This window comes from Zoogloea sp. (assembly GCF_028693495.1).
Lineage (GTDB): Bacteria > Pseudomonadota > Gammaproteobacteria > Burkholderiales > Rhodocyclaceae > Zoogloea.
Genome location: NZ_JAQUVG010000004.1, coordinates 1 through 53,622, shown reverse-complemented (window position 1 = coordinate 53,622; position 53,622 = coordinate 1). Strand labels below are relative to the sequence as shown.

The 53,622-nt window shown below is 65.6% G+C and carries 56 protein-coding genes (1 of these 56 only partly in view); 28 read left to right on the top strand and 28 right to left on the bottom strand.

Translation table 11 applies throughout. The features are described 5' to 3' along the window. Positions 1-711, bottom strand: the 5' portion of a protein-coding gene (locus PHD22_RS01510; RefSeq protein ID WP_299861258.1) for a sulfite exporter TauE/SafE family protein. It extends 69 nt beyond the left edge of the window; the window shows 711 of its 780 coding nt (coding positions 1-711); its start codon is at positions 709-711; its stop codon lies beyond the left edge, outside the window. 105 nt (positions 712-816) lie between these two features. Here PHD22_RS01510 and cysB point away from each other — a divergent pair, with 105 nt between their 5' ends. Further along, complete coding sequence (gene cysB, locus PHD22_RS01505) at positions 817-1,758, top strand: HTH-type transcriptional regulator CysB (protein WP_299861255.1); 942 nt, start codon at positions 817-819, stop codon at positions 1,756-1,758. Positions 1,759-1,766: 8 nt separating this feature from the next. Here the strand turns inward: cysB and PHD22_RS01500 are convergent, their stop codons facing one another. Both PHD22_RS01500 and PHD22_RS01495 read right to left on the bottom strand, forming a co-directional pair. Next, positions 1,767-2,990: a PEP-CTERM sorting domain-containing protein gene (locus PHD22_RS01500; protein ID WP_299861252.1), complete on the bottom strand. Its 1,224-nt coding sequence runs from the start codon at positions 2,988-2,990 to the stop codon at positions 1,767-1,769. An 85-nt stretch (positions 2,991-3,075) separates the two neighbouring features. Beyond that, the gene (locus tag PHD22_RS01495) at positions 3,076-3,420 is read right to left on the bottom strand and encodes a hypothetical protein (RefSeq protein ID WP_299861250.1); all 345 of its coding nucleotides are present in this window, start codon (positions 3,418-3,420) and stop codon (positions 3,076-3,078) included. 28 nt (positions 3,421-3,448) lie between these two features. Between PHD22_RS01495 and PHD22_RS01490 the strand changes: the two genes are divergently transcribed. Beyond that, positions 3,449-5,227, top strand: a complete 1,779-nt coding sequence (locus PHD22_RS01490; RefSeq protein WP_299861247.1) for a monovalent cation:proton antiporter-2 (CPA2) family protein — start codon at positions 3,449-3,451, stop codon at positions 5,225-5,227. 3 nt (positions 5,228-5,230) lie between these two features. On the opposite strand, the gene PHD22_RS01485 is transcribed toward PHD22_RS01490, so the two are convergent. The 4 genes from PHD22_RS01485 to PHD22_RS01470 all read right to left on the bottom strand — a co-directional run bounded on the left by PHD22_RS01485 (position 5,231) and on the right by PHD22_RS01470 (position 9,645). Beyond that, on the bottom strand, positions 5,231-6,160 hold the full coding sequence (locus tag PHD22_RS01485; protein WP_299861244.1) for an asparaginase: 930 nt from the start codon (positions 6,158-6,160) through the stop codon (positions 5,231-5,233). An 18-nt stretch (positions 6,161-6,178) separates the two neighbouring features. Continuing rightward, the gene (locus PHD22_RS01480) at positions 6,179-7,081 is read right to left on the bottom strand and encodes a glutamate/aspartate ABC transporter substrate-binding protein (protein ID WP_299861241.1); all 903 of its coding nucleotides are present in this window, start codon (positions 7,079-7,081) and stop codon (positions 6,179-6,181) included. 276 nt (positions 7,082-7,357) lie between these two features. After that, entirely contained in the window at positions 7,358-7,789 is a 432-nt protein-coding gene (locus PHD22_RS01475) for a c-type cytochrome (RefSeq protein WP_299861240.1), read from the bottom strand. 38 nt (positions 7,790-7,827) lie between these two features. Next, the gene (locus PHD22_RS01470; protein WP_299861237.1) at positions 7,828-9,645 is read right to left on the bottom strand and encodes a DEAD/DEAH box helicase; all 1,818 of its coding nucleotides are present in this window, start codon (positions 9,643-9,645) and stop codon (positions 7,828-7,830) included. A gap of 470 nt (positions 9,646-10,115) precedes the next feature. Here PHD22_RS01470 and modA point away from each other — a divergent pair, with 470 nt between their 5' ends. The 3 genes from modA to modC are packed head-to-tail and all read left to right on the top strand — an operon-like array spanning position 10,116 to position 12,638. After that, entirely contained in the window at positions 10,116-10,871 is a 756-nt protein-coding gene (modA, locus tag PHD22_RS01465; RefSeq protein ID WP_299861234.1) for a molybdate ABC transporter substrate-binding protein, read from the top strand. A 4-nt stretch (positions 10,872-10,875) separates the two neighbouring features. Continuing rightward, on the top strand, positions 10,876-11,565 hold the full coding sequence (gene modB, locus PHD22_RS01460; protein WP_299861231.1) for a molybdate ABC transporter permease subunit: 690 nt from the start codon (positions 10,876-10,878) through the stop codon (positions 11,563-11,565). Further along, positions 11,562-12,638, top strand: coding sequence for a molybdenum ABC transporter ATP-binding protein (gene modC, locus PHD22_RS01455; protein WP_299861228.1), 1,077 nt, complete (start codon positions 11,562-11,564; stop codon positions 12,636-12,638). Before modB ends, modC begins: the two co-directional genes overlap by 4 nt. A 27-nt stretch (positions 12,639-12,665) precedes the next feature. Here modC and PHD22_RS01450 read toward each other — a convergent pair whose 3' ends face one another. Continuing rightward, positions 12,666-14,657: a TonB-dependent copper receptor gene (locus tag PHD22_RS01450; RefSeq protein ID WP_299861225.1), complete on the bottom strand. Its 1,992-nt coding sequence runs from the start codon at positions 14,655-14,657 to the stop codon at positions 12,666-12,668. Positions 14,658-14,773: 116 nt separating this feature from the next. After that, positions 14,774-16,384, bottom strand: coding sequence for a methyl-accepting chemotaxis protein (locus PHD22_RS01445; RefSeq protein WP_299861222.1), 1,611 nt, complete (start codon positions 16,382-16,384; stop codon positions 14,774-14,776). A 193-nt stretch (positions 16,385-16,577) separates the two neighbouring features. On the opposite strand from PHD22_RS01445, the gene PHD22_RS01440 reads away from it, so the two are divergent. Both PHD22_RS01440 and gluQRS read left to right on the top strand, forming a co-directional pair. Beyond that, entirely contained in the window at positions 16,578-17,450 is an 873-nt protein-coding gene (locus tag PHD22_RS01440; RefSeq protein ID WP_299861218.1) for a fused MFS/spermidine synthase, read from the top strand. Between the two features lie 67 nt (positions 17,451-17,517). Next, complete coding sequence (gluQRS, locus tag PHD22_RS01435) at positions 17,518-18,447, top strand: tRNA glutamyl-Q(34) synthetase GluQRS (protein WP_299861215.1); 930 nt, start codon at positions 17,518-17,520, stop codon at positions 18,445-18,447. Here the strand turns inward: gluQRS and PHD22_RS01430 are convergent. After that, the gene (locus PHD22_RS01430) at positions 18,438-19,373 is read right to left on the bottom strand and encodes a MerR family transcriptional regulator (protein ID WP_299861212.1); all 936 of its coding nucleotides are present in this window, start codon (positions 19,371-19,373) and stop codon (positions 18,438-18,440) included. The two genes, gluQRS and PHD22_RS01430, sit on opposite strands and share 10 nt — an antisense overlap. Before the next feature lie 84 nt (positions 19,374-19,457). Here PHD22_RS01430 and PHD22_RS01425 point away from each other — a divergent pair, with 84 nt between their 5' ends. The 13 genes from PHD22_RS01425 to PHD22_RS01365 all read left to right on the top strand — a co-directional run bounded on the left by PHD22_RS01425 (position 19,458) and on the right by PHD22_RS01365 (position 29,059). Further along, entirely contained in the window at positions 19,458-19,667 is a 210-nt protein-coding gene (locus PHD22_RS01425; protein ID WP_299861209.1) for a hypothetical protein, read from the top strand. A gap of 4 nt (positions 19,668-19,671) precedes the next feature. After that, positions 19,672-20,241 (top strand): glutathione peroxidase, encoded by a 570-nt coding sequence (locus tag PHD22_RS01420; protein WP_299861206.1) that lies wholly within the window; start codon positions 19,672-19,674, stop codon positions 20,239-20,241. A 60-nt stretch (positions 20,242-20,301) separates the two neighbouring features. Beyond that, positions 20,302-21,102, top strand: a complete 801-nt coding sequence (folE2, locus tag PHD22_RS01415) for a GTP cyclohydrolase FolE2 (protein ID WP_299861203.1) — start codon at positions 20,302-20,304, stop codon at positions 21,100-21,102. Positions 21,103-21,123: 21 nt separating this feature from the next. Further along, positions 21,124-22,467: an FAD-dependent oxidoreductase gene (locus PHD22_RS01410; protein WP_299861200.1), complete on the top strand. Its 1,344-nt coding sequence runs from the start codon at positions 21,124-21,126 to the stop codon at positions 22,465-22,467. Next, a complete protein-coding gene (locus PHD22_RS01405) occupies positions 22,464-23,237 on the top strand; it encodes a DUF1365 domain-containing protein (RefSeq protein ID WP_299861197.1) in 774 nt (257 codons plus the stop codon). The genes PHD22_RS01410 and PHD22_RS01405 overlap by 4 nt, the downstream gene beginning before the upstream one ends. Beyond that, the gene (locus PHD22_RS01400) at positions 23,234-24,463 is read left to right on the top strand and encodes a cyclopropane-fatty-acyl-phospholipid synthase family protein (RefSeq protein ID WP_299861194.1); all 1,230 of its coding nucleotides are present in this window, start codon (positions 23,234-23,236) and stop codon (positions 24,461-24,463) included. The genes PHD22_RS01405 and PHD22_RS01400 overlap by 4 nt, the downstream gene beginning before the upstream one ends. Continuing rightward, complete coding sequence (locus PHD22_RS01395) at positions 24,447-24,986, top strand: chalcone isomerase family protein (protein ID WP_299861192.1); 540 nt, start codon at positions 24,447-24,449, stop codon at positions 24,984-24,986. Before PHD22_RS01400 ends, PHD22_RS01395 begins: the two co-directional genes overlap by 17 nt. After that, positions 24,983-26,221, top strand: a complete 1,239-nt coding sequence (locus PHD22_RS01390; protein WP_299861190.1) for an MFS transporter — start codon at positions 24,983-24,985, stop codon at positions 26,219-26,221. The genes PHD22_RS01395 and PHD22_RS01390 overlap by 4 nt, the downstream gene beginning before the upstream one ends. A 26-nt stretch (positions 26,222-26,247) precedes the next feature. Next, complete coding sequence (locus tag PHD22_RS01385) at positions 26,248-26,775, top strand: DUF3833 domain-containing protein (protein WP_299861188.1); 528 nt, start codon at positions 26,248-26,250, stop codon at positions 26,773-26,775. A 2-nt stretch (positions 26,776-26,777) separates the two neighbouring features. Beyond that, entirely contained in the window at positions 26,778-27,563 is a 786-nt protein-coding gene (locus PHD22_RS01380; RefSeq protein ID WP_299861185.1) for an SDR family NAD(P)-dependent oxidoreductase, read from the top strand. Next, complete coding sequence (locus tag PHD22_RS01375; protein ID WP_299861182.1) at positions 27,560-28,006, top strand: nuclear transport factor 2 family protein; 447 nt, start codon at positions 27,560-27,562, stop codon at positions 28,004-28,006. The genes PHD22_RS01380 and PHD22_RS01375 overlap by 4 nt, the downstream gene beginning before the upstream one ends. Positions 28,007-28,169: 163 nt before the next feature. Further along, positions 28,170-28,637 carry an Ivy family c-type lysozyme inhibitor gene (locus PHD22_RS01370; RefSeq protein ID WP_299861180.1) on the top strand — a complete coding sequence of 156 codons (468 nt, stop codon included), beginning with the start codon at positions 28,170-28,172 and terminating at the stop codon, positions 28,635-28,637. Continuing rightward, on the top strand, positions 28,625-29,059 hold the full coding sequence (locus PHD22_RS01365; protein WP_299861178.1) for a PPC domain-containing DNA-binding protein: 435 nt from the start codon (positions 28,625-28,627) through the stop codon (positions 29,057-29,059). The genes PHD22_RS01370 and PHD22_RS01365 overlap by 13 nt, the downstream gene beginning before the upstream one ends. Positions 29,060-29,105: 46 nt before the next feature. Here PHD22_RS01365 and PHD22_RS01360 read toward each other — a convergent pair whose 3' ends face one another. The 5 genes from PHD22_RS01360 to PHD22_RS01340 form a co-directional block, all read right to left on the bottom strand. Next, positions 29,106-29,540 (bottom strand): four-helix bundle copper-binding protein, encoded by a 435-nt coding sequence (locus PHD22_RS01360; protein ID WP_299861177.1) that lies wholly within the window; start codon positions 29,538-29,540, stop codon positions 29,106-29,108. Continuing rightward, complete coding sequence (locus PHD22_RS01355; RefSeq protein ID WP_299861174.1) at positions 29,537-30,190, bottom strand: BON domain-containing protein; 654 nt, start codon at positions 30,188-30,190, stop codon at positions 29,537-29,539. The genes PHD22_RS01360 and PHD22_RS01355 overlap by 4 nt, the downstream gene beginning before the upstream one ends. Next, the gene (locus PHD22_RS01350; RefSeq protein WP_299861171.1) at positions 30,187-30,780 is read right to left on the bottom strand and encodes a phosphoheptose isomerase; all 594 of its coding nucleotides are present in this window, start codon (positions 30,778-30,780) and stop codon (positions 30,187-30,189) included. The genes PHD22_RS01355 and PHD22_RS01350 overlap by 4 nt, the downstream gene beginning before the upstream one ends. 73 nt (positions 30,781-30,853) lie before the next feature. After that, entirely contained in the window at positions 30,854-31,240 is a 387-nt protein-coding gene (locus tag PHD22_RS01345) for an HIRAN domain-containing protein (protein ID WP_299861168.1), read from the bottom strand. After that, on the bottom strand, positions 31,230-31,637 hold the full coding sequence (locus PHD22_RS01340; protein WP_299861165.1) for a YraN family protein: 408 nt from the start codon (positions 31,635-31,637) through the stop codon (positions 31,230-31,232). The genes PHD22_RS01345 and PHD22_RS01340 overlap by 11 nt, the downstream gene beginning before the upstream one ends. Before the next feature lie 17 nt (positions 31,638-31,654). Between PHD22_RS01340 and rsmI the strand changes: the two genes are divergently transcribed. After that, the gene (gene rsmI / locus PHD22_RS01335) at positions 31,655-32,533 is read left to right on the top strand and encodes a 16S rRNA (cytidine(1402)-2'-O)-methyltransferase (RefSeq protein WP_299861162.1); all 879 of its coding nucleotides are present in this window, start codon (positions 31,655-31,657) and stop codon (positions 32,531-32,533) included. Positions 32,534-32,574: 41 nt separating this feature from the next. Here rsmI and PHD22_RS01330 read toward each other — a convergent pair whose 3' ends face one another. Genes PHD22_RS01330 through PHD22_RS01320 form a run of 3 tightly spaced genes read right to left on the bottom strand, consistent with a single transcriptional unit; the run spans position 32,575 to position 34,753 of the window. Then, positions 32,575-33,303: an amino acid ABC transporter ATP-binding protein gene (locus tag PHD22_RS01330; protein ID WP_299861160.1), complete on the bottom strand. Its 729-nt coding sequence runs from the start codon at positions 33,301-33,303 to the stop codon at positions 32,575-32,577. Between the two features lie 15 nt (positions 33,304-33,318). Continuing rightward, positions 33,319-34,008, bottom strand: a complete 690-nt coding sequence (gene gltK, locus PHD22_RS01325; protein WP_299861158.1) for a glutamate/aspartate ABC transporter permease GltK — start codon at positions 34,006-34,008, stop codon at positions 33,319-33,321. A gap of 1 nt (position 34,009) precedes the next feature. After that, positions 34,010-34,753, bottom strand: coding sequence for an amino acid ABC transporter permease (locus tag PHD22_RS01320; protein ID WP_299861155.1), 744 nt, complete (start codon positions 34,751-34,753; stop codon positions 34,010-34,012). Between the two features lie 255 nt (positions 34,754-35,008). Between PHD22_RS01320 and pyrC the strand changes: the two genes are divergently transcribed. From pyrC to gpmI, 4 genes are all read left to right on the top strand, one after another. Further along, complete coding sequence (gene pyrC / locus PHD22_RS01315) at positions 35,009-36,040, top strand: dihydroorotase (protein WP_299861152.1); 1,032 nt, start codon at positions 35,009-35,011, stop codon at positions 36,038-36,040. Between the two features lie 23 nt (positions 36,041-36,063). Next, positions 36,064-36,519 (top strand): hypothetical protein, encoded by a 456-nt coding sequence (locus PHD22_RS01310; protein ID WP_299861149.1) that lies wholly within the window; start codon positions 36,064-36,066, stop codon positions 36,517-36,519. 39 nt (positions 36,520-36,558) lie between these two features. Next, a complete protein-coding gene (locus PHD22_RS01305) occupies positions 36,559-37,344 on the top strand; it encodes a DUF3025 domain-containing protein (RefSeq protein ID WP_299861146.1) in 786 nt (261 codons plus the stop codon). A gap of 128 nt (positions 37,345-37,472) precedes the next feature. After that, a complete protein-coding gene (gpmI, locus tag PHD22_RS01300; RefSeq protein ID WP_299861143.1) occupies positions 37,473-39,113 on the top strand; it encodes a 2,3-bisphosphoglycerate-independent phosphoglycerate mutase in 1,641 nt (546 codons plus the stop codon). 141 nt (positions 39,114-39,254) lie between these two features. Here the strand turns inward: gpmI and PHD22_RS01295 are convergent, their stop codons facing one another. The 5 genes from PHD22_RS01295 to PHD22_RS01275 form a co-directional block, all read right to left on the bottom strand. Next, positions 39,255-40,031, bottom strand: a complete 777-nt coding sequence (locus PHD22_RS01295) for an enoyl-CoA hydratase (RefSeq protein WP_299861140.1) — start codon at positions 40,029-40,031, stop codon at positions 39,255-39,257. A gap of 20 nt (positions 40,032-40,051) precedes the next feature. Beyond that, positions 40,052-41,182, bottom strand: a complete 1,131-nt coding sequence (locus PHD22_RS01290) for a CaiB/BaiF CoA-transferase family protein (protein ID WP_299861137.1) — start codon at positions 41,180-41,182, stop codon at positions 40,052-40,054. A 128-nt stretch (positions 41,183-41,310) separates the two neighbouring features. Then, the gene (locus PHD22_RS01285) at positions 41,311-42,444 is read right to left on the bottom strand and encodes an acyl-CoA dehydrogenase family protein (RefSeq protein ID WP_299861135.1); all 1,134 of its coding nucleotides are present in this window, start codon (positions 42,442-42,444) and stop codon (positions 41,311-41,313) included. Positions 42,445-42,457: 13 nt separating this feature from the next. Next, entirely contained in the window at positions 42,458-43,648 is a 1,191-nt protein-coding gene (locus PHD22_RS01280; protein WP_299861132.1) for an acetyl-CoA C-acetyltransferase, read from the bottom strand. A gap of 129 nt (positions 43,649-43,777) precedes the next feature. Next, positions 43,778-44,542, bottom strand: a complete 765-nt coding sequence (locus PHD22_RS01275; RefSeq protein ID WP_299861129.1) for a 3-hydroxyacyl-CoA dehydrogenase — start codon at positions 44,540-44,542, stop codon at positions 43,778-43,780. Positions 44,543-44,698: 156 nt separating this feature from the next. On the opposite strand from PHD22_RS01275, the gene PHD22_RS01270 reads away from it, so the two are divergent. Together PHD22_RS01270 and PHD22_RS01265 are read left to right on the top strand one after the other, a co-directional pair. Then, positions 44,699-45,742 (top strand): AraC family transcriptional regulator, encoded by a 1,044-nt coding sequence (locus PHD22_RS01270; protein ID WP_299861126.1) that lies wholly within the window; start codon positions 44,699-44,701, stop codon positions 45,740-45,742. A gap of 23 nt (positions 45,743-45,765) precedes the next feature. Next, positions 45,766-48,666 (top strand): HD domain-containing phosphohydrolase, encoded by a 2,901-nt coding sequence (locus tag PHD22_RS01265; RefSeq protein ID WP_299861123.1) that lies wholly within the window; start codon positions 45,766-45,768, stop codon positions 48,664-48,666. A 9-nt stretch (positions 48,667-48,675) separates the two neighbouring features. On the opposite strand, the gene PHD22_RS01260 is transcribed toward PHD22_RS01265, so the two are convergent. The 5 genes from PHD22_RS01260 to PHD22_RS01240 all read right to left on the bottom strand — a co-directional run bounded on the left by PHD22_RS01260 (position 48,676) and on the right by PHD22_RS01240 (position 52,538). Continuing rightward, a complete protein-coding gene (locus PHD22_RS01260) occupies positions 48,676-49,800 on the bottom strand; it encodes an acyltransferase (RefSeq protein ID WP_299861120.1) in 1,125 nt (374 codons plus the stop codon). A gap of 164 nt (positions 49,801-49,964) precedes the next feature. Beyond that, positions 49,965-50,531, bottom strand: a complete 567-nt coding sequence (locus PHD22_RS01255) for a YceI family protein (protein WP_299861117.1) — start codon at positions 50,529-50,531, stop codon at positions 49,965-49,967. 52 nt (positions 50,532-50,583) lie between these two features. Beyond that, positions 50,584-51,162, bottom strand: coding sequence for a YceI family protein (locus PHD22_RS01250; RefSeq protein WP_299861114.1), 579 nt, complete (start codon positions 51,160-51,162; stop codon positions 50,584-50,586). Positions 51,163-51,180: 18 nt separating this feature from the next. Further along, positions 51,181-51,720 (bottom strand): cytochrome b, encoded by a 540-nt coding sequence (locus PHD22_RS01245; protein ID WP_299861111.1) that lies wholly within the window; start codon positions 51,718-51,720, stop codon positions 51,181-51,183. Positions 51,721-51,722: 2 nt separating this feature from the next. Next, a complete protein-coding gene (locus tag PHD22_RS01240; protein ID WP_299861106.1) occupies positions 51,723-52,538 on the bottom strand; it encodes a class III extradiol ring-cleavage dioxygenase in 816 nt (271 codons plus the stop codon). A gap of 95 nt (positions 52,539-52,633) precedes the next feature. On the opposite strand from PHD22_RS01240, the gene PHD22_RS01235 reads away from it, so the two are divergent. Next, the gene (locus PHD22_RS01235; RefSeq protein ID WP_299861103.1) at positions 52,634-53,542 is read left to right on the top strand and encodes a LysR family transcriptional regulator; all 909 of its coding nucleotides are present in this window, start codon (positions 52,634-52,636) and stop codon (positions 53,540-53,542) included. Positions 53,543-53,622: the final 80 nt, after the last annotated feature.

Here is a 53,622-nt window from a genome sequence, read left to right as displayed (position 1 = left end):
GGGGACCCGGGTGGAAATATGGCTGCCCAGCCAGATCCCGGGAAGGGAGCCGATGAGCAGGCTGCCCAGCAGGGACCAATCCACGCTGCCGAGGAACCAGTGGCCAATGCCAGCCACCAGGGTCAGGGGCACCGCGTGGGCAATGTCACTGCCAACGATACGCAGGGTGGGCAGACGGGGGTACAGGAAGAACAAGGCACTCACCCCCAGGGCGCCAGCACCCACTGACGATATCGTCACCAGCACGCCCAGGATGGCTCCCGTGGCAACGGTCAGCAACGCGGTACGTCGGGGGTTTTCCACTCCACCGCTGCGTTTCAGGGCAAAGTCCTGAATCTGCCTGCGGAAGATGATTGCCACCGCTGTCAGCAGCAGTGCAATGCCGAGTGAAAACTTGATCAGGCCGGTTGCCCCGTCGATTCCCCCAGGGGCGAATTGTCCGAGTACCACAAGGGTCAATGCCGCGGCCGGGATACTACCCGAGGCGAGGCGGCGGGTCACGGCCCAGTCGACGGTGCCCTTGAGGCCGTGGGCCAGGGTGCCCCCGGCTTTGGTGATTGCGGCGTAGAGCAGATCTGTTCCCACCGCGACGGAAGGGCTGATGCCAAACATCAGTACCAGCAAGGGTGTCATCAGCGATCCGCCTCCAACGCCAGTGAGGCCGACGATGGCGCCGACGGAAAAGCCTGCAACGGTATACGCGATGTCCATGGAGGATCCTGATGACGTGTGCTGCGCATCGTAAACCGAGCAGATAGATTGAAGAAGCTCGCCTGGGTTAAACTCTAAGAAGAAATTGTTATAAAGAGGTGGCTTGTGAATATTCAGCAACTCCGTTATGTGTACGAAGTCGCTCGCCGCCGTCTCAATATATCCGAGGCAGCGGAGGCCTTGTTCACGTCCCAGCCGGGCGTTTCCAAGCAGATCCGCTTGCTGGAGGAGGAGCTGGGCGTCGAAATCTTCGTCCGCCACGGCAAGCGCCTGGTGGCCATTACGGCGCCGGGACGGCAGGTGCTCGGGATTGCCGAGCGGATGTTGCTGGATGTGGAAAACCTGCGCCAGGTGGGGGCCGAGTTCAGCAACGAGGCCACGGGCAGTCTTTCCATCGCCACCACCCATACCCAGGCCCGCTACGCCTTGCCCAGGGTGGTTCAGGCCTTCATGAGCCGCTACCCCAACGTGCGCCTTTCCCTTCACCAGGGCAATCCACGTCAGGTCTGCGATTATGTGCTGTCAGGGGAGGCAGACATCGCGATCGCGACCGAGGCGATCGCCGACGAGCACGAACTGATCATGCTGCCGTGTTACCAGTGGAACCGCTGCGTGATCGCCCCCCAGCGTCATCCCATCCTGGCTGAGCAGCCCCTCACGTTGGAGGCCATCGCCCGCCATCCCATCATTACCTATGATTTTGCCTTTACCGGGCGTAACCAGATCAACAAGGCCTTCGTCGGGCGGGGGCTCAAGCCCAACGTGGTGTTGACCGCCATCGATTCGGACATCATCAAGACCTACGTGGCGATGGGGCTGGGTGTCGGAATCCTGGCCCGTATGGCCTACGATCCGCTTGCCGACCGGGCTCTGGGCATGGTGGATGCAGCGCACCTTTTCGAGTCCAGCACCACGCGGATCGGGGTGCGCCGAAATGCCTGGCTGCGGGGATACGTCTATGCCTTCATGGAACTCTTCGCCCCCCATCTGAGCCGCAAGGTGGTCGATGCGGCCCTGGCAGGGGGTGGGGAAGATCCGGGGTTGTGACCCCCCGCTCAGGCGCTTGGCAGGCGGCTTGTCCGGCGTAGCCGCAGGAAACCGAGCAGGCCGAGGCTGGTCAGCAGCAGGGTGGATGGCTCGGGGATCTTCCGGTCTTCCGGAGCCAGGGCGCCCACAATCCCGAACTCTTCCCCGCCGTTCGTGTTGCAGCCCAGATCGTTCTTGTTGGCCGGGTCGGTGATCTGGCCGTCTTTCCGCAACGGTGCCACCAGCCAGGAGTTGTCGGCGTTCTGGATGCACCCCAGATTGCCCGTGACCACGAACAGGTCGCTGGCCAGGAATTTCTTCAGATCCATGTCCGGCGCGTAGGCCAGCATGTCGGGCTTACCTGAGCCGGTGTTGTGATCGATATTGAGGTATTCGTCACCATTGGCGGTCCATCCTGCGCATCCTCTCTGCTCGAACAGGTCGTAGGGGTTGGCCTCACAGGACGCTTGATCACCATAGAAGGCAATATTGCCATAGTTGAAGGTGGGGGCCGCCTGGTCCCAGGTGTTGTTGGCCACGCGGTCCAGTTGCCATTCTGCCTTCAGCGTGGTGCCGGTGGCGTCGAAGATCTGCACCTTGGCACCAAACCACAGGGAGTCACCGACGCCGGTCTGATTGTAGTCGGCGTACAGCACGGGGACGCTGGCCAGCGGGTTGAGGCTCTGCAGGTAGGTCAGCAATTCACCGACGGTGGTCGTCCCGTTTACACCCGCGGCAGGCTTGGAATAGAGGGGGTCCGTCGGGAAATTCGTGCAGCTTTGGGTGAGTCCGCCCCAGTTGCAGGTCCAGCCATAGATAGAGCTGCTGCTGTTCAGGTCGGCGGGATCCTGCATGGTCACACCGCTGCCGTTGGGGTTCACGTTGGTGGCGCCGCCGGCGTTGGATGTGATGTTGACGGCAATGTTTCCGGTGCCTACCGAGAAGTCATACACCCCATAGATCGCGGTTGGCAGGAAATCTGTCTGCGCAGTTTGTCCCTGAATGGCATCCAGCACCTTGGCCGAGTAGGACCAGAAGTCGTCGTACTTGAACGCAATGGGAATGCCATTCAGCAGGATGGCCTCGCGCAGCGCCCCTTGTCCGTCCGGATACAGGCTGTAGATCGCGTTGGGATTGTTTTCCGGTGTCGGCAGGGCCAGGAAGGGGGCCGGTGCTGCCGTTGCAAGGCTGCACAGGCCTGTGGCTGCAAGCGCGAGGACGGACGCGGCCAGTGTGTGTGTTTTGGTTTTCATGGGACACCTCATCAAGTTCAGGGGCTAGGGGTGATACGTCTCCATCTGCTCAAATGCATGATTTGTGCCATTAAAGTTGAATTTGTCATAGATCACGTATCGGCGCGGGTTTTGGTGGCGTTGGAGGTCTTGGCTGATGCTTTAATCTTTTTGAAATCCGGGTGTTGTAAAGGGGCGCGATAAAAAAACCGTCGAAAAATGGCGTATTTTTTTGTGAAAGCTGCGAATTATTTACTTTAACTAGCGGATTTTTATGATTTTTAAGGTGTTCCTGCGGATTTTTCGGATGCGTATTTTTTGTAAAAAAAATCGACATCGTGGGTGTTGTGGGCGGCGGCTGTTCCAAAGTTCTGTTTTTGCTGTTTCCAGCAAGAGTGTTTCCAGATCCTTCCCAGGGGGGTGGGTTTGATGCCTTTGTGAGAGACTTCAAGCCCTTTTCTCCTGGCTCGCCCGCTCCCATGCAGTCCCTCGCCACCTTTGCCGCACTGTTGCTGGCCTCCGTCCTGCTCGTGCCGTTTTTCAAGCGGGCAGGGTTGGGAACCGTACTGGGCTATCTGGCCGTGGGCATGCTTATCGGCCCGTCAGGCCTGAGTCTGGTCCGTGACCCGGACAACCTGATGCATACGGCGGAGCTGGGGGTGATCCTGCTGTTGTTCGTGATTGGTCTCGAGTTGAAGCCGTCCCGCCTCTGGGCCCTGAGGCGGGCCGTGTTCGGGCTGGGCGCTGTGCAGCTGGTGGGGGTTTCGGCAGCCCTGGCCGTGGCGGGGCGCTATCTGGGGCTGTCCTGGCCTGCCGCCACGGTGGTGGGCATCATCCTGGCGCTCTCATCGACCGCCTTTGTCCTGCCGACCCTGGCCGAGCGGAAGGAACTCTCCACCCGTCATGGACGGGATGCCTTTGCGATTTTGCTGTTTCAGGATCTTTCGGTCATTCCGTTGCTGGCCCTGATCCCCTTGTTCGGCACCGGCAAGTCCACCGCCCTGACCCACCCGGGGGTGGGGCTGGCCGTACTGCTGGCTGTGGTGCTGCTGGGGCGCCCGTTGCTGGATGCCCTGTTCCGTCACGTGGCGCGGGTCAACAGCCGCGAGATGTTCACTTCGGCCGCCCTGGTGACGGTGCTGGGGCTGGCCCTGCTGATGCAGGCCGGCGGCCTGTCCATGTCCCTGGGAGCCTTCGTGGCGGGGGTGCTACTGGCCGATTCGGAATTCCGCCACGAACTGGAGGCCGCCATCGCGCCGTTCCAGGGGCTGCTGCTGGGGCTGTTCTTCATGGCCGTCGGCATGGCGACCAATCTGGGCCTGCTGATCAAGCAGCCGCTGCAGATACTTGGGCTGACGGCGGGGCTGATCCTGGTCAAGTTTGTGGTGCTTTATCTTTTGCGGCGTATTTTCCGGGGGGGCGCCACCGATGCCCGCATGTTGTCCCTGGTGCTGGCCCAGGGCGGTGAGTTCGCTTTCGTGCTGTTCGATACGGCCCAGTCCTTCCGGGTGCTGGGGGAGGTCCAGGCGGATCGTCTGACCCTGGTGGTGGCCCTGTCGATGGCGGCAGCCCCGCTCCTGTTGATGGTGGGGGATTGGCTGAGCCGGCGTCAGGAAGCCCGGCAGCCACCGCGGGCCTTCGATGCGATGCCCGCGGAGGGGAGTGAGGTGGTGATTGCCGGCTTTGGCCGGGTCGGCCAGGTGATCGGTCGTCTCCTGCTGGCCAGGGGCATCCGCTTCACTGCTCTGGATGCAGATGCGGGGCAGGTGGATACGGTGCGCCGCTTTGGCCTGAAGGTGTTCTATGGAGATGCCTCCCAGCTGGATCTGCTGCATGCGGCCCAGCTGGAGCAGGCCAAGGTGCTGGTGCTGGCCATCGATGAGGTGGAGGCCTCCCTCAGGACCGCGGAGCTGGTGCGCCGGCACTTTCCCCATGTGCGTGTGGTTGCCCGGGCGCGCAACCGGTTCCATGCCAGCCGTCTGATGGACCTGGGCATAGAGCGGCAGATCCGGGAGACCCTGCCGGCCAGTCTGGAGATGTCCCGCTGGACCCTGGAGTTCCTCAACGAGCCTCCTGCCCTGGCCGAACAGCTGGTCCGCCGCTTTGCCCACCATGATGACGAGGTGCTGGCCCGTCAGCAGGCGATCATTCACGATGAGGGACAGATGATCCAGTCGTCCACCGAGGCCCGGGACGAGCTGGCCCAGGTACTGGAGGAAGCCCGGCTGGCGTTCACCCGCAAGGGGCGTGGCGCCTGAGCCTTACAGGGTGGGGAGCTCGAGGGCCATCCGGTCGTGGGACCAGCCGGCGGCCAGGGCGAGCATCAGCGCGATCCGGGCCTTGGGCGGAGGCAGGTCTCCCGCTGTCAGCCAGCCTTCGCCGTCATCGTCCGCGTTCGCGTTGCGGATGACCGGCCCGGTGCAGCGGCTGGCCCGCAGGATTGCAACGCCCTGATGGCGGGCTTGACGCAAGGCCGGCAGCCAGGTCGCGGGTACGCTGCCGTGGCCGGTGAGGGCCAGTACCAGGCCGCGATGCCCGGTTGCCAGACAGCTTTCGATCAGTTCCGGAGGGGCCCCGGCGTAGCCGGGCAGAATGGCCACCGGGGGGAGTGCCGGCGTATCCAGATGGGCGAACTGCCCGGCCGGCCGGGCCTGTTGCCAGGCTCCGGAAGACCCGAAAGCGTCCAGGCCCGTCGTCCGGACCTTGCTCAGCATGCGGGCCCCGTGAATTTGACCATGCAGGACAATCAGTACCCCTTTGCCTTGCGCCGCCGTGGCCGCAGCCAGCTGAGCGGCCGCGAGCAGGTTGGCGGGGCCGTCCGCCTCCGGGTGATCTGCCGGATGCATGGCACCGGTAAGGACCAGGGGAGTGCGTCCTGAGGTGGTGAGGTGGAGATACCAGGCGGTTTCCTCCAGCGTGTCGGTACCGTGGAGGACCACGATGCCGCTGATTGCCGGATCTGCCTCGGCCCGGCGGATCGCCCCGCGCAGGCGGATCCAGTCGGAGGGGTGCATGTCCTTGCTGTCGAGGGCCATGACCTGTTCGGCGCGTATCGACGCCACCCGGGTCAGCTCCGGCACGTTGTCCAGGAGGCGCTCTACCGTGCGCACGCCCGCCTGGTAACGACGACTGCCGCTGGCAAGGTCAGTTTCCCCGGCGATCGTTCCGCCGGTGGCCAGGATCTGGAGCATGGAGGAGGTGTGCCAGGGTCAATCCAGGGGTTTGTCGTTGGGAGCCTTGTAGAGCTTCTGCATGGCTTCAGAGAGAGGAAAGTTGAGGTTGAGGCCCTTGGGGGGGATGGGCTGGGTGAACCACTTTTTGTAGATGGCTTCGGCCTCGCCGGAGGTCATGGCTCTGGCGAGGGCGGAGTCCACCAGTTTCTTGAAGCCGGGGTCATCCTTGCGCATCATGCAGCCGTAGGCTTCGTAGCTCTGGGGGGTGCCGGTGATGGCCCAGTCTGCCGGGCGTTTGGCCTTGGCCAGTTCGCCGTAAAGGAGCGCGTCATCCATCATGAAGGCAACGGCCCGTCCGGTTTCCAGGGTCAGGAAGGACTCCCCGTGGTCCTTGGCGGAGATGATGCGCATGCCGAGATTCTTGTCCTCGTTCATCTTGCGGATCAGCCGTTCGGAAGTGGTACCGGCAGTGGTGACGACGTTTTTGCCGGCCAGGTCGGAGAAGTCCTTGATGCCGGAATCCTTGCGGGTCATCAGGCGTGTCCCGATGATAAAGAGGGTGTTGGAGAAAGCTGCCTGGCGGGCCCGCTCGGCGTTGTGGGTGGTGGAGCCACACTCGATGTCGACGGTGCCGTTCTGGATCAGGGGAACCCGGTTCTGGGAGGTGACGGGGGTGAGCCTGACGGCAAGGGTGGGGAGCTTGAGTTCGGCCTTGACCGCGTCCACCACCTTGAGCATGAGCTCCTGGCTGTAGCCAATGACCTGTTGCTTGTCGTCGTAGTAGGAGAAGGGGATGGAGGATTCCCGGTGGCCCAGCGAGATGGTCCCGGAGGACTTGATCTTGGCCAGGGTCGGGGATTCCTGGGCGCAGGTGGGCTGAACGGTGAGCAGGCCGGCGGCGGTCAATGCTGCGATAAACAATTGGGGACGCATGGGCATGGGCTTTCCTCCGGAGAAGGTCAAATCGTCGTGGGGTGCGTTGCACGGACCCTGTCCTAGCATTGTGCCTTTCTTCGGCGCCGGGCGGGGAAGCCAGGGGGCGCGAGTGCCTGGCGCCCATCCTCCTGGGGTGTGGTGAGGGGACCGCAGTCGTGCTGTCTGCAAGCGCAAGGTCCTCGACCTCACCGGGCTGGAGCCTCTTTTCTGGGCCCTGGAGTACGCCACCGCTGCGATCGCCCATGAAAAACGGCACCGCCTGGGTGCCGTGTGTGGGATTCAGCGCGCCATCCGTTTTCGGCGAGCCGCTTCCCGTTTTGCGACTTCCTTCTCGATCTGCGCGAGCATGGCGGCATCCGGATCCGGCCAGTGCCCCCCCGCGGAGCGGGCCATGTAGGCCACGGCTCTGGAAAAGGCGACCAGGCTCAGATCGGGCTTCCCGCCCCGGGCCGGCATCCCCCTGACGCCAACCCACCCGTGGGAGGTGAGCACTGCCTGACCTTCCCGCAGCAGGGGCGCCCAGTGTTTCCGGTTGTTCAACTGGGGTGCCCTGGGCACGTTCTGGCCATGGCAGGTGCTGCACACCTCCTGATAGACGTGCTCCCCGGTGGCAGATTCTTCCGCCTGGAGGAGCTGCGTCAGGCTCAGGCCAAGGAGCAGGAAAAGACAGTGTGCTGACCGCCCCTGGCCAATCCAGACACCGATTTTCAACAGGGCATTCCGGCTGAAGCCCTGCAGCCCAAGATTGATCAACGGTTGCTGTCGCCCCGGCGAGGGGTGCCTGCTGCTGGGACTGGAGGCTTCGCATCGCCGGGTTTGCGACCCGTCAGTGTGACTGCGGAACGGGTGCTTTCTTCGAGCAGGGCTGGGGCGCCCCGGTTCGGATTGCCCCGGGGTGCCACGTTGCCCCGGTCCCGGCCTTCGCCATAGCGGACGCGGTTGAAGGCGGCCTCCGGGTCCCGGTATTCGGAACGGGTCTTGGGCTTGTAGTCCACCCGGTTGCCGAAATCGTCGTCCACCGGACGGGATTCGGCTTGGCGGTTACCCCGGGGAGGGAGTTCCTGACGTTGTCCGCCGCCCGGACGTCCCGGACGTTGTCCGTCGCGGCGGGCACCCTCCTGGCGAGGGCCCTCTCCGCGCGGCGGACGGGGCTGCTGCGGGCCCTGGCCACCCTGGGGCCGGTCGCCGCCTTGGGGCCTGCGCCCCTGACCGGGCTGCTGAGCCTGGCCCGCTTCGTTACGCGGACCACCCTGCCTCTGGGCGGGTTTGGCATCCTGTTTCTGATGGTCACCCTGGCCCTTGTTGCGGCGCTCGCCGTGGCGGCCGCGCTGGCCGTCATGGGAGCCACGGGCTTCCCGCGGAGGGCGCTCGTCGGATTCGGGAGGGGTTGCGGAGGGCACGAAATCAGGGACATCCACCTTGTCGATGAGCCGCTTCATCAGGCGCTCGATGTCCTTCAACAGGGGGAGTTCATCCTTGTCTACCAGGGATACTGCAGCACCTGTGGCGCCGGCCCGGCCGGTACGGCCAATGCGGTGTACGTAGTCTTCGGAGACATTCGGCAATTCGAAGTTGACCACCTGGGGCAGCTGATCGATATCCAGACCGCGCGCGGCGATATCGGTGGCCACCAGTACCTGCAGCTTGGCATCCTTGAAGTCGGCGAGGGCGCGGGTGCGCGCCGACTGGCTCTTGTTGCCATGGATGGCCGCGGAGGGAATCCCCTGCTTGCCCAGGTACTCCGAGAGCTTGTTGGCGCCATGCTTGGTGCGGGTGAACACCAGGACCTGGAACCATTGGTGTTTCTGGATCAGGAAGGCCAGCAGTTCGCGTTTCTGTTTCTGCGGACAGAGATGGACCGACTGCTGGACCAGCTCGGATGCGGTATTGCGCTTGGCCACTTCCACGTAGCCCGGGTTGTGCAGCAGGCCGTCGGCCAGGGTCTTGATCTCGTCGGAGAAGGTCGCCGAGAACAGCAGGTTCTGCCGGGCCTTGGGCAGCAGGGCGAGGATTTTCTTGATGTCGCGGATGAAGCCCATGTCCAGCATGCGGTCGGCTTCGTCCAGCACCAGGATTTCGACACCGGAGAGGTCCACATTGCCCTGGTTGCAGTGATCCAGCAGGCGGCCAGGGGTGGCCACGAGGATGTCAAGCTTCTTCTTGAGCTTGGTGATCTGGGGGTTGAGGGCCACGCCACCGAACATGACCATCGAGGTCAGGGGCAGATGTTTTCCATAGGTCTGCACCGACTCTTCCACCTGGGCGGCGAGTTCCCGGGTGGGGGTCAGGATCAGGCAGCGGGGCCGGCCAGGCTTCTGGTTGTGGGCGTGCTCTTCAGAGAGGATATGCAGGATCGGCAGGGTGAAGCCTGCCGTTTTGCCGGTACCGGTCTGGGCTGCGGCCATCAGGTCGCCACCCGCCAGCACGAGGGGAATGGCCTGGGCCTGGATCGGGGTGGGGCGGGTGTAGCCGGTTTCGGCGATGGCTTTCTGGATGGGCTCGCCGAGGGCAAGGTCGGCAAAAGTGATCGCGACCGCAGCCTGGGCTGCGGAATTGTCTTGACTCATGGGCAGTGATGCTCCTGCGACGGCCTGACCGCTGGGAAAGCGGCACCAATCGGGGCGGACGCAACGATTAGTTGTCGATCAGCGAGATCGAAACTAGATGGATTAGAGACCGGTACGCTGATTGGCTTGCGTACGGTTGCATGATTCTACGGACTTATGGCGATTTGCGTTGACTTTTTTGGCCCTGCCAAAGGGGACGCCCGAGGGCGTGGTGACGGTAAAGCGGATGGCGTACAGTGCCTGGCGTTATATATTGCTGTCTACAGGTTGTCCATGACTGGGGGCAGCTTGCGGCCATCCATCCGGGGCCGGAGTCCCTGGAAGTGACCCTCCTGCTTCCCGGTAGTCGCGCCTGACCGCGGTGGAGACCCTCGAGAACATCGGAGGCCTTGGGCTCGTCATTGGCGCCCGGGCCAGCGCGGTGATCCTCGCTGTCTTCGATTGAATTCCTCCTTGTCCGGAGTTTCCCCATGACTGCTAGCTTTCACCGCCTTGCCATCCTGGTCTCGTGCATGGGGGCTGTCTTCCCGGCCCGTGCAGACGAGATTTCAGTTGCGGTTGCGGCCAACTTCACCGCCCCCATGCAGAAGATTGCTGCCGATTTCGAGAAGGCCAGCGGTCACAAGGTCCAGCTGATCTTCGGTTCCACCGGCAAGTTTTACGCCCAGATCAAGGCGGGTGCCCCGTTCCTGCTGCTGCTGGCGGCCGACGATGAAACCCCGGCCAGGCTCCTGAGGGAAGGGGAGGGTGTCCCCGGGAGCTCGTTTACCTACGCCATCGGCAAGCTGGTCCTGTGGTCGCCCAAACCGGGCTATGTGGATGACGCCGGCGCCGTCCTCAGGAGCGGCCGGTTCGAGCGCCTGTCCATGGCCAACCCGCGTCTGGCCCCTTACGGTCTTGCGGCCAGCGAGACCCTGAAGGCCCTCGGTCTATCCGATGCCCTGCAGGCCCGGATCGTGATGGGCGAGAGCATCACCCAGGCTTTTCAGTTCGTAGCCTCGGGCAATGCGGAGCTGGGCTTCGTGGCCTACTCCCAGGTGCACAAGGACGGTCAGCGGATCGAGGGGTCCTACTGGCTGGTGCCGTCCCGCCACTACACCCCGATCCGCCAGGATGCAGTCATCCTGAAGAAAGGGCAGGGCGTCCCCGCCGTGGAAGCGCTGGCGGCCTATCTCAGATCCCGGAGCGCGGTCACGGTGATCCGCAGCTACGGCTACGAGATCTGAGGGCATGCTGAGCGCTGAAGACTGGGCGGCGATCCGCCTGACCCTGGAGCTGGCGAGTACCGTCACCGGCCTGTTACTGGTGGTGGGGACGCCCATTGCCCTGTGGCTGGCCCGCACGCGCTCGCCGCTGCGGGGCGTGGTCGGGGCAGTGGTGGCCTTGCCCATCGTGCTGCCTCCCACCGTGCTGGGGTTCTACCTGCTGGTGCTTCTGGGGCCGCAGGGACCGGTGGGGCAGTTCGTCGAGGCGATGGGCCTGGCACGCCTGCCCTTCACCTTTCCGGGGCTGGTGCTGGCATCGGTGGTGTATTCCCTGCCCTTCGTCGTTCAGCCCCTGCAGAATGCCTTCATGGCAATCGGGGAGCGGCCGCTGGAAGTGGCTGCCACCCTGAGGGCTTCTCCCTGGGATCGTTTCGTTCATGTGACCCTGCCGCTGGCGCGACCGGGCTTCGTCACGGCTGCCATCCTGGGCTTTGCCCATACGGTCGGCGAGTTCGGGGTGGTGCTGATGATCGGCGGCAACGTGCCGGGTGAGACCCGGGTGGTGTCCATGCAGATCTACAATCACGTGGAGGCCATGGACTACGCCAGCGCCCATGGCCTGGCAGGGGTGCTCCTGGTGTTTTCCTTTCTGGTGCTGCTGATGTTGTACAGCGTGGGCGGTGCCCGCAGCTTCTGGGGGGGCGGCCCCCGATGAGCGTGCTGCGCCTGGCTCTGGACTTGCCGCTGACCGATTTCAACCTTCATGCGGACCTGACCCTGCCCGGGCGGGGTGTGACGGCGCTGTTCGGCCCATCGGGTTCTGGCAAGACCACGCTGCTGCGCTGCGTGGCAGGACTGGCCCGCGGCCAGGGGCGGGTGGAGGTGAACGGAGAGTGCTGGCAGGACGATGCCCGCCGGGTCTTCCTTCCGGTGCATCGCCGGCCCCTGGGCTATGTCTTCCAGGAGCCGAGCCTGTTTCCCCACCTCTCCGTGAGGGCGAATCTGGAATTCGGACTCCGCCGGATCCCGCCTGCCGAGCGGCGGGTGGGCTGGGATGTGGCCATGAGCCTACTGGGCATCGGGCATCTTCTTGAACGGGGACCGGAGCGCCTGTCGGGTGGGGAGCGGCAAAGGGTGGCGATTGCCCGCGCCCTGCTGACGAGTCCCCGCCTGTTGCTGATGGATGAGCCCCTGGCGGCCCTGGATGCGGCCCGCAAGCAGGAAATCCTGCCCTACCTGGAGGGGCTGCACCGGGAGCTGGAGATCCCCGTGCTGTACGTGAGCCACTCCCGCGAGGAGGTGGCCAGGCTGGCCGACCACCTGGTGTTGCTGGATCGGGGGCTGGTGACGGCCAGCGGCGCCGTGGCGGAGATCCTGGCCCGGACCGACCTGTCCCTGACCCGGGATGAAGATGCCGGGGTGCTCCTGGAGACGCGGGTCGAGGCTCACGACGAAATTCACCACCTGACCCGTCTGGCCTTTTCCGGCGGCTGCCTGTGGGTGAATCACCAGCAGCGTGCCCCCGGTGAAATGCTGCTGGTGCGGATTCCGGCGCGAGACGTGAGTCTGGCGCTGGAGGGAGGTGGGCCATCGAGCATTCTCAACCGTCTCGCCGGGACGGTCAGCGGTTTCGCCGAGGCGGCCCATCCGGCCCACTGCCTGGTGACCCTCGACGTGGGGGGCTGCCTCCTGCTTGCCCGCATCACCAGGAAATCCCGGGATCAGCTGGGGCTGATACCCGGGATGGCGGTAGTGGTTCAGGTCAAGGCGGTCGCCCTGCTCGCATGAGGTCAGGCTGCCGCTGGATTGACGGCCTCAGAACGCCAGGTTGGCCTTGAGCCAGAAGGTCCGGCCTGGTTCGTTCACCCGGGTGGTCTGGGTGAATCCGCCCACCATTGCGCCGCTGCGGCTGATGAATTCGGCGTAGGTCTTGTCGAAGAGGTTGTCCACGCCCGCGGTCAAAAGGGTGCCCTTGCGGGGCCGGTAGCCTGCATTGAGGGATACGATGGCAAAGCCGCTGGAGGCGCCGATGTCCTGGCCGACGATGTTCCCGTTGCCCGGGTCGAGCCGCTTCTGGCCCTGGACGAGGCGGAGCAGGGCGCCGGCGCTCCAGGTCTTGTCGTCGTAGCCGGCGCCGACGCGGCCTTCGAGCGGGGCGATCTGGGACAGGGGCCTGCCGCTGGTATCGTTGTCGCCGTGGGTCCAGGCCAGGGTACCCCAGGTCTTCCAGAAGGGGGTGAGCTGGTAGCTGGCGTCTGCTTCCAGGCCGTAGGTGGTGGCGTCGATGTTAAGGGCGCCGGTGGTCAGGTAGCTGCCGTTCCGGATCGTGTTGATCTGGATGAAATCCTGGTGCTTGGCGTAGAAGGCTGACAGGGAGGCCTTCACCGGGCCCGCAGCGTAGATCACCCCGGTGTCCAGCTGGTTGGTTTTTTCGGGTTTGATCAGAAAGGTGCTGGCACTGCCGGTCATCATGCTGGAGGTGGCCGCCGGGGATTTGCTGCGCTCCCAGTAGTCTGGTGCCCGCTCGCTATGGCCGACGCCCGCATACAGGGTGGTCGCGGCATTCCAGGCATTTTCCCAGCGCAGGAAGGCGGCTTTCAGGGTGTCCTTGTCGCTCACTCCCGACGTGCTCCGGCCACTGCGCTCGTCCTTTGCCTCAGTCCAGTCGATCCGGGCGCCCCCGATCAGGCGGTGGGCGGCATTGAGCTCGTGGGACAGTTCGCCGAACATCCCCCATTGCTGAAAGCGCATGTCGGCGACCCGGGATGCCGTCAGGGTACGGCGCAGGGTGTGATCGTTTTCCTGGAAGTCGATACCGGTTTCCAGGCTGCTGCGGGGGGAGAGGTCGAGGGTGGTGGCGATCCGGCCCCCCCTGGTTTCCCGATCCGGATTGCTCAGCATCCGCATGCCGCTCAGCGGACGCAGGCTGTAGTTGTCCATCACGTGGTCCACGTAGTTGCGATAGACCTGTGCCTCCACCTTGGCGACCAGGGGGCTCAGATTCTTCTTCTCGAACTTGAGGCCCACGTTGGTCCGGTCGAACTGGGTACCGTCCATGCTGCGGTCGGCATAGGCAGCCTGCCCGTCGCTCTTGGCGAAGCTCAGTTCGATCCGGGTGTCCTGGTCTGGGGTCAGGCCGACGGCGCCGCTGATGCTCCAGCGGTCGTAGTAGGAATGCACCCGGCGGCCGGATCCATCCTTGTAGTCCTGGCTGTGGGAGTGGGTGCCGGTGAGCTCCCCGTAGTAACGCTCGTTGCCGAGTTCGGCGCGGAGAACCTGGTCGTTGCGGCCGAAGCTGCCGCCCAGCAGGCTGGCTTCCACCTTGCTTTCAAAGCCCTTGCGCACTTTCGCGCTGCGCTCGAAGAGGACCACGCCGGCACTGTTGCCCGGCCCGTACTTTACCGTTTGAGGCCCCTTCAGCACGGTGATCCGGTCGAAGGCTTCCGGGAAGACGTAGGCGGTGGGGGGGTCCATCCGGTTGCCGCAGCCGCCCAGGATCATCTCGCCGTCCAGCAGGATCCCCAGCCGGGAGGCCGCCATACCCCGGAACACCGGGTCCCCGTCGGTGCCGCCCTTGCGGATCACCGAGAAGCCGGCGATGTTCTTCAGGTAATCAGCCCCGTCGTGGGCGGGTACCGGTTGCCGGGGCGCACGGGGGTCGGTGGTGACGGTGAGAGGGGCGTCCATGGTCGGTGCGGTCACGACCACTTCTGCCAGGGTGGGCGCGGCCTGTGCCGGAAAGGCGCAGGCCAGGGCGAGGGGGACGGTGAGAGGAATGAGGCGGCAGCGGCCGGTGTTCCGGTTCATTGAGTGTGGCTCCCTTAGAGATGATGGGGCGCACATTAATGGGTGAGCGGCTGCGCAGGCTTGATGCGCGGCAATTTACCGCACCAAAACGGTGCGGCATAGTGTCGCAGGGCGGCTCAGATGCGGAAGCGGGAGACGCTGGTCCGCAGGCTGCCGGCCACCTCGACCAGGCGTTCGGCGGTTCCTGCCACGGAATGAACCGCGGCGGAGTTTTCCTCCGACATCTGGGCGATGGACTCCACGCTGCGGGCCAGTTCGGTGGCGGCTCCCCGCTGTTCGCCGAGGGCATCACTGATGCTGCCGATGGCCTGCTGTACGGTGCTGGCAGACTGGCGAATGCTGTCCATGGAGGCACTGGCCTGGGAGGCCGTTGCCACCACTTCACCCACCAGCGTACGGCTGGATTGCATGCTGCTCACCGCGCCGGTGGCGCCCTGCTGGATGGTACTGATCACCGTGCTGATTTCCTGGACCGAGCTGGTCGTGCGTTCGGCCAGCTTGCGCACTTCGTCGGCAACCACCGCGAAGCCGCGGCCCTGTTCACCCGCCCGGGCCGCCTCGATGGCGGCGTTGAGGGCCAGCAGGTTGGTCTGATCGGCGACCTCCCGGATCACCACGGTGATCTTGTCGATTTGCTGGACCTGCTCCGAGAGTGTCTGGATCTGACCCGCGGTGGACTCCACCTGTTCGGAAACCTGGATGCTGCTGCGGGTCGCAGCATCCACATCACGGGCGCTGTTGCTGGCCAGGTGCCCGGCTTCCCGGGCCTGGCTGGTGGCCTCGCCGGCATTGCCGCTCACGTGATCGATGCTGACGGTCAGCTCCTCCACGGCGGCGGCCGCCGCCGCCGTGGCGCTGGCCTGATGCTCGCTGCTGATCGACACCTGGCGGGCTGCGGTGGACAGGATGTCGGCGGAGTCGGTCACCCGGCCCGAGTGGGTCATGATGTCGCCGATGGTGTGGGCCAGGTCGGCGCGCATCGCCTCAAGGGACTGGAGCACCTGGCCGATTTCGTCGCCTCCACGGGGGCGCGTCTGACCCGGGGTCAGATCTCCGCCGGCGATGCGGCTGGCACAGCGATTGGCTTCGGCGAGACGCACCTGGATCGTGCGGATGGTCTGCAGGCTGTTGAAGGCGCTGACCCCCGCCGTCGCCAGAAGCAGGATCAGGGCGAGGGTGCTGGCGCTGCTCATGGTTCGCGCAGCATCGTCGGCGGATTCCTTGCCCAGCTTTTCGTTCAGGACGAGCAGGGCGCCGATGTTCTGGGTGATCCTGTCAGCCAGAGGGATCAGCTCGGTCAGTTTCTGCCGGGCTTCCTCCTTGCGGTTTTCCCGGGACAGGCGGATGACCTCGTCGATTTGCGGCCGATATTCCTTGAAGCTGGCGCGCAGGGTGTTGATCAGGCGGCGGTCCTCGTCGTTGGCCAGCAGGGCGTCGTAAGTGGTGAAGCCCTCATCCACACCTTGCCGGGAGGCCTGGATGCGTGTGCTGGCCTGATCCATGTCTTCCGGTGTGGTGGCGACCAGATGCCGATAGATGTATTCCCGGGCCAGGCCAAAGTTGGTGGCGATGTGGTTCAGGGCCAGCAGGCTGGGGACACCGTTGATGTTGGCGAAGTTGGTTCTCTCGAAGACCTGCCGGGTCTGGAAATAATTTGTTCCGGCGAGGATCAGCATGCCGGTCATGGCGGTTGCCGCCAGCAGGATCAGGCGTTGTTTGATGGTCATGGCAATGTCTTTCTTTTTGTGGCGTTTTCCCGGTCAGTGCCGGCGGCGGGCCGGTGGGCCATGGGCAGGAGTCTGAACCGGCTGTACGGCTTCTTGCAGAAAATCTTGAGGAGGCGGAGCGGGAAGGGGCTCGCTGTCCCGGGGGAGTGTCGGCGGGGTGCGTTAAAATCCGCTCTTTGCGCTTTCTTGTTCCATGCCCCGTTCTCCTGCCGGTTCTGTGCCAGTTCTTGTCCTTCCCAGTCCGTTTGCTCCGGAGACCGATACCCTTCTCCTGCTGGAGCCGCCGGAGTGTGACCGGGAGGCTGTCCTGCGCCAGATCCTCGCGGGATCCTACGACAAACCCTTTGTGATCGACGACGGTACCACCCGCAGCCTGCATTTTTCCCTGTCCCTGATCCAGAGCACCATGAGCCTGAAGGATCCTTTCGCCCTGGCGCTGGACTACACCCAGGCGATGATGAGCTTCCTTCTCTTCGTGCCCAAGCCCCGGCAGATCCTCATGCTGGGCCTGGGCGGGGGCTCCCTGGCCAAGTTCTGCCACCGGCATGTGGGGTCGGCACGGATCACCGTGGTCGAGATCGACCCCCGGGTGATTGCGCTCTCCGACGAGTTCGAACTGCCGCCGGACGACGACCGGCTGCAGGTGCTGGAGGGAGACGGTGCGGATGGGGTGCGCCGCAGCCGTGACTGGGAGGCGCGTCCCGATGTGATCATGATGGATGCCTTCGATCGGCATGGCCTGGCGGACTCGGTGAGTTCCAGGGGCTTTTATCAGGATGTGTGCGATGCCCTGACGGGCAAGGGGTTGATGGTGGCCAACCTGGCTGGGGAGAAGGCCGACCGGGAGGATCACCTGGCGATGATTGCCGAGGTCTTTGACGACCGCCTGATGATGATCTCCCTTTCTGACGGCAACGATATCGTGCTGGCCTTCCGGTCCCCGGGTTTCACGCCCCGCTGGCGGGAAGTGGCGAGCCAGGCCCGTGCCCTGCGGGTTCGGACCGGGCTGGATTTCCCGAAATTTGTCGAACGCCTGGAGCGCAGCCGCCGGCTGGCCTGCTGGTGAGGGGCTTGTGACCGCTGTCCGGGCGTCCGGTCTGGTGGCCGCTTTCCATGAAAAAAGAGATCCCTTGATGAATATTCTCCAAGCGTCCCGGGGGGCTGGCCGGGTGGTGGGGCGTTTTGCCCCGTCGCCAACGGGCCCGCTGCATTTTGGCTCGATGGTGGCGGCCTTGGGCAGTTGCCTGTCGGCGCGGGCTCAGGGAGGTGACTGGCGGGTCCGGATCGAGGATGTGGATACCCCCCGCAGCGTCCCCGGTGCCGCCGATGGCATCCTCCGCACCCTCGAGCGTTTCGGTTTTGAGTGGGACGGGGAAGTGGTCTGGCAAAGCAGCCGCACTGGGGCCTACCGGAGCGCCTTCGAGCGTCTGCGGGAGGCTGGCCAGGTCTTTGGCTGTGCCTGCACCCGCAAGGAAATGGCGGACTCCGCGCTGTCCCGGGATGGCACCCGTCGTTATCCGGGAACCTGCCGTTTGGGCCTCCCGGCTGGACGGGTAGCCCGGGCCTGGCGCCTGGCCGTGCCTGCGGGGCCCATCCACTTTGAGGATGGCGTCCAGGGAGCGATCCGGGAGGAGGTGGCCTGCGAGGTGGGAGACTTTGTGTTGTTACGGGCCGACGGCCTGTTTGCCTACCAGTTGGCGGTGGTGGTGGACGATGCCGAAGCCGGGGTGACGGAGGTGGTGCGGGGCGCCGATCTGCTGGACTCCACCGCACGCCAGATCCTGCTCCAGCGCCTGCTGGGGTATCCGGCTCCGGCCTATGCCCATCTGCCGGTGGCGTGCAATCTGGCGGGAGAAAAACTCTCCAAGCAGACCCTTGCCCGGGCAATCGAAGCCGCGGCTCCAGCCCAGGTCCTGGTGGATGCGCTGGCTTTCCTGGGGCAGGCACCTCCGGCGGACCTCGCGGTGGATAGTCTGGCAGCGGTCTGGAGCTGGGCACGGACCCATTGGTGCCTGGACAGGGTGCCCCGCTGCCGTGCGGTACCCGCGCCCGCTTATGCCTGATCCGAGGCGCGCTGGTGCCGCCAGGCTTCGATGGCCACCGGGATTGCGTCGAGAGATTCGAACAGGTGCACGCCGGTCAGTTTTCGGGCACAGCCCCTGATTCCGGCCCCGCCGGCCCAGAGGGCGACCTGTTCCGGCAGGCTTTGCCGCAGGCTGCGCAGCCCCTCCACTGCCTGGCGGGCCGGATAGGCGGCGCTGAAGGAGACGGCAACGATGTCAAAGCTGGCGGCGTCGGTGGCGGCGCGGATGTCCTCCAGAGGTGTCTGGGTCCCCAGGGAGATGCAGCTGGCCCCTTCCGGGGCGATCATGGCCTCCACCATCAGCAGCCCGAGGGCATGCTGTTCTTCCGGAAAGGTGGTGAGCAGCACCACGGGCCGTCCTCCCTGGGCCATCGGCTGGGTGCTGATGGCTGCCCGCAGGATGTTCTGGATCTGCTCGGTAAACAAGTGCTCTTCCGCAATCTCCAGCTCTCCCCGCAGCCAGGCATCACCGATCAGGCTGCTGAGGGGAGCGACCACACTGCTCACGAACTGCTGCAGGCCGAGCTTCATCAGTTGCTGCTGAAGGCTGCGGCGGAGATCTTCGTGGAGGTGCAGCCGGACGAACTTGAGGATCGCTGCAAACTGGGCACTTCGTTCCGGATCGGCCGGATCCTTGGGACTCCCCATGTCCTCCAGCATCCGGGTGAGGGTGCTCAGGTCGAGGCCGATGATCTTCGCTGGGCGATGTCCCAGATCAGTCAGCCGGCGGATCAGTCGCAACTTGTCCACTTGCTCGGGGGGATAAACCCGTTCTCCATGGGTGTCCCGGGCCGGCAGGGGGAATCCGTAACGTCGTTCCCAAACCCGCAGGGTGTCCTTGGCCAGGCCCGTGTCACGCTCCACCGCAGCGATGGGAAGGCCAGCAGGAAGGAGAGGATTGTTCATTGATTGTCCTGGACAAAAAGTTGACATCAGCGTGAATTGCTTCTAGTGTAGAAACATCAACAGTTCTTGTCTAGGACAAACATCATGAATACCCAGTCGATGGAAACACCCAGGGCGCTCTTCATGACGGTGCTGGCTCTCGCTGGGATCGCTTTCGGTGTCCAGCAGATGGCCCGTTCCCCAGTAAGCTTCACGGGAGTCGAGAGCGTCCTCCAAGCAGATTCTGATCGTCCTGCTGTCCAGGACGAAGACATTGACGTACTGTGGTTTGTCCATCAGAACAGTGGTGCTTGACACCATGAGCCCATCTTCTGCGTCCGGGATCTTCCAGACCCTCCTGCTTCTCCTGTTTCTGGGGGCTGGGAGCGTGCAGGCGGCATGCCCTGGCCTGCTCAACCACAGCTTCCCGCGTCTTCAGGACGACAAGACCCAAAATCTGTGCGATTACCAGGGCAAGGTGCTGCTGGTGGTCAATACCGCGAGTTACTGTGGCTTCACCAGCCAGTATGATGGACTGGAAAAGATGTATGCCAGGTACAAGGACAAGGGTCTGGTGGTGGTGGGTTTTCCGTCCAACGACTTCGGCAACCAGGAGCCTGGCAGCAGCAAGGAGATCGCTGATTTCTGCCGCCTCACTTATGGGGTCAAGTTTCCCATGATGGCCAAGACGGAGGTGGGCGGATCCGCAGCCAACCCGTTTTACCGGCAGCTGGCCTCCATCACGGGGGAACGCCCGCGCTGGAATTTTCACAAATACCTGATTGACCGGAGCGGTCAGAAGGTCATGAGTTTTCCCAGCACAACGGCGCCAGACAGCCGGACCCTGGTGAATGCCGTCGAGAAGGCTCTGGCCGAGCGCCCCCAGTAAGTTGCAGATTACCTCCCCCTTCCCATTGCCCCAGCCCCGCTTCCGACAGGAGAGACGCCCATGAACGCGCCCGAGAAATTCCACCTCCCCGACATTCAGGCTTCCGAAGATCTGCGCCAGCTGGCGATCCAGCGAGTCGGCGTGCGTGGCTTGCGTTATCCCATCAGCCTGCGCGACGGTCAGGGCCGTGTCCAGCCCACCGTCGCCACCCTGGAAATGACGGTCTTCCTTCCGCCGGAGGTGAAAGGCACGCACATGTCCCGGTTCGTGGAAATCCTGGAGACCGAACGGGGCCCGCTCGATCTGACCGAGCTGCAGGTGATGATGAACGATACCCTGGTCCATCTGGGCGCCCCGGCGGGACGCATCCACATGCGTTTTCCCTTCTTCGTCCGCAAGCAGGCGCCGGTCTCCGGTGTGGAAAGCCTGCTCGACATGGACGCATCCATCACCATCGAGAAAGCCTTTGGCCGGGAGGCCGAAGTCAGCCTGCAGGTGGTGGTTCCGGTGACCAGCCTGTGCCCCTGCTCCAAGAAGATTTCCGAGTATGGTGCCCACAACCAGCGCTCCCATCTGACCCTGACCGCTGTGCTGCGGGATCAGATGAGTCTGGAGAGGCTGGTCCGGATTGCCGAGGAGGAGGCTTCCTGCGAGGTCTTCGGCCTGCTCAAGCGCCCGGATGAGAAATGGGTGACCGAGCGCGCTTACGACAACCCCAAGTTCGTGGAGGATCTGGTCCGCGATGTGGCCTTGCGCCTGAAGGCTGAGCCGTGCATTGCCCGCTGGACCATCGAGTCGGAGAACTTTGAATCCATCCACAATCATTCTGCTTACGCCTTCATCGAAGGCAGCAACGGCTGAGCCGCCTACAGGGAGCCTGATATGGATCGTGGAAACCCGGATCGACTGAAAGCACGGGGCTCGAAAGCCCGCCGCATCGCCGTGGTGGGAGGGGGAATCTCCGGCCTGGCCGCGGCCTGGCTCCTCAGCCGGGAGCATGAAGTCGTGCTCTATGAGGCCGGAAGCTACGTGGGTGGCCACACCAACACCGTGGATGTGGAGGTGGACGGTCAGTGTTTTCCAGTGGATACGGGATTCCTGGTATTCAACCGGCGTACTTACCCCAACCTGTGTGCCCTGTTCAGCCTGCTGGAGGTGGAGTCCGTCGAGAGCGAGATGTCCTTTGGCGTGAGCCTCAGCACGCCGGAGCTGGAGTGGGCCGGAAGCGATCTGGCCAGCCTGTTTGCCCAGCGCAGCAATCTGGCCCGTCCGGCCTTCTGGGGCATGCTTGGCGATATCCGCCGCTTCAACCGCGAAACCACCCGGATGGCACGGGAAGGGACTTGTCCGGACATTGCTCTGGGTGACTACCTGACAGTCCACGACTATGGCCAGGCTTTCCGGGACTGGTACCTGATCCCGATGGCGGCCGCGATCTGGAGCTGCTCGACCCGGACCATGATGGCGTATCCGCTGGCCACCTTCGTGCGCTTCTGCCATAACCACGGGCTGCTGCAGATCTTTGACCGTCCGACCTGGTACACGGTCAGGAATGGTGCCCGCACCTATGTGCGCAAGCTGCTGGACGGGATTGGTGATGTCCGTGTTGCCAGGCCGGTGACGGGGGTTCTGAGGGAGGACGGGGGGGGCGTCTGGGTCGAGTCCCGTGATGGCCGGGAGCGCTTCGACGAGATCGTCTTTGCCTGTCACTCGGACCAGACCCTGGCGATCCTCGGCAAGGGCACTGCCCCGGAGGAGCGTCGCCTGCTGGGAGCCGTGAAATATCAGTCCAATGACGCCTGGCTGCACACTGATCCACGCCTGCTGCCCCGGCGCAGGAGCGTGTGGTCTGCCTGGAACTACCTGTCCGGCCATGGCGCTCCCGGGGAGCGCCCGGTGTCCGTTTCCTACCTGCTCAACCGCCTGCAGCCCCTGCCGGTCGAAACCCCCGTGGTGGTGTCCCTCAATCCCCTGGTGGAGCCCCGCCCCGAACATGTGCATGGGCGTTTCAGTTACGCCCATCCGGTGTTCGACCAGGCGGCCATCGATGCCCAGGGCCGCCTGCCTTCCCTGCAAGGCGCACGCAATACCTGGTTTGCAGGCGCCTGGACCGGCTATGGCTTCCACGAGGATGGTCTCAAGTCTGCGCTGGCCGTAGTCAATGCCATGGGCGTACGGGCCCCCTGGCAGGGTGGCCAGGCCTGTCCGGTGGCACAGGCGGGATGAGCGGCGGCGCCTTCACTCCGGTGGTCTGTTTCGGTGCGGTGATGCACGAACGGACCCGGCCGGCACACAACCGCTTCACTTATCCCCTGGCCACGCTGCGGGTGCCACTGAGCCAGCTGGACACGCTCCGGGTTCCGCTGCTCGGGGTCAACCGTGCCCATGTGTTCGGACTCCACAACCGGGACCATGGTGCCCGGGATGGTTCGCCGCTGCTGCCCTGGATCCGCGATCTGCTGGCGGGGCAGGGGGTCCATGAGGCGGATGGTGAGGTGGTTCTGCAGACCATGCCGAGGATGTTCGGCTACCTGTTCAACCCGGTCAGTTTCTGGTTCTGTCACGACCGCTCGGGGCGTCTCCGCGCCGTGCTGGCGGAGGTGAGCAACACCTTTGGCGAGCGCCACAACTACCTGGTGGCCCATCCGGACCGGCGGCCCATCACGGCCGGAGATGAGCTGCGGGCCTGCAAGATCTTTCACGTATCGCCCTTTTTTCCGGTCAGGGGCGAGTACCGCTTCCGTTTTGACCGGCAGGGGGGGGTGGTGAATACTGCCATCGATTACTGGGAGGGGGATCACTGCCAGCTGGCCACCCGCCTGTCCGGTCGGGAGGAGCCCCTGGCGGGCGCGGTCCTCCTGCGCTGGCTGGCCCGTCTTCCCCTGATGACATTCGGCGTGATGTTCCGCATCCACTGGCAGGCCTTGCGCCTGGCCCTCAAGCGTGTTCCCTTCTTCCGCAAACCCTTGCCCCCGGCCGAGGAGATCTCTTCATGAACAGGCTCGATGAAAACATCGTCGGAGCAACCGCCGACACTGTCGCCCACCTCCGCCGGGGCACCCGGCTGGTCCTGGGACTGCTCGACAGCATCCAGGGAGGCAGCCTGGACGTAACCCTGCCCAACGGAATGTCGAGGAAGGTCGGGCAGGGTCCCTGCGTTGCCCACATGTCCGTGGCCGACGAGGAGGTCTTTGACGACATCCTGGCCAAGGGGGACATCGGTTTTGCCGAAGCCTGGATGGCGGGTGACTGGCACACCGACAACCTGCCCGCGTTGCTCACGCTCCTCGCCCGCAACCGGGCGCCCCTGGCCAATGCCATTCATGGCAAGGTCTGGCGCCTGCTGGGGCATCGCCTGACCCACCTGCTGCGGGCCAATACCCGGGCCGGCTCGAAGCGCAACATCGAAGCCCATTATGATCTGGGCAATGATTTCTACCGCCTCTGGCTGGACCGGACGATGACCTACTCCAGCGCCCTGGAGCTGGGCCCCCGGGATGATCTGGAGTCGGCTCAGCTGCGCAAGTATCGCCATATCCTCGATCAGCTGGCCCCGACGCCAGGTCAGACGATCCTCGAGATCGGGTGTGGCTGGGGAGGCTTTGCCGAGGTGGCGACCACCGAATATGGCTGCCGGGTGCTGGGGCTGACCCTGTCAAGGGAGCAGCTGGCCTGGGCCCGCCAGCGGGCCGAGGAGGGGGGCTGGGCCGACCGGGCGGACTTCGAGCTATGCGACTACCGGGACGTGCGCGGCCAGTACGACCACATCGTCTCCATCGAGATGCTGGAGGCCGTGGGCGAACGTTTCTGGCCGGGCTATTTCCGTCAGATCCGGGAGCGGCTCAAGCCGGGGGGCCGGGCAGTGATCCAGGTCATCACGATCGCCAACGAACTGTTTGCCAGCTACCGCAAGGGCACTGACTTCATCCAGCGCTATGTCTTTCCCGGCGGCATGCTGCCGAGCCCCGCCGTATTCGTGCGCCACGCCCGCAGGGCCGGTCTGGCAGTGGCCGGGGATCGGGCCTTCGGGCTGGATTATGCAGAAACCCTGGTCCGCTGGCGGGAGGGGTTTGAAGCAACCCTGATCCAGACCCGCAGCCTGGGGTATGACGAGCGTTTCGTCCGTCTGTGGCGTTTCTACCTGGCGTATTGCGAGGCCGGGTTCCGGGCGGGCAGCGTGGATGTCCATCAGTTCCAGCTGCATCATGAAAACCCTGCGTAGAGCCCTGCTTTGCCTGCTGGGGGTGGCCTGCCTGGCCTTTGGAGGGGCCGCGTCGGCCAGCCTGCCCGAGCCCGTCCGGGCGCTGTCCGCCGGCTGGAAGCCCCTGGGCAAGGGAGAGACCAGTTTCCTGGGGCTGCGGCTCTACGATGCGACGCTCTGGGTGGCTGGCAGCGATTACCGGGACGATCAGCCCTATGCGCTGGCCTTGAACTACGCCCGGGGATTTTCCCGGGCGACCCTGGTGGCTACCAGCCTGGACGAAATGCGCCGCCTGGGCGGCGCGGACGAAGCCCGCCTGAGCCGCTGGAAGGTCGAGCTGGAGCGGGTTTTCCCCGATGTGGCGGCGGGCGAAACCATCGTGGGGGTTCATCTGCCGGGCCGGGGGGCGGTGTTTTACCATCAGGGCCGCCTGTCCGGTGAAGTGCTTGATCCGGCCTTCGCCCGGGCCTTCTTTGCCATCTGGCTGGATGTCCGGACGCGCGTGCCGGCCTTGCGCAGCCGTCTCCTGGGCCTGCCAGCGTGAGGGACGAGCGACCGGCTCCGCCGACACTGCGTTATGGGCTGCTTGGGTTGCCGCTGGCTTTTGCCGCTCTGCCGGTCTATGTGCATGTCCCCAAGCTGTATGCCGATCAGCCTGGACTGAGTCTGGGCCTGGTGGGGGGCATCCTCCTGGCCACGCGCAGCGTGGATGCCCTGGCGGATCCTTTCATCGGCTGGGCATCGGATCGCTGGCTGTCCCGCAAGATCCTGGTGCTCGTGGCTTTGCCCCTGCTGGCCCTGGGCATGACAGGACTGCTGGCGCCGCCGGCGGGGGCGGGGCCGGTGTGGCTGGCGAGCCTGCTGGTGCTGGTGACCCTGGCGTACTCGGTCGCTGCCATCAACCACTCTGCCTGGGGGGCTGAGCTGGGCGGGGATTCCGATGGCCGTACGCGCCTCGTGGCCAGCCGGGAAGGCTTTGGGCTGATGGGTGTGGTGCTGGCTGCGGCCTTGCCGGGTCTGCTCGGCGACACGCTGAGGGAGGGGCTGGCGTGGACCGGGTGGCTCTTTGCGGCCGGCGCGGTCCTGCTCGCCCTGGTCTGCCTTCCACCCCTGCCGGTAGGGGAGCGGCACCCAGCCTCGGCCGAGGCCGCCTGGCCGGCCCTGCGGCGGGCGCTGACTGATCGCTCCTTCGCGGCCTTGCTGGGTGTCTTTGCCCTCAATGGGATTGCGGCGGCAGTCCCGGCGTCCACGGTCCTGTTCTTCGTGGCCGACGTGATTCAGCGGGAGGATCTCGCCGGTCTCTTTCTCGCGGCTTACTTCACCGCGGGGGCCGCCGGACTTCCCCTGTGGGTGCGCCTGGCCCGGCGTCTCGGCAAACCCCTGGCGTGGCTGGCGGGCATGGGGCTGGCGGTGGTGGTCTTTGCCTGGGCCTGGACCCTCGGGCCGGGGGATGTGAAGCCTTATCTGGTGCTCTGTGTCCTGTCTGGCCTTGCCCTGGGTGCGGATCTGGCGCTCCCGCCGGCCCTGCTGGCAGATCAGCTGGCCGTCCGTGAGGCGGGCAGGGCAGGGGCGTGCTTCGGCTGGTGGACTTTCGTGACCAAGGCCAATCTGGCGCTCGCTGCCGGTCTTGCGCTTCCCCTCCTGGGGAGCCTGGGCTACGTGCCGGGCAGCCGGGATCCGGCGGCCCTGAGTGCTCTGGCTGGTGTTTATGCCGTATTGCCGCTGATCCTCAAGCTTGTGGCAGGGGTGGCCCTGTGGCGCCTGAGGAAATCCATCTAGAACCCTGATTCCCCGGAGAACCCTTCATGAGCAAGATCGCACTGTTGCTGGCTGGTGTCATTGGCCTGGGAGGCTGTGCGTCAGTCAACACCACTGACTATGCCGCCGAAAAACCCGAGCTGGATCTGGCCCGCTATTTCAACGGCACACTGGATGCCCACGGGATGTTCCAGGATCGTTCGGGCAAGGTGGTCAAGCGCTTCCATGTGGAGATCGCGGCCCGCTGGGAAGGCAATGTCGGTACCCTGGACGAGCGTTTCACCTACTCCGACGGCACCACCCAGCGGCGGGTGTGGACCGTGACCAAGCACGATGCCCATCGCTACACCGGCCGGGCGGACGATGTGGTCGGCGAGGCCCAGGGCGAAGCCCATGGCAATGCGCTACGCTGGAAGTACGTGCTGGCCCTGCCGGTGGACGGCAAGGTTTACAACGTGGACTTCGACGACTGGATGTTCCTGATGGACGACAAGGTGATGCTCAACCGCTCGGTGATGAGCAAGTTTGGCTTCCGGCTGGGCGAAGTCAGTCTGAGCTTCACCAAACGGGAGTAGGCATGTCCTGGTTTGCCCCCCTCAACACGCCGATCACTGACTGGCAGGACCGCCGGGTCTGGATCGTGGGTGCGTCCACCGGCATCGGAGCCGCCCTCGCTGTGGAGCTCAACAGCCGGGGCGCACGTCTGGCCCTGTCGGCCCGCAATGGGGAGCGCCTCCGTCACCTGTGCGCCGACCTGCGGGATGCCCTGGCGCTTCCCATGGATGTCACCGACGCGGGGGCGTTCACTCCGGCCCTGATGGAAATCCTCGATGCCTGGGGTGGGGTGGACCTGGTGATCTTCAACGCCGGTACCTATGAACCCCTGCGGGCCTGGGAGCTCACCACCGACAACGCACGCCATACGGTGCACACCAACCTGCTCGGCGTGATGGACGGGGCGGCGGCGGTACTCCCCCAACTGCTGCTCCAGGGGCACGGCGCGCTGGCCATCGTGGGCAGCGTGGCCGGCTACCGGGGCTTGCCCCGGGCCCTGGCCTATGGGCCGAGCAAGGCGGCGCTGATCAATTTTGCTGAAACCCTCTACCTGGATCTGGCCCCCAAGGGGGTGTCGGTCTTCCTGATCAACCCGGGCTTCGTCGCCACACCGCTCACCGCCCAGAACGACTTCGAGATGCCGGCCCTGCTCACGGCGGCCGATGCTGCGCAGCGCATCGTCAAGGGTTTTGCCCGGGGGGGCTTCGAGATCCATTTTCCGAAGCGTTTCACGGGTGTCCTCAAGCTGATGCGTCTGCTCCCCGCACGCTGGTATTTCCGTCTGATCAGCCGGGGGACCGGGTTGTGAGCGCCTTCGCTGATCCGGCCCCGGTGGCACGGGTGGTGTCCTTCTACGAGAACCTGTCCCCTGACGGCCTGGGCCGGATTGCCGAGGTGTATGCACCGGATGCCGCCTTCAAGGATCCCTTCAATGAAGTACAGGGCCTGCCGGCCATCGAGGGGGTGTTCCGCCACATGTATGAGCAGGTCCATGAGCCCCGCTTCCGTGTCACGGGTCAGATGGCTCAGGGGCAGGAAGCCTGGCTGGCCTGGGAGTTCCGCTTCCGCTTCAAGGGCTGGAGGGAGGGAGAAACCCAGCGGGTCCGGGGCGCCACCCATCTGGTCTTTGCGGGTGACGGCCGGGTGCAGGTCCACCGGGATTACTGGGATACAGGGGAAGAGCTGTATGCCAAGCTGCCCTTGCTGGGACGCCTGATGCGCTGGCTCCAGCGCAGGCTCTCCGCTTCGTGAGGGGCTGCAGGGTGGCGAGGCCATGACGCACGCGTGCGCCTGACCGTCACCCGGACCAGGAAGCCCGAACGGCGCCGGGTCCTGGGTGAGGCCGGAGAGATGTCTTGATTTTCGATCTTCCGGATGTCAGGCTCATGGAATCCAGCTCAGCGGAGGCTCTCCCATGAAACTGCTGTGTTCCGTGTTCGTGCTGCTGCTTGCGAAGGGCGCCGTGGCTGCTGACTTCCCGGCGCATGAACTCCGCCAGGCGGGCAGGCCAGCAGAGGCCGCAGCTGCGTCCTTCGCCGGCAAGGACGTCTATCCTCCCCAGATGCTCGCGGACAAGGCATTTCGCAAGGCCTATCACCGGGCCTTGGGAGAGTCACGCCGCGAGCGCTGGCTGGCCCGGCTGGAGGGGCCTGGAGTGCCTGTCCGTCCGGTCAGGATCGGGGGCGGGGAGTATCGCCTGGTGGCGGCCTGCAAGGCCCATGACTGTTACGAGAACAACCTGGTGGTGGTGTTTGCGCCCGCCAGCGGACGGCTTCTGGGCAAGGTGCTCCAGAGTGAACGCCCGCCCTATTTCATTGGCGATCCGGACGGAGCGGAACAGGCCGAACTGGATCGGCTGTGGAGGGAAGAATGGCGACCTTGACTGGAGTGCCCCTGGACGGTGGGCTGATGCTGCGGCCCCTGCGCCTGACCCCGGGCCAGGATCTGCGTCGGGCCCTGGAGTGTGCCGTGTTTGCCGAAGGCCTGTCGGCGGCCTTTGTGCTATCGGGCCTGGGCAGCCTGCAGGCCGTGAGTCTGCGCTTCGCCGGAGCGTCCGAAGCCACGATCCTGTCCGGCAAGCTGGAACTGCTTGGCCTGGCGGGCTCCCTTTCCGCTGACGGGGCCCATCTCCACGGCAGCGTGGCGGACGATATGGGACAGGTCAGCGGAGGACATCTGGGCTACGGCTGCATCGTCCGCACCACGGCGGAGGTACTGCTGGCCCTGCTGCCTGACTGGGATTTCCGGCGGGCGACGGATCCGGGTACGGGCCACGCCGAACTGGTGGTCCGCCGGCGTTCATGAAAAAGGGGCCGTCATGACGGCCCCGGGCATGCGGCGGAGGCAGTGCTCAGGCCAGTCTGGCCTTGCAGGCCTTGGCACATTCAGCACAGCTTTCCATGCACTCACGGCAGGCCTTGTGCTTGTCCGCATGCTTTTTGCATTCAGCTTCACAGGCCTTGCACACATCCACGCACAGGGCGGCCAGCTGGGGCGCAAAACGGGATTCCGCACCGGCCAGGGTGATCAGGGCACGGCAGGAGGCCAGCATTTCCCGGACGCTGGTTGCACAGGCAGCCATCGCCTTGTCTCCCTCGCCAAGTAGCATGATGCAGTGGGTCAGGCAGATTTCACCCTTCTCGATGCAGATGCCGGCGGTGTCGAGTACGGCCTGCCAGGGATGGGTGCCTTCGTGGTGATGGTGGTGCGCGTGGTCGGCTGCGGCCTTGGCCGTGCTCGCCATCATCAGGGCGCCAGTGGCGAAAAGGGCGTCACGTCTGTTCATCGGGATGTGGTCTCCTGAGTGGTGGTGTCGGAAGTGGTGACCGCCTTGTCGATGCGGCGGGCTTCTTCCTCAGAGATGTACTCGAAAACGCGGATCACTTTCTGTACCCCGGAAGTGGTACGGGCGACCTCCGTGGCCGCGTTGCCTTCCTTCTCGGTGACCAGGCCGAGCAGATGGACCGTGCCGGCCTCGGTGGTCACCTTCACATGCTGGATCCGGAAGTCCTTCTGGTCCACGAAGCGGGCCTTGACCTTGGAGCTGATGTAGCTGTCGTTGCTGCGGGCGGACAGGCTGCTGGTAGGGGCCACCCGCAGCTCATTGACCACCTCCTTTACGTTGTCCACGGTCCGCGCGATGCGCTCCGCCTCGGCGCGGCTTTCCTCGTTGAAAGCCTCCCCGGTCAGGAGCAGCTTGCGGTTGAAGGCGGTGGTGTTCACGTGCACCCGGTCGCCCAGCTTCTCGCTGATCCAGCGGGAGGCTTTCCACTCGATGCTTTCGTCCTCCACGTAGGCGCCGGAGCTGCGCCGGTCGGAGGCCATGGCGACAGCCATGCCGGTGCCACCCACGATGACGGGGATGCACCCCTGTACTGCGGCCAGGGTCCCGATGGCGAGGGCGAACCAGGTCAGGGGTTTGCGCAAGGGTTTCATTCTTCGACTCCGAGAAAGAGGCAATCGATGCCGTCGCACAGGCAGTGCAGGGTGAGCAGGTGGACTTCCTGAATCCGTGCCGTGCGGTCGGCGGGAACGCAGAGGTGGATGTCGTCGGGGCCGAGCAGATCGGCCATCAGGCCACCGCCCTTGCCGGTCAGGGCCACCACCCGCATCTCGCGCTCATGGGCCGCATGGACCGCTTCGATCACGTTGGGGGAGTTGCCGCTGGTGGAGATGGCCAGCAGCACGTCGCCGGGCTGGCCGAGGGCGCGTACCTGCTTGGAGAAGATCTGGCTGAAATCGTAGTCGTTGCCGATGGAGGTCAGGGTGGAGCTGTCGGTGGTCAGCGCAATGGCCGCCAGGGGCGGGCGCTCCAGCTCGAAGCGGTTGAGCAGCTCGGCGGAGAAGTGCTGGGCATCGGCCGCGGAGCCCCCGTTGCCGCAGGCCAGGATCTTGCCGTTGGCCATCAGGCAGTGGGTCATGGCTTCAATGGCTGCGGCGATGGGCTCGGCCATGAATTCGAGGGCGCCCAGCTTGGTCTGGGCACTGTCGGTGAACTGCTGGGCAATGCGGGCTACGAGATCCATGGATGGCTCCGGGTGAAGTGGCCGGAATTCTATCATCCGCGCCCGCCCATGCCGGCGCTGGGGAGACATCCCCTTACAAACCCAGCAGCACGTCGATGCGCAGGCGTTTCCAGGGGTTGGGATGGTCGGTCAGCGCGGCGATCCGGCCGCTCACCGGGGTGCCCTGGTCCATGGCCAGAGCCACCAGGCGGTTCTCTGCCCGGGGCAGATAACCGAGCTTGTGTCCCCGCCATTCCACCCGGATCGCCCGTGGGTCGTGGGGGTTGTCCGGTTCCCGGATTAGCGCCAGGCGGTCGCCCGCACGCATCTCCTCCCACAGGATCTTGCCGCCGTAGTACTGGAAGCCCGCCAGGGGCGAGTTCTGGAGCAGGATTCCCACGTGTTGGGCGAGGGCCGGCGCGCCCTGCAGGAGACTCAGGCACAGCAGGGCTGCCGGTATGGACAGCGCGCTAGCTGGCATCGAAGGCCCCGCGGATCCATTCAATGCGGTCCTGCTCCAGGCGGTCCAGCAGCACTGCGTCGAAGCGGCACGGCGCCTGGGCGAAGCGGCGGCCCGGGCCGAGGAGCCAGTACTGGGCGGCGAGGATGATCCGGCGCTGCTTGGCGACGGTGATGCTGGCGGCGGCACCCCCGAAGTCACGGTTGCTGCGCAGCCGAACCTCCACGAAGACCAGGCTGCCCCGGTCGCCGGCAATCAGGTCCACCTCGCCGCCGCGGCACCTGACGTTGCGGGCCAGGAGGGTCAGGCCGTGGCGGACCAGATATTCGGCGGCCAGGGCCTCGGCGGCAGCTCCCCGGCGCAGGTGTTCGGCTTGCGCCGGGGGGGCGTCGTCGCCACAATCGGGCTCCCCCGCCATTTCCCGGCTCCGCTGCCATGCATTCCGCCCTTTCCGAACCGTCATCACCGTCTCCCCTTGCCAAGACACCGTCATTGTATGTGGTGGCAACGCCGCTGGGTAACCTGCAGGACATGAGCCTGCGGGCGCTGGCGATACTCAAGGCAGTGGACGCGGTTGCCTGCGAGGACACCCGTCACAGTCAGCGCCTGCTGGATGCCTTCGGGATCAAGACCCGGCTGGTTGCCCTTCATGAGCACAACGAGCAGGAGGCCGCAGGGCAGGTGATCCGGATGCTGGAGGAGGGCCGACAGGTGGCCCTGATCACCGACGCGGGAACCCCGGCCGTGTCCGATCCGGGTGCCCGGGCGGTGGCGCGGGTTCAGGATGCCGGCTTTCCGGTGGTGCCGGTGCCGGGGGCCAGTGCCGTCGTGACGGCGCTGTCTGCCTCCGGTCTGGCGGATGGCGCCTTCCACTTCCATGGCTTCCTGCCCACCAGGAGCACGGCCCGGCGGGCAACCCTGGAGAGCCTGCGCAGCGTGCCCGGCACCCTGGCGTTCTATGAGGCGCCCCACCGGATCGCCGAAACCCTCGACGACCTGGTTGCGGTGCTGGAGCCGACCCGCCAGATCGTGGTGGCCCGGGAACTGACCAAGATGTTCGAGCAGATCGTCCGCATGCCGCTGGGCGATGCGCCGGCCTGGCTCGCGGCCGATCCGAACCGGGCGAGGGGCGAATTCGTGGTGCTGATATCGGCAGCGCCACCGCTGGAGGGCCTGTCTCCCGAGACCGAGCGGGTGCTCGGCCTGCTGCTGGCAGAGCTGCCGGTGAAGCAGGCGGCGAAGCTGGCCGCCGCCATTACCGGCGCGTCGAAAAACGCCCTGTACGAACGGGCGCTGGCACTCCGGGCGGGCTGATTTGCTCTGTTGCGGGCGGGTTCCAGACCGGTGCGGGGTCCTCAGTGGGAGAGGATCTTGGCCAGGAACTGGCGGGCCCGCTCGGAGCGGGGGGCCCCGAAGAAGGCGTCTGTGGCGTTATCCTCGACGATCCGGCCCTGGTCCATGAAGATCACCCGGCTGGCCACCTTGCGGGCAAAGCCCATCTCGTGGGTCACGCACATCATGGTCATGCCTTCCTGGGCCAGTTCGACCATCACGTCCAGCACCTCGTTGATCATCTCCGGGTCGAGGGCTGAAGTGGGTTCGTCGAAGAGCATGCAGATCGGGTCCATCGCCAGGGCGCGGGCGATGGCGACGCGCTGCTGCTGGCCGCCGGACAGCTGGCCTGGGAACTTGTGGGCGTGGGCCTTGAGACCAACCCGGTCGAGGAGCCTGAGGCCCTTGTCGGTGGCCTCCTCCTTGCTGCGGCCGAGGACCTTGACCTGGGCGATGGTCAGGTTGTCGGTGATGCTCATGTGGGGGAACAGCTCGAAGTGCTGGAACACCATGCCCACCCGGCTGCGCAAGCGGGAGAGATTGGTCTTCGGGTCGCCCACCGAAATGCCGTCCACCGTGATGGTGCCGGACTGGAAAGGCTCCAGACCATTGACGCACTTGATGAGAGTGGACTTGCCGCTGCCCGAGGGGCCGCAGACGACGATCACTTCGCCCTTCCTGACCTGGGTGGTGCAGTCGGTGAGGACCTGGAAGCTGCCGTAGTGTTTGGAAACCTTGTCGATGGAGATCATGTTGCGTTCTGGGGGTTAATGGGCCACGTGGGCGTTGAGTTTTTTCTGGTAGCGGCGGACCAGCTGGGAGGCCGCAAGGCACAGGACGAAATAGACGGCGCCGGCAAACAGCAGCAGTTCCACCAGGCGGCCGTCCCGGTCGCCCACCTTGTAGGCGGTACCGAAGAAATCGGCCAGCGCGGACACATAGACCAGGGAGGTGTCCTGGAACAGCACGATGGCCTGGGTCAGCAGCAGGGGCACCATGTTGCGGAAGGCCTGGGGCAGCACCACCAGACGCATGCTCTGGGCGTAGGTCATGCCGAGGGCAGAGGCCGCGGCCACCTGACCCGCAGGCACCGACTGGATGCCGGCGCGGATAATCTCCGAGTAGTAGGCTGACTCGAACAGGGCGAAGCCGATCATCGCCGAGGTCAGGCGCACGTCGGTGTTCGGATCCAGAGCGAAGACGCTGCGCAGCAGCTGCGGCACGATCAGGAAGAACCACAGCAGCACCATCACCAGCGGGATGGCCCGGAACAGGTTGACGTAGCCAGCGGCAAACCAGGACAGGGGCTTGAGCGGCGACAGGCGCATCATCGCCAGGGCGGTCCCCCAGGCGATGCCGAAGATCACGGCGGTGAGGGTGATCTCCAGCGACACCTTCATGCCTTCCCACAGGAAGGGCAGGGCGCCGGGGATGGATGACCAGTCGAATTCGTACATTTCACTTGCCTCCCAGGTAGCCCGGCACCCGGGTCCGGTTCTCGACGACGCGCATCAGGCTCATCACGACCACGTTGATCAGCAGATAGAACACCGTGACGGCGATGAAGGATTCGTAGGGCTGGGCGGTGTAGTCCACCAGCTGCCGGCCCTGGGCCGCCAGTTCCAGCAGACCGATGGTGGAGCAGACCGCCGAGTTCTTGAAAATGTTCAGGAACTCCGAGGTCAGCGGTGGCACCACCAGCCGGAAGGCCATGGGCAGCAGCACGTGGCGATAGGTCTGGGGCAGGGTGAAGCCGAGGGCGAGGCCGGCATTTTTCTGGCCCTGGGGCAGTGCGTTGATACCCGAGCGGACCTGCTCGCAGACCCGGGCGCTGGTGAAGAAGCCGAGACAGACCATTGCCGACAGGAACTGCTGGGTGACCGGGTCGAGATCCTGCTTGAACCAGGTGCCGAGCTTTACCGGCAGCAACTCGGGCAGCACGAAGTACCAGATGAAGAGCTGGACCAGCAGCGGGATGTTACGGAAGAGCTCCACATAGCCGGCGGCGATGGCGGAGAGCCATCTGTTGGGCACGGTGCGCAGCACGCCGATCAGGCTGCCCAGGGCGAGGGCCATGACCCAGGCCGACAGGGACAGGGCTACCGTCACCTGCAGGCCGGACAGCATCCAGCCCAGGTAGGTGCTGCCGTCACCGGCGGCGGCAGGTGTGAGGAAGACCCCCCAGTTCCATTGGTAACTCATGGTTGTTCCTTGCGAAGGGTGAATCGGCGGGCGGACGCCGCGAGGACAGGCATGTCCGCTCCTGCCGCACGACAGTTCATGCACATCCGCTGGGCTCCTGTCCTGCTGGCGGCCCGGATCAGGTTAACGGATGCAAGGATACGGGCCTTCCGGAGCTTCATGCCATGGGCCGTCATCCCGTCGTACTTGTCGTCGTGCTTGGCCAGCCGGGCTGGTAAAATGACGACATCTGCCTTTCGCTACGGAATGCCCGCCATGAACCTGACCCTCACCCGCCCCGACGACTGGCACCTGCACGTGCGCGATGGCGCCGCCCTGGCGGCCGTGGTGCCTGACACGGCCCGACGCTTCGGCCGGGCGCTGATCATGCCCAACCTCAAGCCGCCGGTCACCACGGTGGCCCAGGCAGAAGCCTATCGGGCGCGCATCCTGGCGGCGGTGCCGGACGGTCTCAAGTTCGATCCGTTGATGTCGCTTTACCTGACCGACAGCCTCAGCCCCGAGGAGATCGATGTGGCCGCTGCCAGCGGCTTCGTCGTTGCCGCCAAGCTCTATCCCGCCGGCGCGACAACCAACTCGGACGCGGGCGTCACCGACATCGCCCGGATTCATCCTGTCCTCGAACGGATGGCCGAGAAGGGCCTGACCCTGTGTGTTCATGGAGAAGTGACCCACGCTGAGGTGGATATCTTTGACCGCGAGCGTGTCTTCATCGATCACGTGCTGGCCCCGCTTGCCGCGCGCTACCCAAGCCTGCGCATCGTCTTCGAGCACATCACCACCGCCGAGGCAGCGCAGTTCGTGACGGAGGCCGGGCCGAACGTGGGTGCCACCATCACCGCCCACCACCTGCTCCTCAACCGCAACGCCATCTTCGCCGGCGGCATCCGTCCCCACCACTACTGTCTGCCCGTGCTCAAGCGCGAAACCCATCGGGAAGCCCTGGTCAAGGTGGCCACCTCGGGCAACCCGAAGTTCTTCCTGGGCACCGATTCGGCGCCCCACGCCAAGACCACCAAGGAAGCCGCCTGCGGCTGTGCCGGCTGCTACACCGCCCATGCGGGGATCGAGCTGTATGCGGAAGCCTTCGAGCAGGCAGGTGCCCTGGACAAGCTGGAGGCCTTTGCCAGCTTCAACGGCCCCGATTTCTACCGCCTGCCCCGCAATCCCGACACCATCACCCTGGTCAAGGAAGACTGGCAGGTTCCCGCGGGCATCGATTACCTGCCTGGCGATCCCCTGGTTCCCCTGCGGGCTGGCGAGACCATCGCCTGGAAGCTGGCCTGATGTCTTCTGCCCTCCGTTGAACGATGCACCCCATTTTCCGTAAAACTGTCCTGATCCTGGCCGTTCCCCTGCTGGCTGCCTGCGAATATGAAGGTGCGGCCTACATCGTCAATGGCAACAAGGACGAGAACATCAGCCTCATCCGGGAACAGCGCTGGTTCTGGAGCAGCGAGGTGGAGCAGGCCATCGTGGTGGCCCGCCTGCCCGAATGCCAGCGCCGCCACGAGATCCGTCCCGGTACGGCGGGGAGCGTGAAGATGGAGGTCTTCGAGGCCGGCACCCGTCTGTGGGCCCTCAAGCAGGGCAGGCACTGGTATCTGGCCAGTACCGAGGCGTGCCAGTTCCAGCGCTGGCCCGATCCTCCCGAGGAGCCTCCCGGTGCCCTGGTGGGGACCTTCAGCCGCAAGAACGACCTGCTGGAGTTCCTGCCGGCGGAGGAGGGAAGCCCCGCCCGCCGGATTCGGGATTCCGGGGAGTAAGCCCTGCCCGGCGCCCCCTTTTGGGGGCCGTTTCCCCCCATGCTGCCACCCGCCGCCTACGCCCAGCGTCCCCTCTTCGAGCCTCTTGCCACCTTGCTCGCCCGGTGTCCGTCCGGGATTCCGGACGCCGGGGCGCTGACCGCCCTGCTGCGGAGCGTTGCACCCCAGGCCGTCAGCGGCTCCGGCCATCCCCTGGGTTTCGTCCTGCCGCCAGCGGACCTGGAGGGTTACGAGGACCACATCGACGCCACCGGGGAGGTGCCCACCCGCCCCGGCGACTGGCACGACTTCTTCAACGCCCTGGCCTGGTGCTGCTGGCCCCGGACCAAGGCCGCCTGCAATGCTCTGCACCTCCAGGAAATCGCCCGCCGGAGGGCGGCTGGCCTGTCTGGCCGGGGGCCGCTGCGGGACGCCCTCACCCAGTTCGACGAATGCGGTGTGCTGGTCGTCTCCGCCGACCCCGACCTCCCCGCCCTGCTGGTCGCCCATGCCTGGGAGGAGGTCTTCTGGCGCCAACGCCAACGCCTCCTGGACAGCACCCGCTTCCTCATCTTCGGCCACGCCAGCTGGGATCAGCTCCGCACCCCCTTCGTCGGGCTGTGCGCCAAGGCCTTGTACCGGGTGGTGGAGCCTGCCTGGCTGCAACTGTCCGTGGCGGAGCAACTGGCTGAGGCCGATGCCTGGCTGGCCCGCCGCCTCACCAGTCAGCCCTTCGGCAAGACCGATCTGGCGCCGCTGCCCCTGCTTGGCGTGCCGGGGGTGACGCCGGACAGCGAGGACCCTGCCTACTACCGGGACACCCGCCAGTTTCGTCCCCGACGGTGATCGGCAAGGGGGATCGTGAGCTTGCTGTGACCTGAGGGCCGATTTGGCGGAAAATAACGGACCCGCTGGATGGCTGACGGGCTTGGCCCCGTTGTGCCGACACCAAATCCTTCCTTCAGGAACCGATCATGTTGCAGAAATCTTCCGCCTTTGCCGGCGTTCAGGGCCCCGTTGTCGTCATCGTGATGGATGGCTACGGGATTCCGAAGACCGATGTGGGCAGCGCCATCGCCGCCGCCCGCAAACCCACCCTCGACCGCCTGTTCGCCCTGCATCCGCACATCTCCCTGCGCGCCCACGGCACCGCGGTGGGCATGCCCTCCGACGACGACATGGGCAACTCCGAAGTCGGCCACAATGCCATCGGGGCAGGGCAGGTCTATAGCCAGGGCGCTGCCCTGGTGGCCAACGCCATCGCCGACGGCGCCCTCTGGAACGGGGAGGCCTGGCAGGAGATCGTGGCCGGGGCCAGGGCCGGCCGCGGCGTGCTGCACTTCATCGGCCTGTTCTCCGACGGCAACGTGCACAGCCACATCGACCACCTCAAGGCGATGGTCGTCCGGGCCAAGGCCGAAGGCGTGCCCACCGTGCGCATCCACGCCCTGCTGGACGGGCGCGACGTGCCCGAGACCAGCGCCCTCGATTACGTGGTGCCCTTCGAAGCCTTCCTGGCCGAACTCAGTACCGACGGCTTCGATGCCCGCATCGCCTCCGGCGGCGGCCGCCAGTACATCACCATGGACCGCTACGATGCCAACTGGCCCATGGTGGAAAAGGGCTGGAAGGTCCACGTGCTGGGGGAGGGGCCCCAGTTCGCCAACGCCACCGAGGCCGTCAATGGCCTCCGCCAGAAGCACCCGGGCACCATCGACCAGGACCTGCCCGAATTCGTCATCGCCGATGGCGGCATCCCCATCGGCACCATCGAGGACGGCGATGCGGTGGTCTTCTTCAACTTCCGCGGCGACCGGGCCATCGAGATCACCCGCGCCTTTGTCGACGAGCAGTTCAGCGCGTTCGACCGGGTCCGCCATCCCCGGGTCACCTTCGCCGGCATGCTTCAGTACGACGGCGACCTGCAACTGCCCAAGCGCTTCCTGGTGGCCCCTCCCGCCATCACCGATACCTCCGGCGAATGGTTCAGCAAGATGGGCCTGGCCCAGTTCGCCTGCTCCGAAACCCAGAAATTCGGCCACGTCACCTACTTCTGGAACGGCAACCGTTCCGGCAAGTTCGAAGGCGAAACCTGGGAGGAAGTCCCCAGCGACGTGGTGCCCTTCGAGCAGCGCCCCTGGATGAAGGCCGCCGAAATCGCCGACGCCATGATCGCTGCCCTCCGCTCGGGCAAGTACCGGGTCCTGCGCTGCAACTTCGCCAACGGCGACATGGTGGGCCACACCGGCAACTTCCGCGCCGCCACCATGGCCATCGAAGCCCTCGACCTGGCCCTCGGCCGCCTGCTGGATGCGGTGGAGGCGGCCGGCGGCGTCGCCCTCATCACCGCCGACCACGGCAATGCCGACGAGATGTTCGAGCTGGACAAGAAGACCAGGCAGCCCGCCCTCAATCAGGATGGCTCCTACAAGGCCAAGACCGCCCACACCCTCAATCCGGTTCCTCTGATCCTCCACGACACCGTGACCGGCGGCAAGCTGGCCCTGCGCCAGACCCCCACCGCGGGGCTGTCCAACATCGCCGCCACCGTGGCCAACCTGCTCGGGCTGGAAAAGCACGACAAATGGGACGACAGCGTCCTGGAAGTGAAGTAAGGCCCAGTGATCCGCCGGGGTGGCCGTCTGCTGGAGGCGGGCCTCCCCCGGACAGATCCGGGCATCCGCCGGGTCATGAACGGACAAGGGGGCCGGAGCCCCCTTGCAGCGCATCGTCCTGGTGGGACGCGAGCGTGACGGTCAGCGGTTCTTGAAGTCCGGTTTGCGCTTTTCGACGAAGGCGGCCATGCCTTCCTTCTGGTCTTCAAGGGCGAAGGCCGAGTGGAAGACGCGGCGCTCGAAGAGCAGGCCTTCCTGGAGGCTGGATTCGTAGGCGCGGTTGACCGACTCCTTGATCATCATGACGACGGGCAGGGAGAAGCCGGCAATGGTCCCGGCGGCCTTGAGGGCTTCGTCGAGGAGTTGGTCGGCGGGGATCACCCGGGCCACGAGGCCGGATTTCTCGGCTTCGGCGGCGTCCATCATGCGGGCAGTGAGGCACAGGTCCATGGCCTTGGCCTTGCCCACGGCACGGGGCAGGCGCTGGGTGCCGCCGGCGCCGGGCAGGATGCCCAGCTTGACTTCGGGCTGGCCGAACTTGGCGGTGTCGGCGGCGAAGATCATGTCGCAGCTCATGGCCAGTTCGCAGCCGCCGCCCAGGGCAAAGCCGGCCACGGCGGCGATGATGGGCTTGCGACAGGTCTTGACCCGTTCCCAGTTGCGGGTGATGTAGTCGCCCTTGTAGGCGTCCATGTAGCTGAAGGTGGCCATTGCACCAATGTCGGCGCCGGCCGCGAAGGCTTTCTCGGAGCCCGTGATGACGACGCAGCCGATGTTCTCGTCGGCCTCGAAGACATCGAGGGCGGCGCCCAGCTCATCGATCAGTTCGTCATTGAGGGCGTTGAGGGCCTTGGGGCGGTTGAGGGTGACGAGGCCGACCTTGCCGCGGGTCTCGACGAGGATGTTCTTGTAGTCCATGCGTTCTCCTGTTGCGCTTGTTATTGAATGGCCCCGGCACGGCGCAGGGCGTCCACTTCGGTGGGGCTGAAGCCCCAGTCGGCGAGGACGTCGGCTCCGCTGGCGCCGGGGGTCGGCGGGCGGGGCGTGTCTGGCGTGCTGCGGCTGAAGCGGGGGGCCGGGGCGGGCTGGACGATGCCGCCCACCTCGATGAAAGTGCCGCGGGCCTGATTGTGCGGATGTTTCGGCGCTTCGTCCATGTCCAGTACGGGGGCGACGCAGGCATCCGTTCCTTCCAGCAGGGCGCACCACTCATCCCGGGTACGGGTTTCCAGATGCAGGGCCAGGCGGCTCCGCAGTTCGGGCCACTGGGATCTGTTCCACTGGGCCTGGAAATCCGGATCCGTGATGCCTGCCTTTTCCAGGAACAGGGCGTAGAACTGGGGTTCGATGGGGCCGATGGAAATGTATCTGCCGTCGGCGCAGCGGTAGGTATCGTAGAAGTGGGCGCCGCCGTCCAGCAGGTTGCTACCCCGTGCCTGCTGCCACTGGCCCATGGCCTTGAGGGTGTACATCATGGTCATGAGCAGGGCCGAGCCGTCGGTCATGGCAGCGTCCACCACTTGGCCCTGGCCGGAGTGACGGGCCTCGGTGAGGGCGGCCAGCACTCCCACTACCAGCAGCATGGCGCCACCACCGCAGTCGGCCACCAGGTTGAGGGGCACCACGGGCTTGCGGCCGGGCTCGCCGATCGCGTGGAGGGCCCCGGAGAGGGACAGGTAGTTGATGTCGTGGCCGGCAGACTGGGCCAGGGGGCCGTGTTGGCCCCAGCCGGTCATGCGGCCGTAGACGAGGCGGGGGTTGGCGGCGAGGCCTTCGTCGGGGCCGAGGCCAAGGCGCTCCATGACGCCGGGGCGAAAGCCCTCCAGGAGGATGTCGGCACCGGCCACCAGGCGGCGGGCGGTGTCGAGGCCTTCGGGCTTCTTGAGGTCGAGGCTGACCACCCGGCGGCTGCGATTGAGGATGTCGATCTGCGGATCGAAGAGTTCGGCGCCGGGCTTGGCGCCCGGGGCGAGCTTGCGCTCGATGCGCACCACCTCGGCGCCCAGGTCGGCCAGGATCATGGCCGCCATCGGGCAGGGGCCGAGGGCGGCAAATTCAATGATTTTCACGCCATGCAGGGGTCCCACGCGGTTTCCTTCCGTTGTTGTTTTCCAGGCTGTAAAGGCAGGCAGGCCGATGGCGCGACGGGGAAGCCCTGCGTCGCGTCATCGGCCTGCCTGGTTGTCTGACCGCTGGGTCAGGCGGCGATGCTGCGGCCGATCACCAGCCGCTGGATGTCGTTGGCACCTTCGTAGATCTGGGTGATGCGGACGTCGCGGAAGATGCGTTCCACCGGGGTCTCATCGGTGTAGCCGCAGCCGCCGTGGATCTGGATGGCGGCGGAGCAGACCTTCTCGGCCATTTCGGAAGCGAACATCTTGGCCATCGAGGCTTCGACGAGGCAGGGCTTGCCCGCATCCTTGAGGGTGGCCGCACGCCACACCATCAGGCGGGCGGCGTCCAGCTGGGTGGCCATGTCGGCGAGGCGGAAGTTGACCGCCTGGTGCTCGATGATGGGCACGCCGAAGGTCACCCGGTCCTTGGCGTAGGCCACGGCGGCCTCGTAGGCGGCGCGGGCCATGCCCACGGATTGGGCGGCGATGCCGATGCGGCCGGCTTCCAGGTTGGAGAGGGCGATCTTGTAGCCTTCGCCTTCCTTGCCCAAGAGGGCGGTGGCGGGAACGCGGCAGTTGTCGAAAACGATCTGGCAGGTGTCGGAGGCGTGCTGCCCCATCTTCTGCTCGATGCGGGCGACGGTGTAGCCGGGGGTGCTGGTGGGCACCAGGAAGCAGGAGATGCCCTTCTTGCCGGCGGCCTTGTCGGTGACGGCGAAGACGATGGCCACGTCGGCGTACTTGCCGGTGGTGATGTAGTGCTTGACGCCGTTGATGACGTAGTGGTCACCGTCGCGGTCGGCGCGGGTGGTGATGGCCGCCGCGTCGGAGCCGGTGTGGGGCTCGGTCAGGCAGAAGCAGCCGAGCTTTTCGCCACGGGCGAGGGGCTTGAGCCATTCTTCCTTCTGGGCGTCGGTGCCGTACTTGTTGGTGATGCCGCAGGGCAGTGAGTTTTGCACGCTGACGATGGTGGAGGTGGCACCGTCGCCGGCGGCGATCTCTTCCAGGGCCAGCACGAGGCTCATGTAGTCCATGCCAGCGCCGCCCCATTCTTCGGGCACGCACATGCCCAGGGCGCCGAGCTCGCCGAGCTCCTTGAGGGCCTGGGCCGGGAAGGTGCTGTTGCGGTCCCATTCCGCAGCGAAGGGCGCGAGGCGCTCCTGGGCGAAGGCGCGGAGGGAGTCGCGGATCATTTCCTGTTCTTGGGTGAGGATCATGGTGTGGGTTTCCTTAGAGCATTTCCACGGCGAGGGCCGTGGCTTCGCCGCCGCCGATGCACAGGCTGGCGATGCCGCGCTTGCCGCCGGTTTTCTTCAGGGCGCCGAGCAGGGTGACGAGGATGCGGGCGCCGGAGGCGCCGATGGGGTGGCCCAGCGCGCAGGCCCCGCCGTGGATGTTCACCTTGGCGTGGTCGAGCTTCAGATCATGGATGGCGGCCATGGTGACGACGGCGAAGGCTTCGTTGATTTCCCACAGGTCCACGTCGGCGGTGGTCCAGCCGGTCTTGGCGAGCAGCTTCTGCATGGCGCCGACCGGGGCAGTGGCAAACAGGTTGGGCTGGTGGGCGTGGGTGGTGTGGCCGACGATCTTGGCGATCGGCGTGAGGCCCTTGGTGGCGGCGGTGGAGGCGCGCATCAGCACCAGCGCGGCGGCGCCATCGGAGATGGAGCTGGAGTTGGCCGGGGTCACGGTGCCATCCTTGCGGAAGGCCGGCTTGAGGGTGGGGATCTTGTCGAGGTTGGCTTTGGGCGGCTGCTCGTCGCTGGCGATCGTCACGTCACCCTTGCGGCCGGCGACGGTCACGGGGGTGATTTCCCACTCGAAGGAGCCGTCCTTGATGGCGGCCTGGGCGCGGGTCAGGGAGGCGATGGCGTAGGCGTCCTGCTGCTCGCGGGTGAAGTTGTAGAGGCCGGCGCAGTCCTCGGCGAAGGTGCCCATCAGGCGACCCTTCTCGTAGGCATCCTCGAGGCCGTCGAGGAACATGTGGTCCATCACCTGGCCATGGCCCAGGCGGTAGCCGCCGCGGGCCTTGGGCAGCAGGTAGGGGGCGTTGGACATGGACTCCATGCCGCCGGCGATCATCACGTCGTTGGTGCCGGCCAGCAGCAGGTCATTGGCCAGCATGGTGGCCTTCATGCCGGAGCCGCACATCTTGTTGACGGTGGTACAGCCGGCGGACAGGGGCAGGCCGCCGCCCAGGGCCGCCTGGCGGGCCGGGGCCTGGCCCTGGCCAGCGGGCAGCACGCAGCCGAAGATGATTTCCTCGACGGTCTCGGCGGAGATGCCGGCGCGCTCGACGGCGGCCTTGATGGCGACGGCGCCGAGCTGGGCCGCGGTGAGGCTGTTGAAATCACCCTGGAAGCCACCCATCGGGGTGCGGACAGCGGAAACGATGACGATCGGGTCGTTGGTGTGGGTCATTCGGCAAATCCTTTAAGGTCGGTGAAGAGTGAGGTGTGAGGAGTGAGGAGGGGCCGGAGCGGGCGTAAAGGGCGACACGCGTCCCGCGCGGCCTCCTTGCTCCTCTCCCCTCACTCCTTACCGGATCAATTACTTGGCGGCCATGCGGATGGCGCCGTCGAGGCGGATCACTTCGCCGTTCAGGTAGGCGTTGCCGAAGATGTGCTCGACCAGCGCGGCGAACTCGGCCGGCTTGCCCATGCGGGCGGGGAAGGGCACGGTCTTGCCCAGGGCATCCTGCACTTCGGCGGGCATGCCCAGCAGCATCGGGGTTTCCATGATGCCCGGGGCGATGGTCATCACGCGGATGCCGGAGCGGCTCAGTTCGCGGGCGATGGGCAGGGTCATGGCGACCACACCACCCTTCGATGCGGCATAGCCGGCCTGGCCGAGCTGGCCGTCGAAGGCTGCCACCGAGGCGGTGCTGACGATCACGCCGCGCTCACCGCCGGCATTGGGCTCGTTCTTGCTCATGATGGCCGCAGCCAGGCGGATCATGTTGAAGCTGCCCACCAGGTTGATGTTGATGGTGCGGGCGAAGGACTCGAGCTTGTGCGGGCCTTCCCTGCCGACCACCTTTTCGGCGGGGGCCACGCCGGCACAGTTGACCAGGCCGCGCAGGGTGCCCAGTTCGGTGGCGGCGGCAAAGGCGGCCTGGGCGCTGTCTTCACTGGTCACGTCGGTGGCAACGAAACGGGCATTGGCACCCAGTTCGGCTGCCAAAGCTTCGCCGGCTTCCTTGTTGACGTCGGCAAGAACGACCTTGCCGCCCTTGGCGACGATCATGCGGGCGGTTGCTGCACCCAGGCCGGAGCCTCCTCCGGTGACCACGAAAACATTGTTGCTGATGTCCATCAGGTGCTCTCCTCTTTGTTGTCCTTGATGCGCCCGGGTGGGCGCACTGTGCTATCAAGTTTAGGCAAGCCGGTGGCGCGGCTCCATGTCTAAATCGCTCAATCTGGGTGGTAGAATTTGCCATAACTGCCTGGTCCTGCTGCAGCCCTCTCCCTCATGCCTCCGTCCTCCCGCTTCCACCCCGGTGCCGCCACTGACAAGGGTACCATTGCGATGGCCTTCGTCCAGGAAGCCCTTGCCGGTGTGCGTGCGCAGGGGATCGACGGGGATGCGCTGCTGGCCCAGGCGGGCATCTCGCCGGAGCTGCTCCAGGCGCCCCAGGCCCGGGTCTCGTCGACCCATTACGGCACCTTGTGGCATGCCATTGCCCAGACCATGGACGACGAGTTCTTCGGCATGGACAGCCATCGGATGAAGGCCGGCAGCTTCACCCTGCTGTGCCACAGCGTGATTCATTGCGACACCCTGGAGCGGGCCCTGCGGCGGGCCCTGCGTTTCTTTCGGCTGGTCCTGGACGATTTCGAAGGGGTGCTGCTGCGGGAAGGGGAAATGGCCCGGGTGGTGCTCGCGGAGCGGCTGCCCGGTCCGCGGCGGGCCTTCGCCTACGGCACCTTCCTGATCATTCTTCACGGGCTCGCCTGCTGGCTGATCAGCCGGCGGATTCCCTTGCACCATGCGACCTTCCGTTGTGCCGAGCCGGACTACAGCGCTGAATGGCGGGTGTTGTTTTCGCCGGATCTGCGCTTTGACCAGATGGAAACCGAGATCGCCTTCCCGGCGGAGTACCTGGACATGGCCAATGTCCAGAACGAGCGCACGATGAAGGTCTTCCTGCGCAGTGCGCCGGCCAATTTCCTGGTCAAGTACCGCAACAGCGATGGCCTGGTGGCGCGCATCCGCCGTCAGTTGCGGGATATCCCGCCTGATACCTGGCCCGCTTTCGAAACCCTGGCGCAGCAGCTGCATTTTTCCCCGTCCACCTTGCGCCGGCATCTGACAGACGAGGGACAGTCTTACCAGACCATCAAGGATGCGCTGCGTCTGGACCTGGCCATCAGCCAGCTCAGCCACTCGGACAAGTCCGTGCTCGATATTGCGCTGGATCTGGGGTTCGCCGAAGCGAGTGCCTTTCACCGGGCTTTCAAGAAATGGACTGGAGCCCGACCGGGAGAGTACCGGCGGGCTCTGGGCGGGCAATAACGCCCACCTGCGCGGAGACCGTCATGGCAGCCGATAGCCTTCAGGATACCCCGCTTCACCGCCGGCGCTTTCCGCTGCACCTGCATATCTCGTCCTTGTTTTTCCTGTTGCTGCTGGTCGCGGGTGGCAGCATCGCCTGGCTGTCCTATGCCCGCAGTGCGGACATGCTGGAGCGGGCGGCGGGCGACCTGATGGTGCGCATCGTCCGCCAGACGGCCGCGGAGACCGAGGCCCTGCTTCAGCCGGTGGGGTCGGCGATGGGGCTGCTGGCCCTGCAGCCCCTGACCCGGGCCGGCACCCTGGAGGCGCGCTGGACCAGTCTGCCCCTGCTGCGGGAGGTGCTGGCGGGGTCACCCTCCGTCAGCTCGTGCTACGTGGGCTACGACAACGGGGACTTCTTCCTGCTGATGCGCTTCGTCAGCGACGAGGACCGTCGCCAGCTGGGGGCGCCTGCAGATTCCGCCTATGTGGTCCAGAGCATTGCGGGGGAGGATGGTCGCTTCGTTTTTCTGGACGCTGCACTGGAGGTGCTCGCCACGGACCGGCGTGCGGACTATGCCCGGAACTATGATCCGCGGCAGCGGGACTGGTACCGGCTTGCGCAGGCGCAGGCGGGGGCGGTCCAGACGGCCCCTTATCTGTTTGCGGCCACCCGCAAGCCCGGGGTGACGATTGCCCGGCAGGCGTCGGGAGGGCATGCGGTGGTAGGGGCCGACATCCGCCTGGCGACCCTGGACGAGACCCTGGATGCCCAGCGCATCACCCCGGGCTCCCGGCTGGTGCTGTTCGATGGGGCGCAGCAGGTCATTGCCTATTCGGAGAGGGGCTGGTTGCACGGGGATGAGAACGACCGGGTGTCCCGCCCCCGGGTGGATGCGCTGGAGGCAGGCCTGCTGGCGGGGTTGCTGCGCCCAGGGGTGAAGTCGGGAGAGGGACTGTACGCCTTCACTGGGGCTGGCCGGGCGTGGCGGGGGGCGGTTGTGCCCCTGCCCGTGCTCGGTAACGGTCCCATCCATCTGGGGGTGGCGGTGCCCGACGCGGAGTTCCTCGTGGAGGCAAGGGCGATCCGGGACCGCTCCATCCTGATCACCCTGGCGGTGATCCTGCTGGCGCTGCCCTTGAGCTATCTGGCGGCGCGCCTGGTGTCCCGTCCCATCCGTGAGCTGGCCGGGGCGGCTGCGGCGATCCGCCGTTTCGATTTTTCCAGTTCGGTGTCCACCCGTTCGGTGGTGCGGGAAGTGGACGATCTGGCCGAGGATCTTGCGTCCATGAAGGGGGCGATCCGGCGTTTTCTCGACATTGCCTCGGTGATGGCGGCGGAAACCGATTTCGGGCGTCTGCTGGCCCGGGTGGTGGATGAAACCGTGGGCGTGCTGGGTGCCCGGGCCGGTGTCCTCTTCCTGACCCGGGACGGGGAGGAGGGGCTGGAGGCGATGGCCTTGCGTAATGCTCATGGGGAAAGCCTGCCCCTGGAGGGGCTACCTGCAGGGGGGGCGGTGGGTAGCCTGGTGGCACCTGGCCAGCGTTCCGGTGTCGTCCAGATCTCCGGGGAAGGCTCGCCCTGGCGTTCGCTGTTGGGTGCCCTGGAGAGCGACCGGATGGCCTGCCTGGCGTTGCCGCTGCAGGATCGTGAAGGCATGCGGCTGGGGATGCTGGTGCTGTGGTTCGAGAGTCCCCCGGAGGAGGACAAGATCCGTTTTGCCGAAGCCTTGTCGGGCTCGGCCGCGGTGTCCCTGGAGACCCGTGCCCTGATCGAGGCCCGCAAGGAGCTCTTCGAGAGTTTTGTGCGCCTGATTGCAGGAGCGATTGATGCCAAGAGCCGCTATACCGGCGGCCATTGTGCCCGGGTGCCGGTGCTGGCCCAGTTGCTGGCCGAGGCGGCGTGCGCCGCCACGGAGGGGCCTTACACGGGGTTTCAGATGAGTGAGGATGACCGGGAGGCGCTCCATCTGGCCTCCTGGCTGCATGATTGTGGCAAGGTGACGACACCGGAGTTCGTGGTGGACAAGGCCACCAAGCTGGAGACCCTGTACGACCGGATCCACGAGATCCGGACCCGCTTCGAAGTCCTCAAGCGGGATGCGGAAGTGGCGTGTTGGCGCCGGATCGCGGAAGGGGCTGTCCGGGAGGAGGCGCTGGCCGCCCTGGCGCAGGAGTGGCGTGTCCTGGATGAGGAGTTTGCCTTCGTGGCGGCCTGCAACCTGGGCAGCGAGCAGATGGACCCTGCCGCCGAGGCCCGCCTGCGCCGGATCGCAGCGCGTACCTGGCTGCGGACGCTGGACGACCGGTTGGGGGTGTCACCGGAGGAGCGCCTCCGGAAGGGCGATGCCCCGTCCTTGCCGGTGCTGGAGACGGTGCTGGCGGATAAGCCGGAGCACCGGATTGCCCGTGAAGAGGGGGATCGGATCCTTCCGGACAACCCCTGGGGGTTCCGGATGCCTGTGCCCGAACTCCTGTATCACCGGGGGGAGTTGCGCAACCTGACCATTCCCCGGGGCACCCTGGGGGAAGAGGAGCGCTTCAAGATCAACGAGCACATCATCCAGACCATCCGGATGCTGGACGAGTTGCCCTTTCCCCGTCACCTGAGGGCCGTTCCTGAGATAGCTGGAGGGCACCACGAGCGGATGGACGGGGGCGGTTATCCCCGGGGGCTGGGGGCGGCCCAGATGAGTCCTCTGGCGCGAATGATGGCGATTGCCGATGTCTTCGAGGCCCTGACCGCGGTGGATCGGCCCTACAAGCGGGGCAAGACCCTGTCGGAGGCGGTGGGGATCATGGCCCGGATGCGCGACAACGGTCACATCGACCCGGATTTGTTTGCGCTCTTTGTGCGCTCCGGGGTCTGCCGGGCTTACGCCGAGCGTTTCATGGATCCGGCGGCGGTGGATGAAGTGGACCTCGCGGCGCTGGGCCTGGCTTGAGCGTTCCGCTCAGCCGGCCAGGCCGCTGATCATCAGGCTGCCGAGCCAGCCCGAGGCCACCAGGCCCGCCGGAAAGAGCAGCCGTGTACGCAGGCCATAGGCACGGCACTCCACCCTCCTGTGGAATGCCCATCCGCCCAGCAGGCTGAGCAGGATGGCCAGCATGATCCCGAATGCATTGAGGGTCGGACTGCTCGGGAAGAGGCTGACAAAAACCGCATTGACCAGCAGGCAGAGGGGGAAGTGCACCAGGAACACGGAATAGGAGATCCGGCTCAGTCCGGTCAGGGGCTTCGGGATGGGCAGCCGGTGGAGCAGCCCTGTGTGCCGGCCGAGACCCAGGATCAGCATCACGCCCAGGGCGATGGCGAGGCGGAGGCGGAAGTCGAGGACCAGGGCCGAGAGCGCCAGCAGGGTCAGCCCGAGGAGCCAGAGCTGTGCGTGGCGCTGGCCGGCAGCCCACCAGGCCAGTATGCCGAGGCCGAAGGCGCCAAAGAAGTAGAAGGCGGATTCGTCCCACCAGGCATCCCGGTTGAAGCCGAACAGGGAGGCTCCGGTCATGATCCCCAGAAGGGCCAGGGCCAGGGGCCTGGCGTGGGCGCGCAGGGGGGCGATGCGGCCCGGGAGCCAGATCAGCAGCGTGGCCAGGGTAAACAGCTGGAAGTCGATGGCCACGTACCAGACGCCGGCGGACAGGGCTTCTTCATCCAGCAGGTTGTGCAGTAGCAGCACATGGGCCAGCAACTGGCCAGGCGCGGGGGGCGCGGAGAGGCTGCGGTGTTCCATGCCCAGGCTGGCGAGGCCATTGCAGGCGATCGCCAGGAGCAGGGCCGCCGAGTAGGGCACCACGAGCCGGGTATAACGCTGGAGCAGGGCCGCCATGGGCTGGATCGTCTGCCGGGCGTGGGCCTCCTTGCCCAGGTACCTGGCGCCGAACAGAAAGCCGGAAACCACCAGGAAGACCTGGACCGCCATCCGGCCGTAGTCGTTGAACCAGGCGATGAGGCCGGGCATCAGGGGCGCGGCGATGTCGGTCATCGGGCCATAGAAGGCCAGGTGATGGAGGACGATGGAAAGGCAGGCGAAGGCTTTGAGGGCGTCCACCAGGGGCATTCGGGAAGCGTCGGGGGGCATGGGCGGCTCGGGACAAAGAAGGTCGCCGGTGGTGCGGAGCCGGCCGGCGAGGACCGTGTTCTAACGCCAGAGACGCCCGGACGGATGACACGCAGCCAAAAGAAAATGCAAAAACGCCCTGCGACCCGGGACGGGCGGCAGGGCGTCGGGGGAAGCGGGGAAGGTCAGCTCTTGACGGCTTCGACGACGATGGACAGCTTCACCTCGTCGCCCACATAGGGGGCGTATTTGCCTGCATTGAACTCGCTGCGCTTGATGGTGGCCGTGGCGTTGGCACCGCAGGCGTCCTTCTTGTGCATCGGGTGGGGCATGCAGTGGAAGTGGGTGACGGTCAGGGTGACCGGCTTGGTGATGCCCTTGATCGTCAGGTTGCCTTCAATGGTGCTCGGCTTGTCGCCATCGAAATTCACCTTGGTGGATTTGTAGGTGATGGTCTTGTACTTGGCGGTGTCGAAGAAGTCCTCACCCTGAATGTGCTGGTTAAATAGGCTGGAACCGGTATTCACGGAGGTGGCGTCGATGGTCACATCCACGGAGCCGGTCTTGGCGGCCCGGTCGAGGGTGATGGCGCCGGTGGTCTTGTCGAAGCCGGACTGCTGCAGGGAGTAGCCGAAGTGGTTGTATTCGAAGCGGGGGAAGGTGTGGCTGTTGTCCAGGCTGTAGGTTTCCGGCGCGGCGAAGGCTGCGGTGGACAGGCCGGCGGTGAGGGCGAGGGCGATGAGCTTCTTCATGGGTTTACTCCGTTTTGATCATGAGACTGGGGGTTGGGGGTGAACTGTGAGCTCACTTCTTGGCCGGGCCGGCGTTGGCGACGACCCGGAATTTGATTTCGATTTCGTTGGCGACGGCTGACACATCGGCCCAGGGGCCTTCACCGATGCCGTAGTCCATGCGCTTGAGCACGAATCCGCCGTCAAAGACGCCGCCGCTGCCTTCCTGCTTGAAGGTGAAGGGGGCGACCACGTCCCGGGTCTGGCCCTTGACGGTCATCTTGCCCAGAGCTTCGAAGCGGTTGTTGCCCAGGGCGCGGACACCGGTGGAGACGAACCGGGCCGTGGGATGGGCCTTGACGTTGAACCACTGCTTGCCGACTACTTCATCGTTGGCCTCCCTGGAGCCCGCATCGATGCTGGCCAGATCGATTTCGAGGGTGGTGCTGGCAGCCGTCGGCCTGGCGGGATCAAAGGCGATGCTGGCATTGAAGCGCTTGAAACTGCCGGGCACCGGGACGCCCATCTGCTTGGACGTGAAGGCGAGGCTGCTCCGGGTGGCATCCACCTGGTTGTATTCGATGGCCTGGGCGGTGCCGGTCAGCAGCAGACCGCTGGCGGCCAGGGCGAGGGAAGCGGTACGGAAGGGCATGGGTTTCTCCTGAAGGGTTTATTGACCGAAGGGCAGCATGCGGCGCAGGGTGCCGTCCTTGTCAAGGATCTGGTGTTTGAGGGCGCCAGCCACATGCAGGCCGACCAGGGCCAGCAGGGCGAAGTTGAGCAGCTTGTGGGCTTGCAGGAAGAAGTCACCCAGGCCTTGATCCTTGCCCATCAGGTCGGGAATGGGCAGGACACCAAAATACACCACCTGGAAGCCTTTGGCCGAGCTCATCAGCCAGCCGCTCAAGGGCACCAGTACCATCAGCAGGTAGAGCAGGTGGTGGGTGCTCTCGGCGATCCGGTGCTGCCAGGCGGGCATCGGCAGGGGTGCGGGCGGGCGATGGGTGATGCGCCACAGGAGGCGCGGCAGGAACAGCAGCAGCACGGTCATGCCGATCCATTTGTGGTACGAGTAGAGTTTGAGCTTGTCGGGGGACAGGGGCAGGTCCTGCATGTAAACGCCCAGGGGAAAAGCCACCAGGATCAGGACGGCCATGATCCAGTGGGCGGCCATGGCCGGGCCGGTGTAGCGGGGTGAGGGTGCAGGCATGGTCAGTGTTCCGGGTGAAAGGGGGTTGGGCTGGCGTCCTGCCAGAGATAGGCGTCCATTGCCAGACCACCCTGGATGAATTCGGGTTCCAGGCGCAGGGGGGTTTCTTCCGGATCCGCGGCGCCGAGGGCGACGAAGAGGGGCAGCAGGTGTTCCTCGCTGGGGTGGGCGGCGGCGCCGTGGGGGGCCTGGTGGCGATAGTCCAGGAGGATCTCCCGGTCGCCCCGGGCCAGTGTTGCCCCAGTCCAGTCGGAGAACATCCTGGCCTGTGGGAGGGGCGCGCTGTCCTCGCCCCAGGTCAGCCAGGCAAAGTTGTGGGTGATGGCACCGGAAGCGAGGATCAGGATGCCTTCTTCCCGAAGGGCGCGCAGGGCCTGTCCGATCCTGAAATGCCACCCGGGGCCCGCAAAGGGCTGGAGGGCCAGTTGCAGGACCGGGATGTCTGCATCCGGGAACATGGCCTTGAGGGGAATCCAGGCGCCATGGTCCAGCCCCCGGTGCGGGCTTTCCTCGCAGGGAAGACCGGCAGAGTGCAGCAGATCCGCTACCCGGGCTGCCAGCGTGGGGGCGCCGGGGGCAGGATAGTGCATGCTGTAGAGGGCAGGGGGGAAACCGCCGAAATCGTGGATGGTTTCCGGAGTGGCCGCGGTGCTGACCAGGGGCATCCGGGCTGCCCAGTGGGCCGAAATGACCAGAATGGCTCGGGGGCGCGGCAGCGCTGCGCCCAGCTGTTTCCAGAGAGCAACGCTGGCGCCCCCCTTGAGAAGGATGTCGGGGGCGCCGTGGGAGAGGAAGAGTACAGGGTGTCGGAGGGACATGCCGGTTTCCTTACTGGAATTGGCCACACTGTAGGCTTTTCATTTGGGTGGAAAAACCCTTAAATTGAAAACTTTTTGTTGCGGAAATTGAAACAATGGATCGCTTGCAAGGGATGGAGGTCTTCATTCGCGTGGCTGAGGCAGGGAGCTTTGCCGCGGTTGCGGATCATCTGGGGGTGGCCCGTTCCGCCGTGACGCGGATGATTGCCAGTCTGGAAGCGCATCTTGGAGTGAAGCTGATCGCCCGCAGTACCCGCAGTCTGCGGCTGACTGCGGAAGGGGAGGTGTACCTGGAGCGCTGCCGGGAAATTCTGGATCTGGTCAGTGCAGCCGAAGGGGATTTGTCCGGCGGAGACCGGATCCCGCGCGGCTCGATCCGCCTGAGCGTGCCGGTGAGCTTCGGCATACGCCACCTGGCGCCCCTGGTGGCCGAGTTCGTGCGGGCCTGGCCGGAGGTCAGCCTGGACGTGGATTACAACGACCGTCAGGTGAGCCTGATCGAAAATGGCCTGGACATGGCGATCCGGATCACCTCCCAGCTGGATCCGACTCAGGTGGCCCGGCGCATCTGTTCGTCCCGCCTGCTGACCCTGGCCTCTCCTGATTATCTGGCGCTCCACGGCCGGCCCCAGGTGCCGGCGGATCTGACGGGGCATCACTGCCTGGGCTATACCGGTACCGCCCGGTCGGCCTGGCCCTACCGGGTAGAAGGGGAGGTGCAGTGGGTTCCGGTGCAGGGCCGTCTCCACGCCAATAGTGGGGATGCGCTTATGGATGCCTGCCAGCGGGGCTTGGGGATTGCCCGTCAGCCCAGTTTTCTGGCTGCTCCGGCGATTCGGGAAGGCGTGCTGGAAGTGCTGCTGGTGGACTATCCGAGCCCTGAGCTGGGAATCTATGCGGTTTTCCCGAGCAACCGCTATCTGCCGACCCGTGTGCGGGCGCTGGCGGACTATCTGGCCGGGCGGATCGGTCCCGTTCCCTACTGGGACGAGGGCTTGCCCTGAAACAACGGAGCCTGTCCTTAAAAAACTGGCGGTGGGCCAGGTGTGCCCCTAAGATGGCAACGCGTTTCCGCCTGAAGGCA

What these genes read in the sequence shown, in the direction of transcription:
- PHD22_RS01245 (WP_299861111.1), bottom strand. Translation starts at nt 51,720, where the DNA reads ATGCCTGCACCCTCACCCCGCTACACCGGCCCGGCCATGGCCGCCCAC.
- PHD22_RS01320 (WP_299861155.1), bottom strand. Translation starts at nt 34,753, where the DNA reads ATGAGTTACCAATGGAACTGGGGGGTCTTCCTCACACCTGCCGCCGCC.
- PHD22_RS01480 (WP_299861241.1), bottom strand. Translation starts at nt 7,081, where the DNA reads ATGCCCATGCGTCCCCAATTGTTTATCGCAGCATTGACCGCCGCCGGC.
- pyrC (WP_299861152.1), top strand. Translation starts at nt 35,009, where the DNA reads ATGAACCTGACCCTCACCCGCCCCGACGACTGGCACCTGCACGTGCGC.
- gluQRS (WP_299861215.1), top strand. Translation starts at nt 17,518, where the DNA reads ATGAATATTCTCCAAGCGTCCCGGGGGGCTGGCCGGGTGGTGGGGCGT.
- PHD22_RS01370 (WP_299861180.1), top strand. Translation starts at nt 28,170, where the DNA reads ATGAAACTGCTGTGTTCCGTGTTCGTGCTGCTGCTTGCGAAGGGCGCC.
- PHD22_RS01270 (WP_299861126.1), top strand. Translation starts at nt 44,699, where the DNA reads ATGCCTCCGTCCTCCCGCTTCCACCCCGGTGCCGCCACTGACAAGGGT.
- PHD22_RS01255 (WP_299861117.1), bottom strand. Translation starts at nt 50,531, where the DNA reads ATGAAGAAGCTCATCGCCCTCGCCCTCACCGCCGGCCTGTCCACCGCA.
- folE2 (WP_299861203.1), top strand. Translation starts at nt 20,302, where the DNA reads ATGAACGCGCCCGAGAAATTCCACCTCCCCGACATTCAGGCTTCCGAA.
- PHD22_RS01500 (WP_299861252.1), bottom strand. Translation starts at nt 2,990, where the DNA reads ATGAAAACCAAAACACACACACTGGCCGCGTCCGTCCTCGCGCTTGCA.
- PHD22_RS01425 (WP_299861209.1), top strand. Translation starts at nt 19,458, where the DNA reads ATGAATACCCAGTCGATGGAAACACCCAGGGCGCTCTTCATGACGGTG.
- PHD22_RS01470 (WP_299861237.1), bottom strand. Translation starts at nt 9,645, where the DNA reads ATGAGTCAAGACAATTCCGCAGCCCAGGCTGCGGTCGCGATCACTTTT.
- PHD22_RS01450 (WP_299861225.1), bottom strand. Translation starts at nt 14,657, where the DNA reads ATGAACCGGAACACCGGCCGCTGCCGCCTCATTCCTCTCACCGTCCCC.
- PHD22_RS01275 (WP_299861129.1), bottom strand. Translation starts at nt 44,542, where the DNA reads ATGGACATCAGCAACAATGTTTTCGTGGTCACCGGAGGAGGCTCCGGC.
- PHD22_RS01310 (WP_299861149.1), top strand. Translation starts at nt 36,064, where the DNA reads ATGCACCCCATTTTCCGTAAAACTGTCCTGATCCTGGCCGTTCCCCTG.
- PHD22_RS01365 (WP_299861178.1), top strand. Translation starts at nt 28,625, where the DNA reads ATGGCGACCTTGACTGGAGTGCCCCTGGACGGTGGGCTGATGCTGCGG.
- PHD22_RS01355 (WP_299861174.1), bottom strand. Translation starts at nt 30,190, where the DNA reads ATGAAACCCTTGCGCAAACCCCTGACCTGGTTCGCCCTCGCCATCGGG.
- modB (WP_299861231.1), top strand. Translation starts at nt 10,876, where the DNA reads ATGCTGAGCGCTGAAGACTGGGCGGCGATCCGCCTGACCCTGGAGCTG.
- PHD22_RS01490 (WP_299861247.1), top strand. Translation starts at nt 3,449, where the DNA reads ATGCAGTCCCTCGCCACCTTTGCCGCACTGTTGCTGGCCTCCGTCCTG.
- PHD22_RS01430 (WP_299861212.1), bottom strand. Translation starts at nt 19,373, where the DNA reads ATGAACAATCCTCTCCTTCCTGCTGGCCTTCCCATCGCTGCGGTGGAG.
- PHD22_RS01445 (WP_299861222.1), bottom strand. Translation starts at nt 16,384, where the DNA reads ATGACCATCAAACAACGCCTGATCCTGCTGGCGGCAACCGCCATGACC.
- PHD22_RS01235 (WP_299861103.1), top strand. Translation starts at nt 52,634, where the DNA reads ATGGATCGCTTGCAAGGGATGGAGGTCTTCATTCGCGTGGCTGAGGCA.
- PHD22_RS01345 (WP_299861168.1), bottom strand. Translation starts at nt 31,240, where the DNA reads ATGCCAGCTAGCGCGCTGTCCATACCGGCAGCCCTGCTGTGCCTGAGT.
- PHD22_RS01330 (WP_299861160.1), bottom strand. Translation starts at nt 33,303, where the DNA reads ATGATCTCCATCGACAAGGTTTCCAAACACTACGGCAGCTTCCAGGTC.
- PHD22_RS01360 (WP_299861177.1), bottom strand. Translation starts at nt 29,540, where the DNA reads ATGAACAGACGTGACGCCCTTTTCGCCACTGGCGCCCTGATGATGGCG.
- gltK (WP_299861158.1), bottom strand. Translation starts at nt 34,008, where the DNA reads ATGTACGAATTCGACTGGTCATCCATCCCCGGCGCCCTGCCCTTCCTG.
- rsmI (WP_299861162.1), top strand. Translation starts at nt 31,655, where the DNA reads ATGCATTCCGCCCTTTCCGAACCGTCATCACCGTCTCCCCTTGCCAAG.
- PHD22_RS01295 (WP_299861140.1), bottom strand. Translation starts at nt 40,031, where the DNA reads ATGGACTACAAGAACATCCTCGTCGAGACCCGCGGCAAGGTCGGCCTC.
- PHD22_RS01260 (WP_299861120.1), bottom strand. Translation starts at nt 49,800, where the DNA reads ATGCCCCCCGACGCTTCCCGAATGCCCCTGGTGGACGCCCTCAAAGCC.
- PHD22_RS01395 (WP_299861192.1), top strand. Translation starts at nt 24,447, where the DNA reads ATGAAAACCCTGCGTAGAGCCCTGCTTTGCCTGCTGGGGGTGGCCTGC.
- PHD22_RS01280 (WP_299861132.1), bottom strand. Translation starts at nt 43,648, where the DNA reads ATGACCCACACCAACGACCCGATCGTCATCGTTTCCGCTGTCCGCACC.
- PHD22_RS01240 (WP_299861106.1), bottom strand. Translation starts at nt 52,538, where the DNA reads ATGTCCCTCCGACACCCTGTACTCTTCCTCTCCCACGGCGCCCCCGAC.
- gpmI (WP_299861143.1), top strand. Translation starts at nt 37,473, where the DNA reads ATGTTGCAGAAATCTTCCGCCTTTGCCGGCGTTCAGGGCCCCGTTGTC.
- modA (WP_299861234.1), top strand. Translation starts at nt 10,116, where the DNA reads ATGACTGCTAGCTTTCACCGCCTTGCCATCCTGGTCTCGTGCATGGGG.
- modC (WP_299861228.1), top strand. Translation starts at nt 11,562, where the DNA reads ATGAGCGTGCTGCGCCTGGCTCTGGACTTGCCGCTGACCGATTTCAAC.
- PHD22_RS01485 (WP_299861244.1), bottom strand. Translation starts at nt 6,160, where the DNA reads ATGCTCCAGATCCTGGCCACCGGCGGAACGATCGCCGGGGAAACTGAC.
- PHD22_RS01380 (WP_299861185.1), top strand. Translation starts at nt 26,778, where the DNA reads ATGTCCTGGTTTGCCCCCCTCAACACGCCGATCACTGACTGGCAGGAC.
- PHD22_RS01265 (WP_299861123.1), top strand. Translation starts at nt 45,766, where the DNA reads ATGGCAGCCGATAGCCTTCAGGATACCCCGCTTCACCGCCGGCGCTTT.
- PHD22_RS01250 (WP_299861114.1), bottom strand. Translation starts at nt 51,162, where the DNA reads ATGCCCTTCCGTACCGCTTCCCTCGCCCTGGCCGCCAGCGGTCTGCTG.
- PHD22_RS01285 (WP_299861135.1), bottom strand. Translation starts at nt 42,444, where the DNA reads ATGATCCTCACCCAAGAACAGGAAATGATCCGCGACTCCCTCCGCGCC.
- PHD22_RS01440 (WP_299861218.1), top strand. Translation starts at nt 16,578, where the DNA reads ATGCCCCGTTCTCCTGCCGGTTCTGTGCCAGTTCTTGTCCTTCCCAGT.
- PHD22_RS01405 (WP_299861197.1), top strand. Translation starts at nt 22,464, where the DNA reads ATGAGCGGCGGCGCCTTCACTCCGGTGGTCTGTTTCGGTGCGGTGATG.
- PHD22_RS01305 (WP_299861146.1), top strand. Translation starts at nt 36,559, where the DNA reads ATGCTGCCACCCGCCGCCTACGCCCAGCGTCCCCTCTTCGAGCCTCTT.
- PHD22_RS01350 (WP_299861171.1), bottom strand. Translation starts at nt 30,780, where the DNA reads ATGGATCTCGTAGCCCGCATTGCCCAGCAGTTCACCGACAGTGCCCAG.
- PHD22_RS01410 (WP_299861200.1), top strand. Translation starts at nt 21,124, where the DNA reads ATGGATCGTGGAAACCCGGATCGACTGAAAGCACGGGGCTCGAAAGCC.
- PHD22_RS01385 (WP_299861188.1), top strand. Translation starts at nt 26,248, where the DNA reads ATGAGCAAGATCGCACTGTTGCTGGCTGGTGTCATTGGCCTGGGAGGC.
- PHD22_RS01400 (WP_299861194.1), top strand. Translation starts at nt 23,234, where the DNA reads ATGAACAGGCTCGATGAAAACATCGTCGGAGCAACCGCCGACACTGTC.
- PHD22_RS01420 (WP_299861206.1), top strand. Translation starts at nt 19,672, where the DNA reads ATGAGCCCATCTTCTGCGTCCGGGATCTTCCAGACCCTCCTGCTTCTC.
- PHD22_RS01340 (WP_299861165.1), bottom strand. Translation starts at nt 31,637, where the DNA reads ATGGCGGGGGAGCCCGATTGTGGCGACGACGCCCCCCCGGCGCAAGCC.